The following is a 55,634-nucleotide window of genomic DNA, read 5'->3' as shown; positions in this document are numbered from 1 at the left end:
GGCCGGGCGTGTGCAGCAGTCGTACCCCCGGGGTGAGGGGCGTCTCGCCGTCGACCACCCGCAGCCGGCCGGCGGCGCGCAACGGCGTCAGCAGCCGGGCCGGCAGTTCCGGGTGGAACAGCTCCAGCGCGTCCACCTCGGCGCGCTGGATCAGGTGGTCCGCGTTCGGGAACAGCGCGCCGGCCCAGCCCACGTGATCGGTGTGCAGATGGGTGAGGACCACGGTGCGCACGTCGGCCGGGTCGATCCCGGCGGCGGCCAGCTCGGCCGGCAGCCGGCCCGGCACCGGCGCCCAGCTCGCGGCGAGGGAGTCGGCCGGGCCGATGCCGGCGTCGACGAGCGTGACCGGCCCGTCGCCGGCCCGCACCGCGAACGCGCGGAACCGCAGCCACCACCGGCCGTCGTCGGTGACGGCGCCCGGATCGAGCCGGTCGGCCGCCTGCCAGTGCGCTTCCGTGGCGTCGGGAAACGCCTCGCCGCGGGGCTGGAAGAAGGGCCCCTCGCCGTCGGAGAGCGCGGTGACCGTGATAGACCCGAGGGTGCGGCTGCGCGGCATCGGACGATGATGCCAGCGGGCCGAGGCGCGGCGCAGCCCACTTTTCCGGCGGTCCACCCGGGCCGCCTGGGGACTGCCGGTCAGTTTCCAGTACGCTCGTACTGCTTGAGCACGTGTCCCCCGAGAGGAGCGCCGGCCGATGGCGAAGATCAAGGTAAACAACCCGGTCGTGGAGATCGACGGCGACGAGATGACCCGGATCATCTGGAAGCAGATCCGGGAGCAGCTGATCCTGCCCTACCTCGACGTCGACCTGCACTACTACGACCTGTCGATCCAGCACCGTGACGCCACCGACGACCAGGTCACGGTCGACGCCGCCAACGCCATCAAGGAGCACGGCGTCGGCGTCAAGTGCGCCACCATCACCCCGGACGAGGCCCGGGTGGAGGAGTTCGGCCTGAAGAAGATGTGGCGGTCGCCGAACGGCACCATCCGCAACATCCTCGGCGGCGTGGTCTTCCGCGAGCCGATCATCATGTCGAACGTGCCGCGGCTCGTCCCGGGCTGGACCAAGCCGATCATCATCGGCCGGCACGCGCACGGCGACCAGTACAAGGCCACCGACTTCGTCGTCCCCGGCCCCGGCACTGTGACCATCACCTACACCCCGGCCGACGGCGGCACGCCGATGGAGATGGAGGTCGCCAACTTCCCCGGCGGCGGCATCGCCATGGGCATGTACAACTACGACGAGTCGATCCGGGACTTCGCCCGCGCCTCGTTCCGGTACGGCCTGGACCGCGGCTACCCGGTCTACATGTCGACCAAGAACACCATCCTCAAGGCGTACGACGGCCGGTTCAAGGACATCTTCGCCGAGGTGTTCGAGAACGAGTTCAAGGCCGAGTTCGAGGCCGCCGGCCTCACCTACGAGCACCGGCTGATCGACGACATGGTCGCCGCCGCGCTCAAGTGGGAGGGCGGATACGTCTGGGCCTGCAAGAACTACGACGGTGACGTGCAGTCCGACACCGTCGCGCAGGGCTTCGGCTCGCTCGGCCTGATGACCTCGGTGCTGCTGTCCCCGGACGGCCGCACCGTCGAGGCCGAGGCCGCCCACGGCACCGTCACGCGGCACTACCGGCAGTACCAGAAGGGCGAGAAGACCTCGACCAACCCGATCGCCTCGATCTACGCCTGGACCCGGGGCCTGGCCCACCGGGGCAAGCTGGACGGCACCCCGGCGGTCACCGAGTTCGCCGACACGCTGGAGAAGGTCATCGTGGACACCGTCGAGGGTGGCCAGATGACCAAGGACCTCGCGCTGCTCATCTCGCGGGACGCCCCGTGGCTGACCACCGACGAGTTCATGAACGCGCTCGACGAGAACCTGGCGCGCAAGCTCGCCGCCTGACGTGCAAGGAAGGGCCCCTTCTTAACGCCTCGCGTTGTAGAAGGGGCCCTTTTTAACACCTCAGGCCCGCCGGGGCGGCGTGACCTCGTTCGGTGCGCCCTCGTTGACAAGGTGGACGAGATGCCAGTCGCGTCCATGAAGGTGGGCCGTGGCCGCGCGCCGGCCGGCCGACCTTCGAGGCTGCTGAGCGCAGCCAGCCGTCCCTTCCCTGCGGGGGGTCCTGTCCCGGGCCCCCCGCGCCCCCTGCTCGGGCCGCGGCTGTTAAGAAGGGGCCCTTCCTCTACCGCAGGCGTTAACAAGGGGCCCTTCCTTTCATGCGGCGCGGAGCAGTTCGGCGGCGCGTTCCGGGGCGATGTCGTTGATGAACACGCCCATGCCGGACTCCGACCCGGCGAGGTACTTCAGCTTGTCCTTGGCCCGCCGGATGCTGAACAGCTGAAGGTGCAGGTGGCCCAGCTCCCTGTCGATCCGTACCGGCGCCTGGTGCCAGGCCGCGATGTACGGCATCGGCAGGTCGAACAGCCCGTCGAAGCGGCGCAGCAGGTCCAGGTAGAGCGGCCCGAAGGCGTCCCGCTCGGCGTCGTTCAGCGCCGGGATGTCCGGCACCGGCCGGTGCGGTGCCACGTGCACCTCGAACGGCCAGCGCGCCGCCGCCGGGACGTACGCGGTCCAGTGCTCGTTGCTCGTCACCACCCGCTCTCCGGAGGCGCGTTCGGTGGCCAGCACGTCGGCGTAGAGGTTGCCCCCGGTGCGGTCGGCGTACCGCCGGGCGGCGGCCAGCATCGTGCGGGTGCGCGGCGTGACGAACGGGTACGCGTAGATCTGCCCGTGCGGGTGGTGCAGGGTCACCCCGATCTCCACGCCCCGGTTCTCGAACGGGAAGACCTGCTCGACGCCGGGTAGCGCGCTCAGTGCGGTGGTGCGGTCGGCGAGCGCGTCCAGCACCGTCCGCACCCGCTGCGGGGAGAGGCGGGCGAAGGAGGCGTTGTGGTCGTCGGTGAAGCAGACCACCTCGCACTTTCCACGTCCGGGGCGTACCGGGGTGAACGGCGTGATCTCGGCCGGCTCGTCGGCCACCCGCTGGCTCAGCGACGGGAACCGGTTCTCGAAGACCACCACGTCGTAGTCGGGCGCGGGGATCTCACTGTGCCGCTCACCGCGGGACGGGCACAGCGGGCACTGGTCGGCCGGGGGCAGGAACGTGCGGGTCTGCCGGTGCACCGCCACCGCCACCCACTCGTCGGTCAGCGGGTCGTACCGCAGCTGCGAGGCGGGCGGGGGAGGGGGCAGGTCCCGCCGGTCCGGCTGGTCGCGGACCGCGTCGTCCCGCTCGTCGAAGTAGATCAGCTCGCGGCCGTCGGCCAGCGCGATCTGCGTACGCTTCACTCCGCCCCCCTCGTCGTGGGCACCGTCACCAGCTCACCCACCCTGTCGTCGAGTACCCGTCGGGCCTCGGGTGCCAACCGGTCGTCGGTGACCAGCACGTCCGCCGCCTCCAGCGGCACGATCGACGAGATGCCGACGGTGCCCCACTTGGTGTGGTCGGCGAGCACCACGAGCCGGTCCGCCGCTGCCACTAGCGCCCGGTTCGTGTCCGCCTCCATCAGATTGGGGGTGGTGAAACCGGCCCGTTCGCTGATCCCGTGCACGCCCAGGAAGAGCAGGTCCAGGTGGAGCGCGGCGATCGCGGCCACGGCGAGCGGGCCGACGAGCGCGTCCGACGGTGTGCGTACGCCGCCGGTGAGCACCACGGTCTGGTCCGGCCGGCCGCCGACGTGCAGGGCCTCCGCCACCGGCAGCGAGTTGGTGACCACTGTGAGGCCGGGCACGTCCACCAGCCGCCGGGCCAGCTCGGCGGTGGTGGTGCCGGCGGAGAGCGCGATCGCGGCGCCGGGCCGGACCAGCCCTGCGGCATGCTCGGCGATGGCGGCCTTCTCCGCCGACTGGCGGACGGACTTGGCGTGGAAGCCGGGCTCGTCGGTCGAGCCGGGACCGGCCGGCGTCGCGCCCCCGTGCACCTTGGCGAGCAGGCCCTGCTCGTGCAGCGTGTCCAGGTCGCGCCGGATGGTCATGTCGGAGACGCCGAACTCGGCCGCCAGCTCGGTGACCCGGACGCCGCCGGCGCGGCGCAGTCGTTCCAGGATGGCCGTCTGCCGCTGCCGCGCCAGCATCCCCGGCTCACCTCCGCGCCTCACCGACCCACGCGGGCGCTCCACGCGGTCGAACGTGTTCCAACAAAGACGAACACTACCGCGCAACGAGGGGTGATGCGAGACCGCCGCCGTCCGGAAGCCGGACGACGGCGGTCGAGGGTGCTGGAGTGCCGGGACTCGGCCGGCGGTCAGGCGGTCACGCGGGCTGGAGGCGGGGCTCCACCCAGCCAGTCTCGGTCAGGTGCTCCATCACCTTCCCGATAGCCTCCTCGACGCTCAGATCCGAGGTGTCCACCACCAGGTCGGCGTCGGTGGGCGCCTCGTACGGGTCGTCGATGCCGGTCATCCCGGTGATCAGGCCGGCTCGGGCGCGGGCGTACAGGCCCTTGCGGTCGCGCTGCTCACACACCGCCAGCGGCGTCGCCACGTGGACCAGCAGGAACCCCGCACCGGCCGTCTCGGCCATCTCCCGGGCGGTGGCGCGGGCCGCCGCGTACGGCGCGATCGGGCAGCAGATGCCGACGCCCCGGTGCCGGGCGATCTCGGCGGCCACCCAGCCGATCCGGCGCACGTTGAGATCCCGGTCGGCCTTGCTGAACCCCAGCCCGGCGGAGAGTTCCCGCCGCACCACGTCGCCGTCGAGCAGCGTGATGGTGCGGTCGCCCTGCTCGCGGAGCACGTCGGCCAGCCCTCGGGCGATCGTCGACTTGCCCGAGCCGGACAGGCCGGTCAGGAAGATCACCAGCCCTCGGTGCCGCCGCGGCGGGCGTGCCCGGGCCAGTTCCTTCGCCACCGCCGGCGGGGTGTGCCACTCGGGCAGCGGGAAGCCCCGGTCCAGCAGGTCGTCGATCTCGCGCGCGCTCAGCGCCAGCCGCCGGTTGCGCGGCGGGATGTCCTCGCGCCAGCGCCACTGCCCGTCCCGGTTGTCGTAGGCCAGCTCGCGGGGGACCAGCACGCGCAGACCGGCGCCGGAGAGCATGCCCTCGGTGGAGAGCAGGTGGGTGACGCCGTACGCGGCGGCGACCCGGGCCCGCAGCAGCGCGTCGCTGATCTCGTCGCGCCGCCGGGCCAGCGGCACCGCCACCAGCGTCGCCGGGGGCATCCGGTCGCGGGCGGCGAACACGCTGCGCACCAGCGACTCGGCCGGCAGGCCGCCGATCGACTCCTCGCCCACCGGGATCATCACCAGCAGGTGCGCGCCGAGCGTACGGGCCGCGTGCGCGATCTGCGCCAGCTGCGGCCGGTGCAGGGGACGGTCGGCGAACACGCCGAGCACCCGGCCCGGCGGCAGCAGCCCGCGTACCTCGTCGGGGCCGCGCCGCAGCCGCTGGAACGGCCCGTGGCCGCCGTCGCCCAGGCGGCGCACCGTGCCGCCGACACCCACCATGCCCTCGCGGCCCGGCCAGACGTCGGTCACGTCCATCGCCGCCACCGGTGCGCCCTCGCCGTCGGTGAGCACCACCGCCCGGCGGGCCGGGTCGGCCGGGTCCAGCCCGTCGGCGAGCGCCGCCGGCACCTGGAGTGTCACCGGCACCGGCCACGGCGTGCCGTCGGCCAGCCGGCCGCGCCGGTTCAGCGAGGCCAGGTCGGCCCGGCTCATGAAACCGGTGAGCGGGGCGTACGCACCGCTCAGCAACAACTGGAGATCGGCCAGCTCAGCGGGTCTGGGCGCGTACGACGGCGCATCCCGCAGAACGTCCTCGGGCAGCAGCCACCCGTTGCTCATCGAACCCCCAACTCACCGGCCGGCACACAGTTTCGCAGCCCACCGGCGATCGGTCGAGAGCGCCACCCGGCCTCCCGGTGATCGCCTGTTCCGGCGACCGTGCCGAGGACGAGTCGGGGTCACCGAATCCTTACCGGCGGGCCGCGGCCGGTCGATCGTGCGAACGGCTGCCTGCGCGCGCCGACCGGCCGAGCGCGCGGTCCCGTATCCGCCGGACCGCTCGGCGGAGACGGGACCGGAGCCGGCGTGAGTCCTCCACCCGAGGCGCGCCGCCGTTCCCGCCACCTAAGGGCCGCGGAGGCCGAGGATCAGGGGATCGCAGGGGTCAGGAGAGGCTCCGGCGAGGCACCGGAGTTCTACGCTGAACGGCGTGACACTGCTCGCGACCGAGTCGCTGACCAAGACGTACGGAGGCCGGGTCACCGCGTTGGCCGACCTCACCGTGTCGGTCGAGCCGGGGATCATCGGGCTGGTGGGCGCGAACGGCGCCGGCAAGTCCACTCTGATCAAGATCCTGCTGGGTCTGCTCCCGCCGACCAGCGGCCGGGTGCAGGTGCTCGGCCTCGACCCCACCACCGACCCCGCCGCGGTCCGCGCCCGGGTCGGCTACATGCCCGAGCACGACGCCCTCCCGCCCGACCTGTCCGCCGCCGAGCTGGTCACCCACCTGGGCCGGATCAGCGGGCTGCCGCGCACCGTCGCCCGCGAGCGGGCCTCCGAGGCGCTGCGCCACGTCGGTCTGCACGAGGAGCGGCACCGGGCCGTCGGTGGCTACTCCACCGGCATGAAGCAGCGGGTCAAGCTCGCCCAGGCGCTCGTGCACGATCCCGACCTGCTGCTGCTCGACGAGCCGACCAACGGCCTCGACCCGGCCGGCCGGGACGCCATGCTCGCGCTGATCCACCGGATCGGCACCGAGTTCGGCATCTCGGTGGTGGTCTGCTCGCACCTGCTCGGCGAGGTGGAGCGGATCTGCGACACGCTCGTCGCCATCGACGGCGGCCGGCTGCTGCGCGCGGACCGGGTGTCCGCCATGACCACCGCCACCGACGTGCTCGCGGTCGAGGTGAGCGAGGGCACGGAGGAACTGGCCGCCCGGCTCACCGCGCTCGACCTGCCGGTGACCCGCGACGGGCGGCTGCTGCTCGTCCCGCTCGCCGACGACGCCACCTACGACCAGATCCTCGGCGCGGTCGCCGAGCTGGACCTGCCGCTGCACCGGCTGGACCAGCGGCGGCACCGGGTGGCCGAACTCTTCGCCGCGAGGGAGCCCAGCCATGTCTGACGCGACCGGGGTCATCCACGACATCGGCTACCAGCGCTACACCGGTCCGCGGCTCGGCCGCCGGCAGGTCTTCGGCGCGCTCTACCTGCACGGCGTGCGTACCGTCTTCGGGCTGGGCCGCAGCGCCAAGGCCAAGATCTTTCCGTGGCTGGTCGTCTCCGTGGTCACAGTGGTGGCCGCCGGCGTCACCGCGGTACGCAGCCAGATCGGCGAGGTGGTGATGACGTACGCCCAGTTCGCCGACGCGATGAGCTGGCTGGTCATCTTCTTCGCCGCGGTGGCCGCGCCCGAGCTGGTCTCCCGCGACCTGCGCAGCGGCGTGCTGCCGCTGTACTTCTCCCGGCCGCTGCCGCGCGGCGACTACGCCCTGTCCAAGCTGCTGGCGCTGGTGACCGCGCTGTGGCTGCTGCTCGGCGGCCCGCAGCTGGTGATGTTCCTCGGTGCCGCGTTCACCACGAACCGGGGCGTACGCGGGGTGTGGGACGAGCTGCTCGACCTGCTGCCCGGGCTGCTCTACGCCGGGCTGTGGGCGGTGGTGTTCGCCTCGATCGCCCTGCTCGTCGCCTCGCTCACCGGCAAGCGCGCGTTCGCCGCCGGCGGCATCGTGGCGGTCTTCCTGATGACCACGCCGGTCGTGGGCGTGCTGTCCATCCTGCCCTCGCGGACGATCAACGAGCTGGCCTTCGTGGCTTCTCCGCCGACGCTCGTCGGCGGCGTGGGCAACTGGGCGCTCGGCGACCGGCTGACCCAGGGACGGGGCGGCATGCCGATCGGCGACTTCGGGCCGGTCTACGCCGTGGCCGCCGTGCTGCTGGTCGCCGCCTGCGTCAGCCTGCTGCTCCTGCGATACCGGAAGGTGGCCGCCCGATGACGGCGATCAGCACCCAGTCGACGGCCGGCGCGCCCGCCGCCGCGACGAGCACGCTCGACCTGGCGGGCGTCTCCCGCTGGTACGGCAACGTGGTGGCGGTCAACGACGTCACCATGCGGCTCGGCCCCGGCGTGACCGGCCTGCTCGGCCCCAACGGCGCCGGGAAGACCACGCTGCTGCACATGATGGCGGGCTTCCTGTCCCCGTCGCGCGGCACCGTGACGCTGGACGGGGAGCCGACCTGGCGCAACCCCGCCGTCTACCGGCGGCTCGGCCTGGTCAGCGAGCGCGAGGCGGTGCACACGTTCCTCAGCGCGTACGAGTTCGTGCTCGCCAGCGCCAAGCTGCACCGGCTGCCCGACCCGGAGGCCGCCACCCGGCGGGCGATCGAGCTGGTCGAGATGGAGGACGCGCAGACCCGCCGGATCGGCACCTACTCCAAGGGCATGCGGCAGCGCACCCGGGTCGCCGCCGCGCTCGTGCACGACCCGCAGGTGCTGCTGCTCGACGAGCCGTTCAACGGGATGGACCCGCGCCAGCGGCTGCACATGATGGCGCTGCTGCACCGGCTCGGCGACGCGGGGCGGACCATCCTGTTCAGCTCGCACATCCTGGAGGAGGTCGAGCAGGTCTCCGGCACGGTCCAGGTGATGGTGGCCGGCCGGCTCGCCGCCTCCGGCGACTACCGGACCATCCGCCGCCTGATGACCAACCGGCCGCACGTGTTCGGGGTGCGTTCCACCGACGACCGGGCGCTGGCGGTGGCGCTGATGGCCGAGGCGTCGGTCTCCGGCGTCGAGCTGGACCGTACCGGCCTGACGGTCAAGGCCGGCGACTACGGCGCGTTCACCCGGGCACTGCCCCGGATCGCGCTCCGGCACGGCATCCGGGTCCGGCAGCTCCTGCCGGAGGACGAGTCGCTGGAGAGCGTCTTCTCGTATCTGGTGGAGGCATGATGTCGACAGTCACCTGGATCACCGCGCGCGGCCTGTTCGGCCGGAGCCGGTTCCTCATGCTGCTGCCGTTGCCGCTGGTCCTGATCGGCCTGGCGGTGCTCTGCCGGTCGCTCGGCGTCGACCCGGGCCAGTGGGGACCGCCGGTGCTCGTCGGCCTCGGCCTCGCGGTGGTGCTGCCGGTGGTGGCGCTGATCGTGGGCACCGGCGTGCTCGGCGCGGAGATCGACGACGGCACCGTCGTGCACATCCTCACCAAGCCGCTGCCGCGCTGGCAGATCGTGCTGCCGAAGCTGGCGGTCGCGGCCGGCGTCGCAGCGGTCACCGTCGGCGTCCCGATCTACGTCGCGGGCGTGCTCGCCGATTCGGTACGCCTCGGACTCGCACTGGTCGCCGCCTCGGCGGCGGGCGCGCTGGCGTACTCGGCGCTGTTCCTCGCGCTGAGCCTGGTGACCCGGCGGCCGGTGCTGCTCGGCCTGGTCTACGTGCTGATCTGGGAGGGGCTGCTGGGCCGGTTCGTCGGCGGCACCCGGGTGCTGTCGATTCAGCAGTGGGTGATCGCCCTGGCCGACCGGATGGCGCCGACGCCGCTGCTCGGCACCACCGTCTCGGTGCCGGTCGCGGCGGTGCTCACCGCCCTGGTGGCGGTCGGGTTCACAGTGCTGGCGATCGACCGCCTGCGCTCGTTCAGCGTGGCCGGCGAGACGAGCTGAACCCCGGGGCGGAACCCGTTTTCCGGCACGAGCGCCGGAAAACGGGTTCTGCCCTGCCGTGTCCGGTCTGTTAGTTTGCGGCGGCTACGCACACCGACACGGGGAGAACACCTTGCGTTCAGCTCGCCTCGCCCTGCTGGCTCCGGCCGCGGTCGCGATGATCGTCATGTCCGGCTGCGATGACGACAAGCCCTCGGCCGGGCCGGCGGCGCCCTCCGCCCCCGCCGCCACCTCCGTGCCGCCGGTGACCCCGGCGCCGGCGGGCCTCGACGAGGCCACCCGGAAGACCTGCGCGACGGCGGAGAAGGACATCACGGCCGCCCTGAAGGAGGTGGCCGAGGCGGAGAAGATCGGCCCGCCGGCCGGCCACTCGGCGGTCAGCGCCCAGTACTCGGCGGGCGCGGCCGCGCTCTACACGCACGCCTTCACCAGCAGCGACGAGGTGAACGCCGCGGTGAAGGGGGTCGCCACCGCCATGACCGACCTCGCCGACACCTGGGCCAAGGCGCCGGGCAAGGCGCCGAGCAAGGCGGATCTGACCACCGCCCGGGACAAGCTCAAGGCGGCCTGCGCGGCCGAGTGAGGCATGCACCGCCGAGGGGCCGGCCCGGTCGGCCCTCCGGGGTGTTAAGAAGGGCCCCTTCTACAACGCCAGGCGTTAAGAAGGGGCCCTTCCTTACATCCGGCCGCCGTGCGGCGGTTCAGAACGCGCAGGCGATGACCAGTTCCGTGGTGCGGTCCGGCAGCAGGTCCAGCTTCGCGATCCGGCCCGCGGCCCGCAGGTCGTCGGCGACGGTCCCGAGCCGGTCGAGCACCGCCGCCGGTCCGAGCGCCTCGGCCAGCGGCACGTCCGCCTTCATCGACAGCTTCCGTTCCGACTTGGCGCGGCGCACCTGGCCCAGCGCGTCAGCGGCCAGCCGCAGCAGCTCCGGGTCACCAGGCGCCTCCATGGCGCGGCCCACCTCGTACGTGGTCGGCCACGGTGAGCGGTGCACCGACCCGTACCGCCACCACGACCAGACCTCCTCGGTTACGAACGGCAGCACCGGCGCGAACAGGCGCAACTGCACCGACAGCGCGGTCGCCAGCGCCGCCCGGGCCGAGTCGGCGGCCGGCCCGGTGCCGTAGGCGCGCTCCTTCACCAGCTCGATGTAGTCGTCGCAGAACCGCCAGAAGAACGCCTCGGTGGCCATCAGGGCGGCCGTGTGGTCGTACCCGTCGAAGGCGGTGGTCGCGGTCGCGACCACGCCGGACAGTTCGGCGAGCATCGCGGTGTCCAGCGGTTGGGTCGCCGCGGCCCGCAGCGCGTCGGCGGCGCCCAGCCCGAGCGCGAACCGCGACGCGTTGAGCAGCTTGGTGGCCAGGCGGCGCCCCACCTTGACCTGGGCCGGGTCGAAGGCGAGGTCCATGCCCGGCTTGCCGTTGGCGGCCCAGTAGCGGACCGCGTCGGACCCGTTGCGCTCCAGCAGCGCCATCGGCGTGACCACGTTGCCCTTGGACTTCGACATCTTCTTGCGGTCCGGGTCGAGGATCCAGCCGGAGAGCACCGCTGTGTGCCACGGCAGCGCGCCGTGTTCCAGGTGGGACCGGGCCACAGTGGCGAACAGCCAGGTCCGGATGATGTCGTGCCCCTGCGGGCGCAGGTCCATCGGGAAGACCCGGGCGAACAGGTCCGGGTCGGTCTCCCAGCCGCCGACGATCTGCGGGGTCAGCGACGAGGTGGCCCAGGTGTCCAGCACGTCCGGGTCGCCTGTGAAACCGCCCGGCTCGCCGCGCTGCGTCTCCTCGTATCCGGGCGGCGGCTCGCTCGTCGGATCGATCGGGAGCATCGCCTCGTCCGGTGTGAGAGGGTGGGACCAGTCCGGCTCGCCAGCGTCGTCGAGCCGGTACCACACCGGCACCGGCACGCCGAAGAACCGCTGCCGGCTGACCAGCCAGTCACCGGTGAGACCGCCCACCCAGTGCTCGTAGCGGTGCCGCATGTGCTCCGGCACCCAGCGCAGTTCCCGCCCCCGGGCCAGCAGCTCCTCGCGCAGGCCGGCGTCCCGGCCGCCGTTGCGCAGATACCACTGCCGGGTCGAGACGATCTCCAGCGGCCGGTCGCCGCGCTCGTAGAACTTCACCGGGTGGGTGATCGGCCGCGGCTCGCCGACCAGGTCGCCCGCGTCGGCGAGCAGCTCCACGAGCGTCCGCCGGGCGCCGTTCACGGTCTGCCCGGCCAGTGCCGCGTAGGGCTCCGCCGGCACGCCGGCCGGCGGCTCCGGCAGCAGGCGTCCGTCCCGGCCGATCACCACGCGGGTGTCCAGCCGCAGTTCCCGCCACCAGGTCACGTCGGTCAGGTCACCGAACGTGCAGACCATCGCGATGCCCGTGCCCTTGGCCGGGTCCGCCAGCGGGTGCGCGCGCACCGGCACCTCGACCCCGAACACAGGGGTACGCGCAGCCGCGCCGACCAGGTCCGCGTACCGCTCGTCGTCGGGGTGGCAGACGAGCGCCACGCACGCCGGCAGCAGCTCCGGCCGGGTGGTGTCGATCAGCACCTCGCGGCCGTCCGGCCCGGTGAACCGCAGCCGGTGGTACGCGCCGGGCCGCTCCCGGTCCTCCAGTTCCGCCTGCGCGACGGCGGTGCCGTACCCGACGTCCCACAGCGTCGGCGCCTCGGCCTGGTACGCCTCGCCCCGCGCCAGGTTGCGCAGGAACGCCCGCTGGCTCGCCGCGCGGGCCGCCGACCCGATCGTGGTGTACGTCAGCGACCAGTCCACCGACAGCCCGAGCCGCCGCCACAGCGCCTCGAACGCCTTCTCGTCCTCCACAGTGAGCAGCTCGCACAGCTCGATGAAGTTGCGCCGGGAGATCGCGGTCGGATTCTTCCGGGCAGCGTCGTCCACCGGTGCGGCCGGCGGGCGCCAGTCCTTGTCGTACGGCAACGACGGGTCGGGACGCACGCCGTACACGTTCTGCACCCGGCGTTCGGTGGGCAGCCCGTTGTCGTCCCAGCCCATCGGGTAGAAGACGGTGCGCCCGCGCATCCGCTGGAACCGGGCCACCGTGTCGGTGTGGGTGTACGAGAAGACGTGACCCATGTGCAGCTCGCCCGACACGGTCGGCGGGGGAGTGTCGATCGCGTATACGTCCGACCGCTCCTTCGTGCGGTCGAACGCGTACGTGCCGTCCTCCTGCCAGCGGCGGGCCCAGGTCTCCTCGAGGCCGTCCAGGCTCGGACGCTCGGGGACGCCGCCGCGAGGGCTGATCGTCGTGTCGGTCATCAGCCGATGGTAGGCAGCCACCCTGCCGCACTCCACGACTTTCCCCACCCCGCGCGTCCTCGTCGATCTTGCACTTGCCGCCCCGGCACAAGCCACTGATCGGGCATCTCGCGGGCCGCAAGTGCAAGATCGACGGGGACCTGGGCGAGGGCTAGAGGAGGGAGTCGCGCCACTGGCGGTGCAGGGCGGCGTAGCGGCCGTCGGCGGCGATCAGCTCGGCCGGCGGGCCGTCCTCCACGATCCGGCCGTCGTCGAGCACCAGCACCCGGTCCGCTGTCTCCACCGTGGAGAGCCGGTGGGCGATCACCAGGGCGGTACGGTCGCGCAGCACGCTGTGCAGGGCCCGCTGCACCAGCCGCTCGGTCGGCACGTCGAGCGACGAGGTCGCCTCGTCGAGGATCAGCACCCGGGGATCGGCGAGGAACGCCCGGGCGAACGCGACGAGCTGCCGCTGCCCGGCGGAGAGCCGACCGCCGCGCCGGTGCACGTCGGTGGCGTACCCGTCGGGCAGCGCGGCGATGAAGTCGTGCGCGCCGATCGCCCGCGCGGCCGCGACCACCGCCTCATCGTCGGCGTCGGGGCGGCCGAACCTGATGTTGTCGGCCACGGAACCGCTGAACAGGTGCGTCTCCTGGGTCACCAGCACCACCGCCCGGCGCAGCTCGGCGTCTGCGAGGTCGCGCAGGTCCACCCCGTCCAGCCGGATCACGCCCGCGTCCGGGTCGTGGAAGCGGGCCACCAGCTTCGCGACAGTGGACTTTCCGGCGCCGGTCGGCCCGATCAACGCCACTGTCTGCCCGGGCGGCACGGTCAGGTCCAGGCCGGACAGGATCGGCGCCCGGCGGCGGTAGCCGAAGTCGACGGCGCGGAAGGTGACGGCCCCGCGCGGCGGTCCGGCCGACAGCGGCACCGGCCGCGCCGGTTCGGCCACCGCCGGGCGCTCGTCCAGCACGCCGGCCAGCTTCTCCAGCGCGGCGGTCGCCGACTGGAGCGAGTTGTAGAACTGGCTCAGCTCCTCCATCGGCTCGAAGAACCGGCGCAGGTAGAGCAGGAACGCGGCGAGCACGCCCACCTCCACGCCGCCGCCCAGCACCCGCCAGCCGCCGTACCCGAGCACCACCGCAGCGGTCAGGTTGCCGATCAACCGGATGCCCGGTGAGTAGATCGCGATCAGCCGGAACGCGCGCAGGCTGGAGCGCCGGTAGTCGTCGTTCACAGTGGCGAAGATGCGGTCGTTGCGGTCCTCCCGCCGGTACGCCTGGACGGCCCGGATGCCGCGCAGCGACTCGACGAAGTGCACGATGACCAGCGCCACCGCCTCCCGGGTGCGCCGGTACGCCCCGGCCGAGGCGCGGGCGAACCAGCGCGACAGCACGAACAGGAACGGGAAGGCGAGCAGCGTCACCGCCGCCAGTGGCAGGTCCAGCCAGAGCAGGATGCCCGCCACCGACAGCACTGAGAGCCCGGCCATCACCAGCTTGTCGATGCCGCCGTCGACCAGCTCGGCGATCGACTCCAGGTCGCTGGTCAGCCGGGACACCATCCGCCCGGACGTGTAGCGCTCGTGGAACCCGACGTCGAGGCGGAGGAAGTGCCCGTACACCCGGCGGCGCAGGTCCAGCAGGACGGCCTGGCCGATCCGGGCGGCGAGGGTGAGGAACGCGCGCCGGGCCGCGTACTCGACAGCGGTCGCGACCACGAACGCGGCGGCGACAGCGATCAGCGGGCCGGGATCGCCGGCCCGCAGCGGCTCGATACCCCTGTCGATGCCGAGCATGACCAGGTACGGCCCGGACATCGCGGCGGCGTTCTGGGCCAGCAGCAACGCCACCGCCAGCCCGAGGGCCCGCCGGTGCGGGCGCAGCAGCCGGCGCAGCAGCAGCCGGCTGCGGGCACGCAGCCGGGTCACCGCCTCCGGGGACGAGTCCTCGGCCCGGCTGCGGTCGGCGTCCGGATCGGTGGCCCGCCCTCGCCAGCGGGACAGGTCTTCACCGTCGTCGTGGCGCGCGCCGGTCGTCCCGTTACCGTTCGGCGCGTCGCGGGGCCGGGGCACCCGCGGCGCGCGGCCGGTCACGAGCGCACCAGGCCGACGCCGTCGCTCCGGCGCTCCGGCTCGGCGGACAGCACCGCCCGGTAGTCGGGTACGCGGGCCAGCAGCTCCGAGTGGGTGCCGACGGCGACGATCCGGCCGTCGTCGAGCAACGCCACCCGGTCCGCCAGTGCCACGGTCGAGGGGCGGTGCGCCACCAGCAGGGTCGTGGTGGCGGTGTCCCGCAGCACGCGGCGCAGGGCCGCCTCGACGAGCGCCTCGGTGTGCACATCGAGTGCGGAGAGCGGGTCGTCGAGCACCAGCACCGCGGGCCGGCCGAGCACCGCACGCGCCAGCGCGAGACGCTGCCGCTGCCCGCCGGACAGCGACAGCCCCTGCTCACCGACCCGGGTCGAAAGCCCCCAGGGCAGCTCGTACGCGAACTCCGCCTGGGCCAGCGTCAGCGCGGCCCGGACCTCGTCCTCGCTCGCGTCCGGGCGGCCCAGTGTGAGGTTCTCCCAGACCGACATGGAGAACAGCGTCGGCTCCTCGAACGCGACGGCGACCAGCCGCCGCAACGACTCCAGCCGCAGGTCACGCACGTCGTACCCGTCGAGCGTGATCCGGCCGCGGGTGATCTCGTGCAGCCGGGGGACGAGCGACAGCAGCGTGCTCTTGCCGCAGCCGGTGGCGCCGACGAGCGCCATCGTCTCGCCCGGCTCCACTGTCAGGTCCAGATCGCGCAGCACCGGCGCGGACGTGCCGGGGTAGCGGAAGCCGACCCCCTCGAAGCGGAGCCGGCCGCGCACCTCGCCCCGGTCGAGCGGCCGGGCGTGCGGTGCGTCCACGATGGTCGGCGGCGTGTCCAGGACCTCCTGGATCCGGTCGGCGGCGGTCGCGGCCTCCTGGCCGTTGGCGATGATCCAGCCCAGCGACTGCACCGGCCAGATCAGCATGAGCTGGAGACTGACGAACGCGACCAGCTCCCCGATGGACAGCACGCCGTCGGCGACCGCCGCGGCGCCTGCCACCAGGACCGCGCCGAGGGTCAGGTTGGGCACCAGGTCGAACAACGCGGAGGTACGGGCCAGCAGCCGGGCCTTGCCGATCCCGGTGTCGTGCAGCCGGCGCGCGCCGACGGCGAACCGGGCAGCCAGTTCCGGCCCACGCCCGTACGCCCGCATGGTGCGCAACCCCAGCGCGGTCTCCTCGACCAGCGTGGCGACGTCGCCCTGCTGGTCCTGCATCCGCCGCGACGCCGCGTGGTAGTGGCGCGCGAAGCGGCGGCTGATCAGGAACAGCGGTACGGCGCTCGCCGCGACCAGCAGCCCCAGCCACTGGTGCAGCCGGATCAGCAGCGCCACCACCGCCGCGTAGGTGACCAGGTTGAGGACCAGGAACAGCAGCCCGAAGGAGAGGAACCGCCGGATCACCGAGAGGTCGCTGGTGATCCGGGACAACAACTGGCCGGACTGCCAGCGGTCGTGGAAGCCGGCCGGAAGCCGTTGCAGGTGGGCGTAGATGTCGGCGCGGATGGCGGCCTCCATGCCCACCGAGGACGACGACTGCGTCCAGCGGCGGATGAAGATGAGGACCGCCTCGGCCACGCCGAGCAGCAGCGCGAGGGCGCCGAGCCGGAGCAGCCCCGCCTCGTCGTGCCGGGCCACCGGCCCGTCGACCACCCGCTGCACCACGAGCGGAACGGCCAGGCTCGCCGCGGTGGCGGCAAGCGCCGCGACCAGCAGCCAGGCGAACTCCGTCGCGTACGGGCGCAGGTAGGGCCGCAGCCGCCAGAGGTTGCGCAGCGGCTGGGACCGGGCGCCGGAATGCGCCGCGGGGTTGCCGTCGCTGGACGCGGGCACTACCCGACGGTAGCCGCCGGGGGTGACAGTCCGGCTGTCAGCTAGCCGTCACCCGTCCCTCATGCCCGAGAAGCCACTTCTTCACGTCCAGGCCCCAGCGGTATCCGCCGAGCGAGCCGTCGGTGCGCAGCACCCGGTGGCAGGGCACGAACAGCGCGGCGGCGTTGCGTGCGCAGGCCGCCGCGGCGGCCCGGATCGCCGCCGGTCGCCCGGCCAGCGCGGCGAAGCCGGTGTAGGTGACGGGGTCGCCGGGCTTCACGTCGCGCAGCACCTGCCAGGCGTGCGTCAGGAATGCGCCGCCGGTGTGCTGCTCCACCGCTACCGCGTCGATCGCGGTGAGTTCACCGTCCAGGTAGGCCCGCACGGCGGCGGTCACCGGACCGAGGTCGGCCCGTTCTCGCAGCTCGCCGCGCAGGCTCGGGTGGATCAACGGCAGCAGGTCCGCCGGGTCGGCGGTGAAGCCCGCCGCGCGTACCGCCCCGGTCGGGCCGGCGAGCACGCTCAACGGGCCGGCGGGGGTGTCGATGACGGTGCTGTCCACAGTGCTCATGCTGCTCTCCAGAGTCGGATGGTCGCGTACGACCGCCAGGGGCGCCAGCGGTCGGCGTACGCGGACAGGGTCTTCGGGTCGTCGGACAGGCCGAGCGCCGCTGCGCCACGGCGTACGCCCAGGTCGGTGGTGAGCGCGACATCCGGGTCGCCGAGTGCGCGCATGGCCAGGTAGCCGGTGGTCCACGGGCCGATACCGGGCACCGCGGCCAGGAGCCGGACCGCCTCCTCCCGGTCGCCTCCGGGTTCCAGGTCGAGTTCGCCGTCGGCGACCGCGCGGGCCAGCGCACGGAGCGTCTCCCGGCGGGCCGCCGGCATCCGGAACGCCGTGTCCGGCGCCGCGAGCACCTCCGCCGGACCGGGGAACGCCACCAGGCCGTCCGCCGGGTCGTCGGCAGCCGCCCCGCTCGCTGCCCGGGTGGCGGAGAGCAGGCGGGTGAGCGTGGTCCGCGCCGAGGCCAGCGAGACCTGCTGGGTGGCGACGGCGCGGACGGCCAGCTCGAAACCGTCGACCGCGTGCGGCAGCCGGACGCCGGGCTCGGCCGCGACGGCCGGGGCCAGCGCCGGGTCGGCGGCCAGTGTGGCGTCCACCGCTACCGGGTCGGCGTCCAGGTCGAGCAGGCGGCGGCAGCGGGCCACCGCGGGGGCCAGGTCACGCATGTCGGCCAGCCGCAGCGTCGCGTCGATGTGGCCGTCGGCAGGGGCCAGCGCCACCGTGGCGGGACCGTGCGGCAGCCGCAGCCCTCGGTGGTAGGTGCCGTCGCGGACCACCTCGACGCCGGGTAGCGCGCGCAGCGCGAGGAAGTCCAGCAGCGCGCCCGCGTGCAGCGGGGGCCGGTACGCCAGCCTTAGCGAGAGCGTGCCCGCCCCGGTGGTCGCCGCCGGGCCACGTCGGCCGGCCCGCAGCTCGGACGGCGTGCCGCCGTAGACCTCGCGGACCGTGTCGTTGAACTGCCGGACGCTGCCGAACCCGGCGGCGAAGGCCACCTCGGCCAGGCCGAGGCCGGTGGTCTCGATCAGGATCCGGGCGGTCTGCGCGCGCTGGGCCCGGGCCAGCGCCAGCGGGCCGGCGCCCAGCTCGGCCCGGAGCATCCGGTGCAGGTGCCGCTCGGTGTAGCCCAGCCGGGTGGCCAGCCCGGGCACCCCGTCCCGGTCCACCACGCCGTCGGCGATCAGCCGCATGGCGCGACCGACCAGGTCGGCCCGGACGTCCCACTGGGGCGAGCCCGGTGCCGCGTCCGGCCGGCACCGGCGGCACGCCCGCAGCCCGGCCCCCTGCGCGGCGGCGGCGGACGGGAAGAACCGGACGTTCTGCCGCTTCGGCGTCATCGCCGGACAGGACGGCCGGCAGTAGATCCCGGTCGACGTCACGCCGGTGTAGAACCAGCCGTCGAACCGCGGGTCGCGGCTGTCGACGGCTCGGTAGCACCGCTCGAAGTCCAGTTCCATGCCACGATCCTGCCTCGCAGCTCCGACGCTCGGCTGGCGGGATTCAGACATGACGTGCGGCAGTCGCGCCCGCTCGGGGAAGTGGCGGTATCCCGAGCCCCGGGACACCGCCACATCGGCGAGGTGGCGTGGATCATGACCGGCGGACCCGAGAAAGTGTCGTAAGTGGTCGGTAGCGTCCCGCCACCAACTCAAGAAGAGGTGCGGGGCATGGCGAGCGTGGCCGGGCGGGGTGTCCGCTGATGCGATCGGGGCGAGCACCGTTGGACGCCGCGGTGGTGGAGGGCTTCTACGAGCGGATGCGGGTGGTGGCGCCGGCCGCGTACGGCGCGATCGAGCGCGACCGGGCCGGTGACCCCGGTCGCCCCTTCGCGGACACCGCCTGCGGGCGGCTGGCCGGCTCCCTCGACCCGGACGGGCTGCGCGCGCTCGGCATGTGGGCGCACCACTGGTGCATGCGCTTCTACGACGACGACACCCGGGTCGGCCTGCGGCTGGTCCGCGAGATCGCCGCCCGCTCCGGCCTGGGCTGGACCGCCGACGAGGTGCGGTGGCTGCTCGACCGGTCGTACGCGGCCGGCCCCGCCGCCGCGCACCGGTTCACGCTGCCGCTCGCGGCCGCGGCGCAGCTACCGGCCGGTGTGCTGCCCGAGGGCGTCACCGCCGAGGCGTGGCCGGACGACTGGCGTCGGCTGCGGGCCGGCTGACCGCGCCGCCACCGGGCCGCCGTCCCGCCGCCTGCCCGAAGGTCGGCCGGCGTCGTTGTCGGGCTGTCCGCGCCGCCGCCCGGCTGCGGGCGCGGCGATCGACCCGGCATCTGCGCGAGCACCATCGCCGCCACGGCCACCGTGAAACCGGTGAGCTGGACCGGGTCCAGCGCCTCACCGAGCACCACCCAGCCGAGCGCCGCCGCGGTGAGCGGGCTCAGCGCGCCGAGCACCGACACGCGGGACACCGGCAGTCGCGCCGCGCCCCGGAACCACAGCACGTACGCCAGCGCGGTGCCGGCCAGCCCGAGCCACGCGTACCCGAGAAGGGCCGGCCCGTCGGGCACGGGCGGCGCGCCCTCGACGGCGGCGGCGACCGGCACGATCATCAGGCCACCGGCGACGAGCTGCCAGCTCGTCGCGGCGAGGACGCCCGTTCCGGGCGGCCGGCCCCAGCGGCGGGTGAGCACAAGTCCGGCGGCCATCGCCACGGCGCCGGCCAGTCCGGCGGTGACGCCGAGCGGGTCGAGGCCGGCACCTGGGCGCAGCACCACGAGGGCGACGCCGAGCGGGGCGACCGCGGCGGCGACCAGCGCCGGCCGGGTGGGGCGGTCACGGAGCAGCGCGACTGTCAGCACCGCCACCAGCAGTGGCTGCGCGGCGCCGAGGACGGCGGCGGTGCCGCCGGGCAGCCGGTACGCGGCGAGGAACAGCAGCGGGAAGAACACCCCGATGTTCAGCGCGCCGAGCACTGCGGCTCGCCCCCGCCAGAGACCGTGTGGTCGTCGGCGGGTCAGGGCGAGCAGCAGCAGACCGGCCGGGAGGGCGCGGATCGCCCCGGCCCAGAGCGGCCGGTCCGGGGGAAGGAGTTCGGCGGTGACCAGGTAGGTGGTCCCCCAGGTGATCGGGGCGGCGGCGGTGAGCGCGACGTCGGTCCAGCGGCGGTTCATGTCGGCCTCTCTCGGCTCTAAGTATCTTAGCGCTAAGATAATCAGGCCCGAGCGAAAAGGGGAAGTGGGACGTGCGGCACAATCGGCAGCCGTGACAGGCGACGAGGTGGACGCGATCGTCGAGCAGTGGCGGCGGGAACGACCAGGTATGCGGCCCGAGCCGATGGCCGTGTTCGGCCGCATCTACCGGCTGGCCCGGCTGGTCGGCGACGGCCAGGAGAAGGTGTACGCGGGCTGGGGCATCGGCCGGGGCGAGTTCGACGTGCTGGCCGCGCTGCGGCGCTCCGGCTCGCCGTACACGCTGGCGCCGAAGGCGCTCGCCGCGTCGCTGATGCTCACCTCCGGCGGCATGACCGGGCGGCTCGATCGCCTCGAACGCGCGGGCCTGGTGCGGCGCTCGCCGGACCCGGCCGACCGGCGGGCGCTGCGGGTCACGCTCACCGACACCGGCCGCCGGGTGGTGGAGGAGTCGGCCGAGGCCGGGCTCGCGGTGCAGCGGCGGATCCTCGACGCGCTTCCGCCCGCCGACCAGGACCGGCTGGCCGACCTGCTGCGCGCGTTGCTCGCGGCGGCCGAGGCCGGGCCCGCGGATCCGGCACAATGATCGGCACCGTCACCGCCCGGAAGGACGCCCATGCCCGCCACCGAACCGACGATCGTCGCCACCAGCATGGGTTTCGCCAGCCGTCGCCGTGGCCCCTGGGACGCGCGGCCCAGCGCCCTGTTCGACCTGATGGCCGAACTTGCCGGGGCCGGTGACGCGCCCCGCGTCTGCTACCTCGGCCAGGCCACCGGCGACCAGCCGACCGGGTTCACCGTCTTCTACGGCGCCTTCGCCGGCACCCGGTTCCGCGCCTCCCACCTGGCGCTCTACCCGATGCCCAACGTCGAGGACATCCGGGCGCACCTGCTCGCGCAGGACGTCATCTGGGTCGGCGGCGGCAGCGTGGCGAACCTCTGCGCGGTCTGGCGGGTGCACGGCCTGCCGGAGATCCTGCACGAGTGCTGGCAGGCCGGAGTGGTGCTCGGCGGGGTCTCCGCCGGTTCGATCTGCTGGCACACCGGCGGCGCCACCGACAGCTACGGTCCGACGCTGCGGCCCTTCACCGAAGGGCTGGGCTGGCTCCCGTACGGCAACGGCGTGCACTACGACAGCGAGGAGCAGCGCCGCCCGCTGATGCACCGGCTGGTCGCCGACGGCACGCTGCCGGCGAGCCACTGCACCGACGACGGCGTGGGGCTGATCTACCGGGGCACCCGGCTGGCCGAGGCGGTGGCGGACCGTCCCGGCGTGGCCGCGTACGAGCTGGTCCGCGCCGAGGACGGCACCGCCCGGGAGACCCGGATCGAGCCGCGCCTGCTGTCCGCCGAGCCGGAGTGACAGGCTTCGCGGACCTGCCTGCCCGGCGCGGCCGGCGAAGCGCGTAAGCTGGTTCGTCGTGAGTCTCACCATCGGCATCGTCGGCCTGCCCAACGTGGGCAAGAGCACCCTGTTCAACGCGCTGACCAAGAACGACGTGCTCGCCGCGAACTACCCGTTCGCCACCATCGAGCCGAACGTCGGCGTGGTCGGGCTGCCCGACGAGCGGCTGGCCAAGCTGGCCGAGATCTTCTCCTCGCAGAAGGTGCTGCCGGCGCCGGTCTCGTTCGTCGACATCGCCGGCCTGGTCCGGGGTGCCTCCAAGGGGCAGGGCCGGGGCAACGCGTTCCTCGCCAACATCCGGGACGCCTCGGCGATCTGCCAGGTGGTGCGCGCCTTCTCCGACCCGAACGTGGTGCACGTCGACGGCAAGGTCTCCCCGGCCGACGACATCGAGACGATCAACACCGAGCTGATCCTCGCGGACATCCAGACGCTGGAGAAGGCGCTTCCCCGGCTGGAGAAGGAGGCCAAGCTCCGCAAGGACCGGGCCGCCGCGGTCGAGGCAGCGAAGAAGGCGGTCGAGGTCCTCGACAACGGCGTGACGCTGTACGCGGGCGCCGCCGCCGCGAAGGTCGAGCTGGAACACCTGCGTGAGCTGCATCTGCTCACCACCAAGCCGTTCCTCTACGTCTTCAACGTCGACGAGGCCGAGCTGGGCAACGACGAGTTCCTCGACGAGCTGCGCGGCCTGGTCGCCCCCGCCGAGGCGATCTTCATGGACGCCAAGATCGAGTCCGAGCTGGTGGACCTGCCCGAGGACGAGGCCCGCGAGCTGCTGGAGTCGATCGGGCAGTCCGAGCCCGGCCTGAACCAGCTCGTCCGGGTGGGCTTCCGGACGCTCGGGCTCCAGACGTACCTGACGGCCGGCCCCAAGGAGGCGCGGGCCTGGACCGTCCCGGTCGGCGCGACCGCGCCGGAGGCCGCCGGGGTGATCCACAGCGACTTCCAGCGCGGCTTCATCAAGGCCGAGGTGGTCTCCTACAACGACCTGGTCGAGGCCGGATCGATGGCGGCGGCCAAGGCCGCCGGCAAGGTCCGGATCGAGGGCAAGGAGTACGTCATGCAGGACGGCGACGTGGTGGAGTTCCGCTTCAACGTCTGAGTTCGGTCTGTTGTCACAGGTCAGGAGATGCCGCCGTCGCTGCGTAACAGTTGGCCGTTGATCCAGCCTCCGTCGGGTGAGCACAGGAACGCGACGAGGTTCGCACAATCCCGCGGGCGTCCGAGGCGACCGAGCGGCGTGGCCCGTAGGACGGCATCCTTGATCTCTGCGGTCATCCAGCCGGTGTCGGTTGGACCCGGATCGATGGCGTTGGCGGTCACGCCGAGGTGGGCCAGTTCTTGAGCAGCGGCCAGGGTGATCCGATCGAGAGCGCCTTTGCTGGCTCCGTAGGGAAGGTTGCCGACGGTAGCGTCACTGGTGAGGCTGACGATGCGTCCCGTGCCATGTGACCCTCGGAACCGTCGGGCGTACTCGCGAATCAGGAGCCAGCTCGCCCGGGTGTTGACCGCGAAGTGACGGTCGAAGCTCTCGATGCTGGTGTCGAGCAGGCCTGATTTCACGCTCTCGCAGTGGGCGAGGACGAGCGCGCTGACCGAGCCCAGCTCTCGCTCCACGGCCTCGAAGATGTCAGCCGTGGTGTGAGGATCAGCGAGGTTCGCCTCGACTGCGACAGTTCTTGCCCCATGCTCGGCGGCCTGGCCGCTGAGCTGCGTCATGGCCTCGGGATCGGCTCCCCAGGGCATCCGCTCGTCGTACGGGGTCCAGTAGGTGAAGCCGACATCCCAGCCGGTCCGAGCCAGCGTCACCACCACCGATGCAGCGATGCCGGCGCTGCGGCCGGCACCGGTCACCAGGGCGACGGGTCGATGCTGTTGGTCCCTGCCGTCCGTAAGAGACATTTCGTGGTCGCACCCCCTCGACGCACCATCCTTGCTGCCCGCCCGAAGACCGTCATCGGAATTACCCGGCCACCACAGCAGTGCCGGCGAGGCACCGCGACGGCGCTCCCGCAGTCTCCTCGTCCACGGGGTCATGGTCCCGCACCCGGACGCGGGAACACCCGTGGGCCGGCCCTCGGTGTGGCCTGACCGATGTCTTGCCGGCGCCGTGCTGGTCTGTACGCCGAGTACCGACCCACGGGAGGCTGGCACGATGCGCAAACTGACCTTCGGCATGAACGTGAGCCTGGACGGCTACGTCGCCGCGCCCGGCGACGACCTCGGCTGGGGTGCGCCGAGCGACGAGTTGTTCCAGTGGTGGTCCGACCGGGTGGGGGCGACAGGCACGGCGCTCTACGGGCGGCGACTGTGGGAGGCGATGAGCTCCCACTGGCCGACCGCCGACCAGCAGCCGGGCGTCACACCGGCCCAGGTCGAGTTCGCCGGCCGCTGGCGGGACATGCCGAAGGTGGTGTTCTCCTCGACGACCAGGCCGGTCGACTGGAACACCCGCCTGGTCACCGGCGACGCGGTCACCGAGATCACCCGGCTCAAGGCCGAGGACGGCGGTCCGATGGACATCGGCGGCGCCACACTCGCCGCTGCGGCCATGCGGGGCGGGCTGATCGACGAGTACGTGCTCGTCACCCACCCGGTTCTGGTGGGTGACGGCAAGCCGTTCTTCACGGCCCTGGACAACTGGGTGAACCTGGCCCTGGTGGAGACCCGGACGTTCCCGGGCGGTGTGCTCCTGACGAGGTACGAGACCAGGCGCTGAGGTGACGCTCCACCAGGGCAGGTCGACAACCGATGCGCAAACGACCGCCGGCCCGCGTCCTGCGGACCGGCGGTCGCTGTGTGCGTAACCGTCAGGCGTTGGCCCGGCGGATGGCCGCCATACCCCCGAGTGCGGCCGCCGCCGCCACCAGGGCGGGCCATCCCACCAGCAGGCTGATCTGGTGCTGGCTGCTCAGCCACTGCCAGATGGCGCCGAACCAGCCCTGCCAGGTGATCAACGCGACGAGCAGGCCGGTCACCAGGATCAGCGCCGCACCGGCGCCGAGCAGGCCGTTCATGCCGAACCGGACGTACCAGACGGATACGAAGACGGAGAGGAAGTTCAGGAACAGGAACGGCACCGCGTAGACGGCGATCTGCAACAGCCCGTTGTCGACGTCGATGTACGGGATCCGGAAGAACCGGAGCTCGATCCCGAAGCCGCCGGTGGCGCCCTCGATCAGGTTGAGCAGGTAGAGCAGGACGCCGTAGACGACCGCCTGCACCACGTTGACGAGCACTGTGGCGAGGTAGAAGGTGCGCCGGGTGACGCCCATGCCGAGCGCGAACGGGAACACCTGGCTGATCGAGGCGGCGGCGATGATCGCGCAGACGATGTAGAGGCTGAGCAGACCGCCTGTGGTGTTCTTGCCCGGCGCCGCCTCGTCGACCGAGGCGAAGATCAGCAGGTTGACGCCGAGCGAGATGGCCATGATGCCCCACGGCCAGTCCAGCTGGCCGACCCGGGCGATGGTGTGCATCCGGGCGACGTCGAGGATGCGGGTCATCGGGTGTTCGTCCTTTCCGTCGTCAGGCGCACCACGGCCTGCTGGAGCGACAACGGTGCCAGGTCGATGCCGAGCTTCCTGGCGCGCATCCGTTCGGCGTTGTCGAACGACCCGCGCAGCGACGCGCGGACCGCGCCGCCGAGCTGCCCGCGGTGCAGCACCCGGTGTGCGGCGGCGAACTCGTCCACCGCCCCGGCCGGGCCGGACGCCTCCATCACCTCGCCGCGCAACTCGTCGCTGGGCGCGTCGAGCAGCAGCTTGCCGCGGTCGAGCAGCAGCACGTGCTCGATCAGGTCGGCCACCTCGTCGATGAGGTGTGTGGAGAGCACGACAGTGCGCGGATTCTCGGCGTAGTCGGCGAGGAGCCGGTCGTAGAAGAGCTGCCGGGCGACCGCGTCGGGACCGAGGTACGGCTCGTCGAAGAAGGTCAGCGGCGCCCGTGCGGCCAGTCCGATCGTCACGCCCAGCGCGGACAGCATGCCGCGGGACAGCTTGCGCACGTTGCGCTTGCGCGGCAGGTCGAAGTCGTCCACGAGGGACTGCGCGAAGTCCTCGTCCCAGTTGGGGAACAGCCGCCTGGCCAGGCTCAGGACGTGCCGGACCTGGTAGGTCGTGGGGTACGTCTGGCTCTCCTTGATGAAGACCACCCGCGACAGTGCCCGCTCGTTCTCGTACGGGCGCTCGCCGAAGAGCGTGAGGTCCCCGCTGATGCCGTTGTTCTGGCCGGTGATCAGCTGCATCAGCGTCGTCTTGCCGGCGCCGTTGCGTCCGAGGAGGCCGTAGATCTTGTTGCCCGTCAACGTGAAGGTGACGTCGTCGAGAGCGGTCACCTCACCGAACCGCTTCGTGAGGCCGGCTGCCGCCACGACGCTCATCGCTGTTCCTCCCCTGTCTCGATGAGCTTCTTCAGCTCCTCGGTGCCGATGCCCAACTTGCGTGCCTCCTCGATGAGGGGCCGCACGTACTGGTCGGAGAACTCGCGCCGGCGGCGTTCCCGGAGTGTCTCGACGGCCCCCGTTGCCACGAACATTCCGATCCCCCTGCGTTTGTAGAGAATCCCGTCATCGACCAGGCGGTTGATCCCCTTGGCGGCAGTCGCCGCGTTGATCCGGTGGAACGCCGCCAGCTCGTTCGTCGACGGCACCTGGGTCTCCTCCGCGAGCGTCCCGTCGATGATCGAGTTTTCGATCAGCTCCGCGATCTGGACGAAGATCGGCCGCCCGTCATCCATCCCGGTTCTTCGGTTCATTACTCATGTAGCTAACCGTCGCACCTGGGCGCCGGAACCGTCAAGTGCCTTCGGGTACGCGCGGCGGCACGCGGGCTCGCTAGGGTTCGCGCCGTGGCTGCTACCACCACGACGGCGTGCACGAGGTCTGGATCGACGCGATCCTGGGCAGCTGGGGCCGCGACGACTTCGACGACCACGTCACCTTCGGCTGCCGGGTCGGGCCGGTGGTCGGCTCGCCGGGGCCGGCCGCGACGCTCGTCAACGGTGGTGAGGTCGCCGGGGACAGCCCGATCTTCGGCCGCAAGCTCAGCCGCGAGGAGGGCCTGACCCATCCCCGGCTCGCCGAGTTCTGGCAGATGGTCGGCCTGATCCTGGAGCGGGACGCCCTGGTACGCCGCCACCTGGTCGGCACCTGACCAACCCGGTGATCAAGGGGTTTACGTCACCCGGACCGCGCCGACCGGACACAAACGCCTTGATCACCGGGGCGAGGGCGCGGGAGGAGGGAGGGGGTCAGATCCTAGGGCTGCGGCGTTCGATCAAGGTCACGTCTCGCCAGGTGCCGTGGTGGCGGCCTACCCGCTCGCGGGTGCCGACGACGCGGAATCCGCACGTCGCGTGCAGCGCGAGACTCGCGGTGTTCTCCGGGAACACGCCGGACTGGATGGTCCAGATCCCGGCCGCCTCGGTGGAGGCGATCAGCGCCTCCAGCAGTGCTCGGCCGACCCCGCGACCCCGCCCCTTCGGGTGCACGTAGACGGAGTGCTCGACCACCCCGGCGTAGACGCAGCGGTCGGAGACCGCCGAGCAGGCCACCCAGCCGAGGACGTCGCCGGCCTCGTCGAGCGCCACCCAGCGGTGGCCGGGCAGGCGGGTGGCGGTGAACCGCGTCCAGTCCGGCGGCTCGGTCTCGAACGTGGCGTTCCCCTCGGCGATGCCGAGGCGGTAGATCTCCAGCACGGAGTCGGCGTGCGAGTCGTCCATGGCGGCGACTGAGACTGTCATCGGCCTCTCCTGTCCGGGCCCGGCGGTCGTCAGCGTAGTCGCGCGCCGAGAGGCCGGGACGTGATGCCCGGCCCCTCGGCGTGAGCGCTACCGCTGCCGGTAGACGGAGATGTGCGCGCGGCTGTCCGCCTCGAACGGCGACCGGTCCCAGTCGGCGTACCGCTCGGTGAGCCGCAGCCCGGACCGCTCCGCCAGTTCGTCGATCTGTTCCGGCCAGGCGTACCGCATGGCGAACGGCTTCAGGTGCACGCCGGAGGCGTCGAAGGTGACGGTCTGCCGCACGAACGTCTGCGCCGCCCGGTCGTACCGGTGCAGGCGGATGGTGGCCGAGTCCTCGGTCACCTCCCGCACCTGGACCTGCTCGTCCCGGTCGAAGTCCGCCGGGTCGGGCACGAAGGTCTCGATGACGAACGCCCCGCCGGGCGCGAGCACCCGGGCGACGTTGCGGAAGCACGCCGCCTGGCGCTCCTCCGAGACCAGGTTGAACAGCGTGTTGAACACCAGGAAGACCAGACGGTACGGCCCGGCGACCGGGACGTCCGACATGTCGCCGATGGTGACGGGCATGTCCGCGCCGCCCGGCTTGGCGCGCAGGTGCGCCACCATCTCCGGGGACGCCTCGACACCCTCCACGGCGAGGCCGCGGGCGGCCAGCGGCAGGGCCACCCGGCCGGTGCCCACAGCCAGTTCGAGCACCGGGCCGCCCTCGGCCAGCGGCGCGAGGAAGTCGACGGCCGGGGCCGGGTCGGGATTGCCGGGGCCGTCGTAGGTGGCGGCCCAGAGCCGGCCGAACAGGCCGGGGTCGTCGAAGACGGACATCACGCGCCCTCCCGCCGGGCGGAAGGGACGCGACGCGGCGAGAGGTCAGTGACCTCCGCCGGAATGGGGTACGACAAGACGAAGCCTCGATTCGGATGAGGTGACGACGGGTCGGCTGGGCTTCGCAGCGTTCGGCATGGCGGTGCTCCCTCCGGTCGGCTTCGAGGGGTTCAGCAGATCAGCAGCCGTGCCGAGCAGACAACCCGATTAAGCCCGCAGCGCGTCGTCCACTCCGGTCTCCCGGCGGCCGAGGTGCACCGGGTCACGCCCGGTGAGCACGTCCACGGCGGCCTTCACGCACGCGCCGTACTCCCGGGTGGAGCTGATCCGCCACTGGTCGGCGTACCGGCGGGCGGTGTCGTCGCCGACGCCGACTGCCTCGATGCCGGCGTCCCGGCAGAGCGCCACCGCGCGCGGCAGGTGGAACGACTGGGTGACCACTGTGGCCCGCCGGACCCCGAAGACGCGGTGCGCGCGGACGCACGAGTCGTACGTGTCGAATCCGGCGTGGTCCAGCACCGTCTTCTCCGCCGGGACGCCACGCTCGACGAGCCAGCGCCGCATCGCGTCCGGCTCGTCGTAGTCCCAGTCCATGTGGTCGCCGGAGAGCAGGAGCACCTGGACCTTGCCGGCGGCGTACAACTGGCGGGCGATCTCCAGCCGGGCGGCGAGGAACGGCGCCGGCGTGCCGTCCGGCTCCACCTTGGTGCCCAGCACCAGGGCCACCGGTGTCTCCGGCACGTCCGCGGCGTCGAACAGGCGGCCCTCGGCGGCGCCGCGGACCCAGGTCGCGCTGGCGACCGTGGCGGCGCCGAGCAGCATCACGGCGGCGGTGGCGAGCACCAGGAGGCGGCGGAGCAGGCGTACGGCCCGCCGATGCTCGCCCCGCCAGGCCCGCCATCGCGCCCTCAGCCCCCGCATGGCGGCGATTGTGCCAGGCGGGTCAGGAGATGTGGTGCAGGATCACGTTGTGCACGTGGTGGCTCTTCTGCGCGCCCCGGAACTCGACCTCGTAGGTGTGCGTGCCGACGTGCACCGCGATAGACCCGGTGGAGAAGAACGAACCACCCCAGGACTTGTTGCTCACCACGCTCACGCTGGTGATCTTCGAGTACGGGATGCTGGTGATCGCGTACCGCTTGCCGACGAAGGAGCGGTCCTGGATGATCACGCGCCGGTCGGTCAGGCCGATGAAGCCGGTGCCGGTGCCGACCGCGTCGTAGACGGCGATGATCTGCTCACCGGGCAGCAACCCGCTCTGGATCTGCTGGAACTGTTCCTTGCGGTCGTACGTGGGGCCAGACATGCACCCGAGGGTAGGCGGGGCGTGCCAGCCGATCAGGGCTCGGTGACCGCGCGGACCGCGTCCTCGATGCGCGCCGCGAGCAGAACCTCACCCTCGGTGAGTGGCTCGCCGTCGTCGTGCCCGAGTCTGATCTGGGTATGGTCGGCCCGGCGGCTGATCTCGGGGCGCAGCCGCAGCGCGTCGGCGACCACCGCCACCCGCTCGGTGAGCGCGGCGTGCTGGGTGTCGTCGAGGACGATCGTGCGGCGGATCTGTTCGCCCTCGCGCGTCCATCCGGACAGCAGGGCTAGCGCGTCGCTGAGGTAGTCGTGCTTCGCCCGGCCGCTGAACAGCACGCGCATCACCGCACCTCCCAGGCGTCGTTGCCGGCTTGTGGCCAAATCGTCGCCATCCCGTGTCCCAGTCGACGCCCTCTAGTCTCTCGCCGCTCAGATGGTGTGTCCACGCCCACACTTCCGTGTTCTGCTGACCTGACGGCCGACGCAGCTACCCAAACCGCCGATTGATCTGGCACGCTGGTGGCCCGTGCGGACCGAACGGGTTAGCGGAAGCGGGCAGGCCGACCGGCGGGAGCCGAGGGTGGTCGTCGGGGCGGCGATCATCGAGGGTGGCCGGGTGCTGGCATGCGAGCGCTCCGCGCCCCCCGAGGTGGCGGGGCGATGGGAGTTCCCGGGCGGAAAGGTCGAGCCGGGCGAGGCCGAGACCGACGCGCTGGCCCGGGAGTGTGCCGAGGAGCTGGGCGTACGGGTGGCCGTCGGCGCGCGTGTCGGCCGGGACGTACGGATGGCGCACGGCCGGTCCGTGCTGCGCGTCTACGCCGCCCGCCTGCTGCTCGGCGACGAGCCCGAGGCCCTGGAGCACGCCGAGCTGCGCTGGCTCTCCGCCGCCGAGCTGGACAGCGTCGACTGGCTGCCGGCCGACGTGCCGATCGTGGCCGCGCTGCGCCCGCTGCTCGACGCCCCCTGAACGACGGCGGCGCGAGCCGGGCCGTCCGGTGAACCGGACAGCCGGCCGGAAACGGGACGAGGGCCCGCGGCTCGTGCCGCCGGCCCCCGTCATCGTCGCGCTGCTGTTCAGTGCTTCGGCTCATCCTGCTGCGGGTGAGCGAAGTTGAGGTGCTCCGGCGGCAGCGGGAACGTCACGTCGTCGCCGAACGGCGACGGCGCGGCGGCCTTGTTGAACGTCAGTTCGGTCAGCGGCAGCCTGCCGTTGGCGTCCACCGCCGGGGCGGTCGGGTGCGGCACCTCGCGGTGCCAGTTGACGCCCTGCTGGGCCTGACGCTCGGCGGCGCTGTCGTGCGAGCCGCCCGCGTGCGAGTGCACCCCGCCGGCGTGCGAACCGCCGCCGTGCGCGTGCGCCCCGCCCTGCGCCCCTCCGGACGTGACGGCACCGCTCGAATGCCCGCTGGTCGCGCTGGTCTGAGGCACCTGACCCCTCCGGAAGATCTTGTTACCGAGCCACACAAGGGGATCGTACCTGCGGTCGACGACCCGTTCCTTCATGGGGATGATCCCGTTGTCGGTGATCTTGATGTGCTCGGGGCAGACCTCGGTGCAGCACTTGGTGATGTTGCAGAAGCCGAGTCCCATGTCCGACTGCGCGTACTCCCGGCGGTCGGTGCGCGCGTCGAGCGGGTGCATGTCCAGCTCGGCCGCCCGGATGAAGAACCGGGGACCGGAGAACGCCGGCTTGTTCTCGTCGTGGTCACGGATCACGTGGCAGACGTTCTGGCACAGGAAGCACTCGATGCACTTGCGGAACTCCTGCGAGCGCTCGACGTCGACCTGCTGCATCCGGTAGTCGCCGGGCGCCACGTCGGCCGGCGGCGCGAACGCCGGGGTCTCCCGCGCCTTCTCGTAGTTGAACGAGACGTCGGTGACCAGGTCCCGGATCACCGGGAAGGTGCGCAGCGGGGTGACAGTGACGGTCTCGGACTCCTCGAACGTCGACATCCGCGTCATGCAGCCCAGCCGCGGCTTGCCGTTGATCTCCATCGAGCACGAGCCGCACTTGCCGGCCTTGCAGTTCCACCGGCACGCCAGGTCCGGTGCCTCGGTGGCCTGGAGCCGGTGGATCACGTCGAGGACCACCTCGCCCTCGTTCACCTCGACGGTGTAGTCCTTCAGGTCGCCGCCGGTCTCGTCGCCCCGCCAGATGCGGAACTGGCGCTTACTTCCCATCAGTTGTTCGCCTCCTCGGTGAGGGCGTCGAACTCGGCGAGTTCCTCGTCGGTCAGGTACTTGGCCAGCTCGGCCCGGTCGAACAGCCCGATCAGCTCAGGCCGCATCTTCGGCAGCGGCTTGTGGGTCAGCCGGACCGTGTCGCCGTCCAGCGAGCAGACCAGGTTGACGCTCCGCCACTTCGGGTCCATCGCCGGGTAGTCCTCCCGGGTGTGCCCGCCGCGCGACTCCTGCCGCTCCAGCGCCGCCTTCGCGGTGCACTCCGAGACCACGAGCATGTTGCGCAGGTCCAGCGCCAGGTGCCAGCCCGGGTTGTAGCGCCGGCCGCCGACCGCGCTGACCTTCGCCACCCGCTCCCGCAGCTCGGCCAGCCGGCCGAGCGCGTCGGCCAGCTCACCCTCGCGCCGGATGATGCCGACCAGGTCGCCCATCACCACCTGGAGGTCCTGCTGGAGCTGGTACGGGCTCTCACCGGTGTCCCGCTGCAACGGCGCCAGCGCCGTCTCCACGGCGGCCTCCACCGCCGCCACCGACACCGCCGGGCGGGTGGTGAGCTGATCGGTGTACGTGGCCGCGTGCCCGCCCGCGCGCTTGCCGAAGACCAGCAGGTCGGACAGGGAGTTGCCGCCGAGCCGGTTGGAGCCGTGCATGCCGCCGGACACCTCACCGGCGGCGTAGAGCCCGCGCACGGTGCCGTACGCCGCGCCGGAGTCCGGGTCCACCTCGACGCCGCCCATCACGTAGTGACAGGTCGGGCCGACCTCCATCGGCTCCTTGGTGATGTCGACGTCGGCCAGTTCCTTGAACTGGTGGTACATCGACGGGAGGCGGCGGCGGATCTCCTCGGCCGACTTACGGGAGGCGATGTCCAGGTAGACGCCCCCGGCCGGCGTACCCCGGCCCTCCTTGACCTCGCTGTTGATCGCGCGTGCGACCTCGTCGCGGGGCAGCAGCTCCGGCGGACGCCTGTTGTTGTCCGGGTCGGTGTACCAGCGGTCCGCCTCCTCCTCGGTCTCCGCGTACTGCTTGCGGAACACGTCGGGCACGTAGTCGAACATGAACCGCTTGCCCTCGGAGTTCTTCAGCACGCCGCCGTCGCCGCGTACCGACTCGGTGACCAGGATGCCCTTCACCGAGGGCGGCCAGACCATGCCGGTCGGGTGGAACTGGAGGAACTCCATGTTGATCAGCGTGGCCCCGGCGCGCAGCGCCAGCGCGTGGCCGTCGCCGGTGTACTCCCACGAGTTCGAGGTGACCTTGTAGGAGCGTCCGACGCCGCCGGTGGCCAGGACCACCGCGGGCGCCTCGAACAGGACGAACTCGCCGGACTCGCGGTAGTAGCCGAACGCCCCGGCGACGCGGTCGCCGTCGAGCAGCAGCTCGGTGATCGTGGTCTCGGAGAAGACCCGGATCCGCGCGTCGTAGCTGCCGAACTCCTGCTTGTCCTCCTGCTGGAGCGAGACGATCTTCTGCTGGAGCGTACGGATCAGCTCCAGGCCGGTCCGGTCGCCGACGTGCGCCAGGCGCGGGTACTCGTGGCCGCCGAAGTTGCGCTGCGAGATCTTCCCGTCCTTGGTGCGGTCGAACAGCGCGCCGTACGTCTCCAGTTCCCAGATCCGCTGCGGCGCCTCCTTGGCGTGCAGCTCGGCCATCCGGAAGTTGTTGAGGAACTTGCCGCCGCGCATGGTGTCCCGGAAGTGCACCTGCCAGTTGTCGCGCGAGTTCACGTTGCCCATCGCGGCGGCGGCGCCGCCCTCGGCCATCACCGTGTGCGCCTTGCCGAACAGCGACTTCGAGATGATCGCGGTCTTCTTGCCGGCCAGCCGGGCCTCGATCGCCGCGCGCAGGCCGGCGCCACCGGCCCCGATCACGACGACGTCGTAGTGGTGTCGTTCGATTCGCGTCTCAGTCATGTCCAGGCTCTCAGTTGATGAACCGCAGGTCGTTGATCCAGCCGGCGGCGACCGCCATCACGTAGAAGTCGGTGAGCGCCAGGGTGCCGAGGGTGATCCAGGCGAGCTGCATGTGCCGGACGTTCAACCAGGACACCCCGGTCCACGCCTTGTAGCGCATCGGGTGCTTGGAGAAGTGCTTGAGCCGCCCGCCGATGATGTGCCGGCAGGAGTGGCAGGAGATCGTGTACGCCCACAGCATCACCACGTTGCCGATCAGGATGATGTTGCCCAGGCCGAAGCCGAAGCCCTCGGGGGAGTGGAAGGCCAGGATCGCGTCCCAGGTGTTGATCAGCGAGATGATCGCGGCGGCGTAGAAGAAGTAACGGTGCAGGTTCTGCCCGAGCAGCGGGAACCGCGTCTCGCCGCTGTACGACTGGTGCCCGTCCGGCACCGCGCAGGCCGGCGGCGACAGCCAGAACGACCGGTAGTACGCCTTGCGGTAGTAGTAGCAGGTCAGCCGGAACAGCAGCAGGAACGGCAGGGTGAGCGCCGCGTCCGGGATGATCCACCAGCCGGGCAGGAACTGGCCGAAGTGCGAGGAGCCCTCGACACAGCGGTCGGTGACGCAGGGGGAGTAGAACGGCGTCAGGTAGTGGTACTGCTCCACCCAGTACCACTTGTGCATGAAGACCCGGACCGTCGCGTAGATGACCCACGCGCTGAGCCCCACCACCGTGATCAGCGGGGCGATCCACCATCTGTCGGTCCGCAACGTCTTCGCCGCGATGGCGGCGCGTGCCCGCCCTCCCCGCGGCTGCGGTCTCGGCGTCCTGGCCGACGTAGTTGTCATCTGAGTCATCTCCCTGACGTCACTGTCACGTCCTGCGCACGCGCGAGGCCACACCGGCGAACCGGTGCGGCTAAGTGACACACGTTACGCCGATCTTCACGGCCCGGCCGCGCAACGCAGTGTCCCGTGTGTCCCGCAGCTTGGAAAGAGTCAGTTCATGATCAATGTGGCGGGTCGGCCGAACGGTGCGCCGACCGGTGGCGTGGTGCGCCCGGCGGCGCGCCGGGTCACCCGGACGCGCCGCCGGTGAAGTGCCACGAGGACAGCCGCAGCGCCGGTGTCTCGTACCAGGAGCCGTCGACGCGGGCAGGCTGGCGGACCGCCGTCCGGCCCAGGCCGAGAACCCGGCCCGGCCCCAGCGCCCGGGGGTACGACTCGGTGAACCGGAAGTCGCGCACCGCCCGGGTCGGCACGCCGTCCTCGACCAGCCACACCCCGTTGCGGGTCAACCCGGTGACCACGAGCTGCTTCGGGTCCAGCACGCGGGTGTACCAGAAGTCGCTGACCAGCAGCCCGCGCCGCATCCCGGCCACCAGCGCGGCGGTGTCCGGGTCGCCCACCGCCCCGGTCACGCCCGCGCTCACCGGTCCGGCGGCGACGGCCGCGCCTGCCACGCCCGCCGTGCCCGTCAGCAGGCGGACGTTGTGCGGGATCGGGCCGAACGTCGCGCTACCCGGCATGCCGTGCCCGGTGGACCCGGCGCCCGCCTCGGCGCCGCCGCGCCTGTCGTACGCCACCGCCCCTGTGGTGCCGCCCTCGACCAGCGGCAACGCCTGCCGGGGCGTGCCCTCCAGGTCGAACGGCAGCGTGCCGGCGTGCAGCGGGTCGTCCACCACCGTCACCGAGGGGTCGAACTGAGCGGTGCCCGGTTCGGCGAAGGACTGCCGTTCGGCGTAGCGCTTGCCGTTGAAGCCGTACCAGGCCAGGTTCTGGAGCAGGTCGGCGACGGCAGCCGGTTCGAGCACCACCTCGTAGTGCCCGGGCGGCAGCTCGACCGGGTCCGCAGCGGCGCGCGCCTTGGCCGCCGCGCGGGCGCCGAGCGCCGCGCCGTCGAGATCGGCCAGCCGGTCGGCGCAGAGCCGGGCCACCCCGTCGGCGCCGCCGGCGCGGGCGATGCCGTCCATCGCCGCCTCGGCCGCCCGGCCCACAGCCGTGTGCCCGGCCGAGTTGGCGAACGCCCCCGACCGGTACGAGGTGCGGCAGTAGCCGGCCGCCTCCAGCCCTTCGACCGCGTCCACGAACGCGCGTACCCGCTCGGCCCGCTCGTCGGGCGAGGCGAACGCGGTGTCCTCGTCGACGGCCGGGCCGGACTGCACAGGCGTCGGGGCGGTGAGTCCCGGCCAGGCCGGGTCGGGCGGCGCGAGCCGGGCCGCGGCCCGGGTCCGCTCGACCAGGGCGGCCAGCCCGTCGGCGTCGACCCGGCTGCCGCTGCCGGTAGCGGTCCGCCCGTCCACGTGCAACCGCAGGTGTACGGCGACACCGGTCTCGGACACGTTCTGGTGGATGAACGAGTTGGCGAACCGGGTCAGCGCCAGGTCGGAGCGGGTCACCAGCACCTCGGCCTCGGCGGCCGGACCGGCCGTGTGCCGGACCAGGTCCACCACCCCGGCGGCGATCTCCAGCTCGGCGTTCATGCCGCGCTCGCTCATGCCCGCACCCCCACCCGGACGCCGCGGAACCGGGCCGGCGCGGCCGGGTGGCCGGTGTGCCCGACCTGGCCGGGCTGCCCCTTCCCGCAGTTGGGCGTGCCCCAGGCGACCGTCTCCGAGGAGAGCATGTCCATCGAGCGCCAGAAGACCGGCCCGATGCCGGTGTAGGTGGGGTTGCGCAGCATCCGCCCCCGGCGGCCCTTCTTCACCTCCCAGCCGACCTCGCAGCCGAACTGGAAGTTGAGCCGCTTGTCGTCGATCGACCAGGACCGGTTGATGTCCATCAGCACCCCGTCGTCGGTGGCCGCGATGATCTCGTCGAGCGTGTGCGGGCCGGGTTCCAGGCCCACGTTCGTCATCCGCACCATCGGCAGCCGGGCCCAGCCGTCGGCCCGTACGCTGCCGCCGTAGTCAAGGCCCGCGACGGCGGCCGAGTCCCGGCCGGCGAGCACCCCGACCCACCGCCCCTCGCGGACCGCGTCCCGGGCGACCGCCGGGGAGCCCTCGTCGTCGTAGCCGAAGCTGCCCAGCGCGCCAGGGATGGTCGGGTCGATCGTCACGTTCATCAGCTCGGAGCCGTAGTGCAGCGAGCCGAGGCGGGCCAGGTCGAGCCAGGACGTGCCGGCGAACGCCGCCTCCCAGCCGAGGATGCGGTCCAGCTCGATGGCGTGCCCGACCGACTCGTGGATCTGCAACGCGAGCTGCTCACCGCCGAGGATCAGATCGGTCTCGCCGGCCGGGCAGAGCGGCGCGGTGAGCAGCTCGCGGGACTCCTCGGCGATCCGCGCGGCGTGCGCGGCCAGGTCGAGCGAGGTGACCAGCTCCCAGCCGGTGGTGCCGTACTGCCCGCGGTAGCTCGGGTAGGACCGCCGCTGGGTCTCGCCGTCACCGATCGAGGTGGCCGAGATGCCGCCGCCGCACTCCCGGATGCGCTGGTCGATCCGGTGGCCCTCGCTGGAGACGAACCACTTCGAGGTGTCCCAGATCTGGTAGAGCCCCTCGGCCAGGTCGGCGCCGTGCTCGCGCATCGTCGCCGTGGCGCGGACCAGCAGGTCGCCCTTGTCCGACAGTGGCACTCCGAGCGGGTCGACGGCGCACTCCGAGGCCCAGCTCGCCACCGCCGCCTCGGCCGGCACCAGGTCGATCGGCGGACCGGGAACCCGCGCGCTCGCGGTGGCGATCGCCGCGGCGCGCCGGCCGGCGTCGCGGGCCGCGGCGTCGGACAGATCGGGTACGGCGTGGAAGCCCCACCCCGATCCGACGAGCGCGCGTACGCCCAGCCCGATGCTCTCGTCCTGGCTCAGCTCCTCGATGTCGCCGTTGCGGGCCGACATCGACTCGTAGCGGCGGTGCATGACCCGGGCGTCGGCGTAGCGGGCGCCCGCGTCGAGAGCGGCCTGGACGGCGGCGGTCGCCGCGTCGAACTCGCTCATGCGCTGTCCTGATGGGTCGCTCGACGCTCGCTCATGCGCCCGACCCTAGGCGAGCGCACCGACATCCGTCAGGGGACGAGATCCGCCGGCCGGATCGTGGCCCGGACGGGCTCGGTCAGCTCCAGCGCGGAACCGGGCTTGGTCACCGACACCTCGCGGTAGTGCCGACCCTGCCGCCGGTGCAGGTGCAGCGTGCCGGTTTCCTGCTCCACCAGCAGGTACCACTCGATCCCCGCGGCGGCGTAGTAGTGCATCTTGAGCACCTTGTCGGTTGCCGCGTTGCCCGGTGAGATGACCTCACACACGAGCCGCACGTCCCGCGCCTCGATCATCGGCTGGTCGAAGTCGATCGGCTCGGTGACGACCAGGTCGGGAATCGGTATGCGGCCTGGCCGGAGCCGGACGTTCACCGTCTCCAGCAGTTCCAGGCCGACGTGCCGGGCCGCGGCCTCCAGCAGGTTGCCGAGGTTCCGCTGGATTCGTTGGTGCCGCGGGGTCGGTGCCGGTGTCACGTGCAGGCTCCCGTCGAAGAGTTCGACGCGTTGCCGCGTCTCGCCGAGGGCGAGGTACTCCTCTTCGGTCCACGGGCCGTCGTGGCCGAACACCGCCGCGGTCATCGTCGCCTCCACCTCGTGCCGACGGGAATCGTCCCTTCGTCGCCGGGACCATCGTCGCACCACAAGTGCGGCGACGAGGCGACGACGGCCAGTCGCGGGCGTGGATGTCCCAGGTGACGGGGGTGCGAGACGGAAACCCAGTCGTTACGCTCAGGCCGCTGACAGGCCGCTCGATGTAGCTTATTTTCGCCTCTGGGGATTTCCTGTAAGTTCTCTTCATCACCGAAGGGGAGGCGGTCAATGGGCAGGTCGGAGGCGGTGCCGTCCGGGGAGCCGGACCGCCCGGAGGTGCCGGAGCAGCGCTCCGGCGACGGGCCCTATCTCCAGGTCAGAGATCTGCGGGTGCGGTTCGACACCGAGGACGGTGTGGTGCGGGCCGTGGACGGTGTGTCGTTCGCCGTGGAGCGGGGTCGCACGCTGGGGATCGTGGGGGAGTCCGGTTCCGGTAAGAGCGTGACGTCGCTGGCGATCCTGGGTTTGCACAACGCGAAGCGGACGACCATCTCGGGGGAGATCTCGGTGGGTGGGCGTCAGCTGGTGGGGTTGGGTGAGGAGGAGGTGCGGCGGCTGCGGGGCCGGGACATGGCGATGGTCTTCCAGGATCCGTTGTCGGCGTTGCATCCGTACTACTCGGTGGGTAGGCAGATCGCTGAGGCGTACCGGGTGCATCATCCGAGGGCCGGCAGACGCGAGGCCCGCAGCCGGGCGGTGGACATGTTGGGCCGGGTGGGGATTCCGCAGCCGGCGCGGCGGTTCGATCAGTATCCGCATGAGTTCTCGGGTGGGATGCGGCAGCGGGCGATGATCGCGATGGCGTTGGTGAACGATCCGGATCTGCTGATCGCGGATGAGCCGACGACGGCGTTGGATGTGACGGTGCAGGCGCAGATCCTGGATCTGCTTGCCGATTTGCAGGAGGAGTTCCGGTCGGCGATCGTGTTGATCACGCATGACCTGGGTGTGGTCAGTCAGGTGGCTGATGACGTGTTGGTGATGTATGCGGGCCGGGCGGTGGAGCACGGGAGTGTGGAGCGGGTGTTGCGGGCGCCGCAGCATCCGTACACGTGGGGGTTGTTGTCGAGTGTGCCGTCGTTGCACGGTGACGCGGACGCGGACGCGGACCTGCTGCCGATTCCGGGTAACCCGCCGTCGTTGATCAACCTGCCGTCCGGGTGTGCGTTCCATCCGCGGTGCCGGTGGGCCGACGTGAACGGCGACCGGTCCCGCGCCGAGGTGCCCGAGCTGCGGGAGGCCGGATCGCCGGGTCACCTGGTCGCCTGCCATCTGTCGGCGGGGGATCGGGAGCGGATCTACCGCGACGAGGTAGCCCAGGTGGGGGTGGCCCGATGAGCACCGAGACCGAGCCGCTGCTGTCCGTGCGGGGGCTGACCAAGCACTTCCCCGTCCGGCAAGGGCTGCGCAGCACGGGTGCGGTGCGGGCGGTGGACGGGTTGGACTTCGACGTGCGGCCGGGCGAGACCCTCGGACTGGTGGGGGAGTCGGGGTGTGGGAAGACCACGACCGGGCGGATGCTGGTGCGGCTGTTGGAGCCCACCGCCGGGTCGATCACCTTCGCGGGGCGGGACATCACCCACGCGGGGCGTGGTGAGCTGCGCGGGTTGCGGCAGGACCTGCAGATCATCTTCCAGGACCCGTACGCGTCGTTGAACCCCCGCCACACGGTCGGGCGGATCGTGGCCATGCCGTTGCAGGTCAACCGCATCACCCCACCCGGCGGCGTCAAGAAACGCGTCCAGGAGCTGCTCGAACTCGTGGGCCTGAACCCGGAGCACTACAACAGGTATCCGCACGAGTTCTCCGGCGGGCAACGCCAGCGCATCGGCATCGCCCGCGCCCTCGCCCTCAAACCCAAACTCATCGTCGCCGACGAACCCGTCTCCGCCCTCGACGTGTCCATCCAGGCGCAGGTCATCAACCTGCTCCGCAGCCTGCAACAAGATCTCGACCTGGCGTTCGTGTTCATCGCCCACGACCTCGCCGTCGTGCGGCACTTCTGCCACCGCGTCGCCGTCATGTACCTCGGCAAGATCGTCGAGATCGGCGACCGCGACACCATCTACACGCGGCCACAGCACCCGTACACCCGGGCGTTGCTGTCGGCGATCCCGGACGTCACCACGCTCGGGCCCGCCGGACGGATCCGTCTCACCGGAGACGTGCCCACGCCACTCAACCCGCCGTCGGGCTGCCGGTTCCGTACCCGCTGCTGGAAGGCCACCGACCGGTGCGCCACCGAAGAACCCGCCCTGACCACCCGCCACGACGGCAGACAGCTCGCCGCCTGCCACTACCCGGAGAGCGGACCGGTCGGCGTGCCGACCGGCGAACCCGTGGAGGTGTCCCAATGAGCCTGTCGCCGGTCGAGGGCGTCGCGCTCGCCGAGATCGAGTCGCCCGGCGAGGGCGACGAGAGCGGTAAGAAGGAGTTCGTCGGCCGGTCACCCGGCCAGCTCGCCCTCGCGCGGCTCAAGCGGGACCGCACCGCGCTGATCAGCGGCGGCCTGCTGGCGTTCTTCGTGCTCGTCGCGCTCGCCGTGCCGCTCATCGAGGCGCTGTACGGGGTGGGGCCGAAGGAGCAGTTCCAGAGCCGCCTCGACGGCTACGGCATGCCGTTGGGCTACGCCGGCGGCGTGACCGGTGAGCACTGGTTCGGCCTGGAACCCGGTCTCGGCCGGGACATCTTCATCCGGATGGTGCACGGGCTGCGGACGTCGCTGTTCATCGCGTTCGCGGCGGCCGTGCTGACCGCGGTGATCGGTGTGACGCTCGGGACGCTCGCCGGTTACCTGGGCGGCTGGCTGGACACGGTGATCAACTGGATCACCGACCTGACCCTGGCCATGCCGTTCCTGATCATCGCGCTGGCCCTGATGCCGACCGTCGCGCTGCGCTTCTACGGACAGCGCGAGGCCGTGCCGGCGTACTTCCAGATCGGTGTGCTCATCGCGATCTTCGCCCTGTTCGGCTGGACCGGTACGGCCCGGCTGGTCCGGGGCCAGATCATCGCGCTGCGCGAACGCGAGTTCGTGGAGGCGGCACGGGCCAGCGGCGCGGGTCTCGGGCACATGCTGTTCCGCCAGTTGCTGCCGAACGCCTGGGCGCCGATCCTGGTCGCCTTCTCGCTCGCGGTGCCGCAGTACATCACCAGCGAGGCCGCGTTGTCGTTCATCGGCGTCGGCCTCACCGACGAGACGCCGAGCTTCGGCCGCATGATCTACCGCAGTCTCGACTACCTGCAGACCGACCCGGCGTACGTCTTCTTCCCGGGCATCACCATCTTCGCGCTCGTGTTCGCCTTCAACCTCTTCGGTGACGCGCTGCGCGACGCGCTCGACCCGAAGTCGTCCCGGTAGGAGGCCGGCCCATGACGCGATTCCTCATCCGCCGGCTGCTGTCCGCCGCGCTCACGCTGTTCGCGGTGAGCGTGCTCAGCTTCCTGATGTTCTTCGCGCTACCCCGCGACCCGGTCACCGGCATGTGCCCGAAGAACTGCAACCCGGAGCGACTGGAGCGGGTCCGCCAGGAGCTGGGCCTGCGTGACCCGCTGATCAGCCAGTACGCCGGCTACATGAAGGGCATCTTCACCGGCCGGGACCTGGGCAGCGCCCAGGGCGGCCGGTGCGACGCCCCCTGCCTCGGCTGGTCGTACGTGTCGAACGAGGCGGTCTCCGACACCATCGCCCGGGTGCTGCCGGTGACGCTGAGCATCGTCATCCCGGCGGCGATCCTGTGGCTGCTGCTCGGCGTCGGCCTGGGCATGCTCTCGGCGCTGCGCCGGGGCAGCTGGCTGGACCGGGCGGCGATCGGCTTCTCGCTCACCGGCGCCTCGTTGCAGCTCTACTTCGTCGGCGCGGTGCTGCTCATCGTCTTCGTCTACAACCTGCGCCTGCTGCCGGTGCCGAGCTACACCTCGTTGTTCGACAATCCGTTGAAGTGGACGAGCGGGCTGGTGCTGGCGTGGGTGGCGCTGGCGTTCCTCTTCTCCGCGATCTACGCGCGACTGTCCCGGGCGCAGATGCTGGAGACACTCTCGGAGGACTTCGTCCGGACCGCGCGGGCGAAGGGCCTGGCCAAACGCAAGGTGTACGGCCGGCACGCGCTGCGCGCCGCGATCACACCGGTGGTGACGATCGCCGGTCTGGACGTGGGCGGAGCGCTGGGCGGCACGGTGATCACCGAGACGACATTCGGTCTGAACGGGATGGGGCGTACCGCTGTCGACGCGGTCCGCTCGGGCGACCTGCCGACGATCATGGCGACCGTGCTGATCGCGGCGGTCTTCGTGGTGCTGGCGAACGTGGTGGTGGACCTGCTCTACGCGGTGATCGACCCGCGGGTACGGCTCGGCTGAACCGCGACGAAATTTATCGACAACTGTTATCCAACTCGTAGCTTTTCTTCTTTACGATCCTCGGGACGTCGGCGGATGCGCTCGGCGCACGGGTGGAGGAGGTAGGACATGCGACCACGCGCAGCGGCCGCCGCTGGCGGCGCCATCGCACTGGTTGTGGCACTCGGTGCCTGCTCGGAGAACACGGGCGAAGGCACCAAGGTGGACGGCAACCGGCAGCAGACCGGGGTCATCGCGACCGACCCCAAGGACTCGCAGGGACCGGCCGCCGAGATCGACGGCGCGGCCAAGGGCGGGACGTTCACCATCATCCGGGAGACCCCCATCTCCCACCTGGACCCGCAGCGGACGTACTCGTTCGCCGGTCTGATGGCCAACCCGCTCTTCGCCCGCTACCTGACCACCTGGAAGGACGACGGCAAGGGTGGCCTGGTCCTCGTGGGTGACCTGGCCGAGACGCCGGGCAAGAACGTCAACAACGACTGCAAGGTCTGGGAATTCACCATCAAGGACGGGGTGAAGTTCGAGGACGGCAGCCCGATCACCTCGAAGGAGATCGCGTACGGCATCGCCCGCTCCTTCGACCCGGACCTCACCGGCGGCCCCACCTACATCCAGGAGTGGCTGGCCGACACCGCGCAGTACGACACCAAGTGGGACTTCAAGAAGAACAAGACGTCGCTGCCGCCGGGCCTGACCACGCCGGACGACAAGACGCTGCGCTTCGAGTTCGCCAAGCCGCGCTGCGACCTGCCGTTCGCGGTCTCGCTGCCCACCACGGCGCCGCTCAAGCCGGAGAAGGACACCGGGGTCAACCTGGACCAGAAGCCGTTCTCGTCCGGCCCGTACAAGATCGCGAAGAATCAGGTCGGAGTGCAGCTCACGCTCGACCGCAACCCGAACTGGGACGCGAAGACCGACCCGGTGCGGCACCAGTACCCGGACCAGTTCGTGTGGAGCTTCGGGCCGACCGCCGACGCCGCCAACAACCGGGTGATCGCGGACAACGGCGCCGACCAGAGCGCGCTGGCGTTCAACTCGGTGCCTGCCTCGCTCGTGGCCAAGGTCGCCGGTGACCCGGCGCTGAAGTCCCGCACGCTGCTGTCCCCGACCCCGAGCGCCAACCAGCTCGTGATCAACACCCAGCGGGTCAAGGACCTGAAGATCCGCCAGGCGCTCAACTACGCGATCGACCGCGAGGGCCTGGTCAAGGCGCTCGGCGGCCAGACCGTCGCGCAGCCGATCACCACGCTGATGCCGCCGTCGACCATCGGCTACAAGGCGTACGACGCGTACCCGGCCGGCGCAAACGGCAACGTGGAGAAGGCCAAGGAACTGCTCGGCGGCCAGACGCCCGAGCTGGTCCTCGGCGTCGCCGACAACACGACCGAGCAGGCGGAGGCGGTCCAGCTCAAGGGCAACCTGGAGCGTGCCGGCTTCAAGATCACCGTCCGGAACATCCCGGACGACGCGAAGCTGGACGAGGTCAAGAAGAAGAACAACCCCTGGGACCTGTACATCGGTAACTGGGCGGCGGACTGGCCGAGCGGCGCGTCGATCCTGCCGGTGCTCTACGACGGCCGGACCATCAAGGCCGAGGGCAACAGCAACCAGTCGTACTTCAACGACGACGCGATCAACGCCGAGATGGACCGGATCCTGGCGCTGCCGCCGTCCGAGCAGGGCCCGGAGTGGGGCAAGCTCGACGAGCGGATCATGAAGGAGCACGCTCCTGTGGTGCCGCTCTACGTGGACGTGGCGTACAACGTGCACGGCTCCAAGGCGGGCGGGGTGTTCATCTCCTCCGTGTTCGGCTACCCGAACTTCGTCAACGCGTACGTCAAGCAGTAGCCCGTAGGTGAAGGAAGGGCCCCTTGTTAACGCGAGGCGTTAACAAGGGGCCCTTCCTCTACCGCAGGCGTTAAAAGGGGGCCCTTCCTTACAAGTAGCGGCGGAGGAAGTCGAGCTCCAGCCGGAGCAGGCGCTCGGACACGCCGCCGGCGGCCAGGTGGCTCGCGCCGGTCAGCGGCAGCACCGCGTGCGGGCGGCCCGTCGCCAGCAGCGCCGCGGACAGCCGCAGCGTGTGCGCAGCCAGCACGTTGTCGTCGGCCAGGCCGTGCACCAGCAGCATCGGCCGGGCCTGCGCCGGATCGCCGAGCGGCTCTGCGGCCAGCTCGACCAGCGAGTGGTGGGCGTACACGTCCATCCCGTCGTCCGGCATGCCCAGGTAGCGCTCGCTGTACGCGGTGTCGTACAGCGCCCAGTCGGTGACCGGCGCGCCGACGATCGCGCACTTGAACAACTCCGGGTGCCGCAGCACCGCGAGCCCGGCCAGCCAGCCGCCGAATGACCAGCCGCGCACCGCCACCCGTCCCAGGTCCAGATCCGGGTGCTTGTCGGCGAGCGCGGTGAGCGCGTCCACCTGGTCGGTGAGGATCACGTCGGCGACCCGCCTGTGGATCGCCTTCTCGAACGACGGCGCGATGCCCGGCGTACCCCGGTTGTCGATGGTGACCACCGCGAAGCCCTGCTCGGCCCACCACTGCCGTTCCAGCCAGACGCTGCGGGCCGCGACCACCTCCTGGTGGCCGGGGCCGCCGTACACGTCCAGCAGCACCGGCAGCCGGGTGCCCTTGACGTGCTCGGCCGGGTAGAGCACGGCGCTGGGCAGCCGCCGGTCGGTCACCCGGACCATCGTCGGCCGCGGCGCGTACGAGCAGGTGGCGGCGAACGAGCGCAGTTCGCCGACCTCGCGGTCGCCGTGCCACACCCGCCAGCGGACGCCGGCGTGCTCCAGCGACGCGATGCCCACGGCCAGCGTCGACCCGCCGATCGAGGCGGTGTGCCAGCCGGGGTCGCTGCCCATCCGGCGGGCGTCCATGCCGCCGCCGATCGTGGTGCGCACCCGGTAGAGGTGACGCTGGCTCGGTTCGCCCTCGCTCGCCTCCACCAGCAGGTCGGCCGCCGCGTTCGGGCCGTTCGGCAGCCGCCCGACCACCCGCCGCACGTACAGCGACGGCGGGGTGAGCAGCGTGCCGTCGGCGAACAGGCAACGCGCGTCGTACCCGTCGTGGGCCAGCTCGCCGCCGACCAGCACCCGCCCGTCGGGCAGGTGCGCCGGGGTGCCGGGGATCGGCTCCACCCAGCGCGGGTCGGCCAGCTCGGCGTGCACCTGCGTCTCCCCGGTGCGCGGGTCCACCGCGAGCACCAGGCCGTGCTGCTGCGAGCGGCGCAGCACCGTGATCAGCGGCCCGCCCTCGGTCCAGTCCACGGAACTCAGGTACGGATAGGTCTCGCGGTCCCAGTGCACGTCGACCCAGCCGCCGTCGAGGTCGAGCAGGTGCAGGCTCACCTCCGCGTTCGGCCCACCCGCCACGGGGTACGCGAGCGACGTCGGCGGGCTCGCCGGGTCGGCCGGGTCGTGCAGGTACCAGCGTTCCAGGCGTGATTCGTCGACCCGGGCGGCCAGCACGCTGCGCCCGTCCGGCGCCCACCAGTAGCCCCGGTAGCGGTGGAACTCCTCGGCCGCGATGTGCTCGGCCAGACCCCAGGTGACACCGCTGTCCTCACCGGCGAGCAGGTTGTCCGTACCGTCCGGCTCCACCACCCGCAACTGACCCCGGCGCACCCCCTCGGCGGCGTCGGTGACGTACGCCAGCCGCTCACCGGCCGGGTCGGGCCGCGGGTCGATCACCGGCCCGATCGCTGCCACCTCGATCACGTCGCCGTGCACCAGGTCGGCCCGGAACAGCCGCCCGGCCAGCGCGAACGCGGCGACCCGGCCGGCCGAGTCCAGCGCGTACGAGCCGATGCCGCCGGAGCTGAGCCGCAACCGCTCGCGCAGCGCCCGTTCCCCGGGGGCGAGGCGGGCCGGCTCGGCGTCCGTGCCCAGCAGCACCGCCGGGTCCGCGACCAGTCGTTCCTCGCCGCTGTCGACGTCGAGCAGCCAGAGCGCGTCGGCCGGGTCCTCCGGTCCCGCGGAACGCAGGAAGATCACCCGGGCGCCGTCGCCCGCGACGGTGACGGCGCGCGGCGCCCCGTGGCTGAACCGACGGGTACGGGCGGCCAGCTCGGGAAAGTCCACGCCTGCAGAGTAGGCGGGCGCCGGAGGTGATGTGGCCGACCTGGGCGGACGCATCACCGTCGAGCGGGCAGGACCGCCGGTTAGAGTGACGGGCGTGACGACCCTGCCCGACCGACGCCTTCTGCTGGTCCACGCGCATCCCGACGACGAGTCGATCGGCACCGGCGCGACGATGGCGCACTACGCCGCCACCGGTGCCCACGTCACGCTCGTGACCTGCACGCTGGGCGAGGAGGGCGAGATCCACGTCCCGGCCCTGGCGCAGCTCGGCGCGGCCGAGGCGGACCAGCTCGGCGGCTACCGGATCGGTGAGCTGGCGGCCGCCTGCGCCGTGCTCGGCGTGACCGACCACCGGTTCCTCGGCGGGGCGGGCCGCTACCGTGACTCCGGCATGATGGGCCTGGCCACCAACGAGCACCCCCGGGCGTTCTGGCAGGCCGACCTGGACACCGCCGCCGGGTACCTGGTGGAGGTCATCCGCGAGGTCCGTCCCCAGGTTCTCGTCACGTACGATCCGGACGGCTTCTACGGCCACCCCGACCACATCCAGGCGCACCGGGTGGCGATGCGGGCGGTGGAGCTGGCCGCGGCCGAGGGGATCGCCCCGGCGAAGGTCTACTGGACGGCGATGCCGCGCAGCGTCCTCGACGCGGGCCTGGAGACGTTCACCGAGTCCTCGGACAATCCGTTCGCCGGCATCGAGAGCGCCGACGAGCTGCCGTTCGGCACGCCGGACGCGGAGATCGCCGCCCGGATCGACGGCACCGACCAGCACGCCGCCAAGGAGGCGGCGATGCGCGCCCACGCCACCCAGATCCCGGCGAACTCCTGGCTCTACTCGATCGCCGGCAACTTCGGCGGCGAGTTCATGGGCGTCGAGTACTTCACGCTCGCGGTCGGCGAGAAGGGGCCGGGCGCCGGCCCGTACGGCTGGGAGGACGACCTCTTCGCCGGCATCGCCCTGGACGGTACGCAGCGGTCCCCGGTCGCGGCGGCCGGTCTCCGGTGACGCTGCCGGCCGTACCCGTGTCGACCCTTCCCGAGCAGCCGCCGACGGCCGCCACGCCGAGCCCGGCGGAGCGGGTGCTCGACCGCGCGCTGCGGGTGGCCGGCGGCGTCGTGACGGTCTGGGCCGGCGTCCTGCTGGCGCTGCTCGACCTGATCTTCGCGACCTGGGCCTGGGAGACCGTGCAGGGCCGCTCCGGCGGGCTGCGGGCGCTTCTCGGTGTCGGCCTGGTGGCTGCCGGCGTCGTCGCGGTGGTGGCGACCACTGTGCTGCTGGGCCGGTTCGCCCACCGGTCGACGGGTACGCGCTGGGCGGTGGCGCTCGGCGCGCTGCCGTGGTTCCTGGTGATCGTGGTGGGGGGGTTCCGGACCGTCGAGGGCGATCTGGCGCTCGCCGGTGACAACGTGCTCGGCCTCGCGTTGATCGTGGCCGGCGCGGTCACGTTCGCGGTGCTGGGCTTCCGGCACCTGGTGACGCCGCCCGACGCACGGTGAGGTGCTGACGCCGCACAGCTCGCGGTGGTAGACATTCCTGCCAGGAGGCCCGCCGAGGGAGCGGGCGGTACGGCGGGAGGCGTGCGATGGGTCAGCGGTGGCGTGCGGTAGGCGTGCTGGCGGCCGCGTTGTTCGGGGTGAACGTGGTGGCCCGGCTGGTCATCAAACTCGCGTTCCCGGACGACGACACCGCCTCCGGCCGCGTCTCGCTCGCCATGTTCCTGGTCATCGGGCTGATCCTGGCGGGCACCGCGTTCCGGTGGGGCGCCGACCGGCCGCTGGGCCGCTGGGCCGGCGACCTGGCCGCCGCGGTCGCGGTCGCGCTGGCGCTCACCGTGTTCGTCGGTCCGCTGCTGGTCGGGGAGAACCCGTTCGGCGGCGGCGCGGGCCTGTTCTTCGCCCAGATCTGGCTCTATCTCGCGGCCACCGCGGCGGGCGTGCTGGTCGGCTACCTGATCCTGACCGCGCTGGGCCGGGACTACCGGTCCCGCCAGCTCAAGCGGTACGCCGAGATGAAGCGCACCCGGCCCCGCAGGATCGTCCGGCGCTGACCGGAGCGCCGCTCAGGCCGCCGGGGCGACCCGGGTCAGGTAGGTGTGGTGGGTGGTGAAGCCGAGCCCGCGGTAGAGCGCCACAGCGCCGCTGTTGCTCTGTTCGACCTGGAGGAACGCGTGGGTGGCGCCCTCAGCGGCGCCCCAGCCGGCCAGGGCGCGTACGACAGTGGCGGCGAGCCCTCGACGGCGTGCCTCCGGCACCGTCTCCAGCAGGCTGACGCCGAGCCAGCGGCCTGCGCCGGTCACCGTGCCCCGCCCGACCGCGAGCAGCCGGCCGTCCTCGCGCAGTTCGGCGAAGCGGACCCGGGGCGTCCCGGTGAGCACCTGCCGGGCGGCGTCCGGCAGCCCGCCCTTGCGGCCGGCGGCGATCGCCAGCCAGTCGTCGGCGGGCGCGTCCGTCAGCGTCACCGGCGGCACATCCGCGGGGACGCCGGCGGGGGCGTCGGCCGGCAGCGGGGTGGAGGTCGGCAGCGGAACAGCGGGCGGCACGGTCAGGGTGCGCAGCGGGACGGTCTGGACCAGCACCGGGGGCCGGGACGTCCAGCCGCGTGCGTCCAGCTCCGCGCCGACCGGGGCGGCCAGCGGCAGCGGGGTGTTCACCAGGGCGGACCCGCCGCGCTCGGCGTACCAGCGCTGCACCGCGTCCAGCGCGGCGGGCAGCGGGCGGTCCGGGTCGCCGACGGGTAGCGCGCTGTTCGCCCGCCCGGTCCAGCCGTCGGCCCAGCGCAGCCGCCAGTCGCCGAGCCGTCCGCGTACCGGTGCGGGCCACGCCTCGTCGGCGGCCAGCTCCAGCGCGACCACGGCGGCGGCGGTGGGCCGCCGGGCCGGTGGCACCCGCTTTGCCCGGTGCACCTCGGCCACCGGTACGCGCAGCGGCCCGGCGTCGGTGGACAGAGTGATGTGGGTCTCGCTCAGCTCCACGAGCTCGCCGAGCGCGTCGGAGAACAGCGTGCGGCCCTCGCGAATCCCCACAATCCGGCGGACCACGATCCGGTGTCCCACGTCCTGCTGTCGGAGCACGATCGACCCCCTCCCCGGCGAGATACTAGGCTCTTACCGTTGCGGTTGATCGCGACGAGTCTTGCGGAGGAGAAGACCGGTGACCTACATCATCGCCGAGCCGTGCGTGGATGTGCTCGACAAGGCATGCATCGAGGAGTGCCCGGTCGACTGCATCTACGAGGGCAACCGGATGCTCTACATCCACCCCGACGAGTGCGTCGACTGTGGTGCCTGTGAGCCGGTCTGCCCGGTGGAAGCGATCTTCTACGAGGACGACGTCCCGGAGCAGTGGAAGGACTACACCGGGGCCAACTACGAGTTCTTCGAGGACCTGGGCTCGCCCGGTGGCGCCTCGAAGATCGGCAAGGTGGAGAAGGACGCCACCTTCGTCGCCGCGCAGCCGCCGCGCGGCGAGGGCCACTGAACCGGCGCACGCCGGTCTCGGCACGGCTGCCCGACTTCACCTGGGACACCCTGGACGCCGCGGCCGCCACGGCCGCGGCGCACCCGGACGGTCTCATCAACCTGTCGATGGGCACGCCGGTCGACCCGGTGCCAGACCTGATCCGGCAGGCCCTGGCCGACGCGTCCAACGCACCGGGCTACCCGCTGACCGCCGGTACGCCCGCCCTGCGGAACGCGATCGCGGGCTGGGTCGCGCGGGCCTGCGGTGCGGGCGTCGACGGCCTGGGTGTGCTGCCGACGATCGGCTCCAAGGAGCTGGTGGCCGGGCTGCCCACCCTGCTCGGGCTCGGCCCAGGTGACGTGGTCGTGGTGCCGTCGGTGGCCTACCCGACCTACGAGGACGGGGCCCGGCTGGCCGGCGCGACGACGGTACGCACCGACTCGCTGACCGCGCTGGGCCCGGATCCCCGGGTCCGCCTGGTCTGGGTCAACTCGCCGGGCAACCCGACCGGCCGCGTGCTGCCCGCCGCCCACCTGCGCAAGGTGGTCGAGTGGGCGCGCGAGCGCGGCGCGGTGGTCGCCAGCGACGAGTGCTACCTGCCGCTGGGCTGGGACGCCGAGCCCGTCTCGGTGCTCTCGCCCGAGGTGTGCGGTGGCTCGTACGACAGTGTGCTGGCGGTGCACTCGCTGTCCAAGCGCTCCAACCTGGCCGGCTACCGGGCCGGGTTCGTCGCGGGCGATCCGGCGCTGGTGGCCGAGCTGCTCAAGATCCGTAAGCACGCGGGCCTGATCGTGCCCGCCCCGGTGCAGGCCGCCATGGTGGCCGCGCTCGGCGACCAGGAGCACGCCGACGCCCAGCGCGAGCGCTACCGCGTCCGGCGGGAGAAGCTGCGCGAGGCGTTCACCGCCGCGGGTTTCACAGTCGAGCACTCGGAGGCCGGGCTCTACCTCTGGCTCACCCGGGACGAGGACTGCTGGGAGACCGTGGACCGGCTGGCCCGCCGGGGCATCCTGGTGGCCGCCGGTGTCTTCTACGGCCCGGCCGGCGCCCGGCACGTCCGGGTGGCCCTCACCGAGTCCGACGAGCACGTGGACGCGGTGGCCGGGCGGCTCGCCGGGGCCTGACGTGGCGGGCGGGCTGGCGCGGGCAGCGGTGGTCGGCACCGGGCTGATCGGCGGTTCGGTGCTGCTGCGGCTGCGCGACGCCGGGCTCGACGTCGCCGGCTGGGATCCCGATCCGGCGGCCCGCCGGCAGGTACGCGACCGGGGCGTCGACGTGCCCGACACGGTCGAGGAGGCGGTCACCGGCCGGGACGTGGTGTTCCTCTGCGGCCCGCTGCCCACGCTGCCGACGACACTGGCCCGGGTCGCCGCCGTGACCGACGACGACTGCGTGCTCACCGACGTGGGCAGCGTCAAGGCCGAGGTGAGCACCGCCGCCACCGTTCAGGGGCTCGGGCACCGCTTCGTGCCGGGCCATCCGATGGCCGGCGCGGACCGGGCCGGCGCGGCCGCGGCCGGCCCGGACCTGCTCGACGGCGCCGCCTGGGTGCTCTGCCCGGGGCCGACCGGCCTGGGCGCGTTCCGGCGGCTGGCAGTGCTGCTGGTGGACGTCTTCCACGCCCGGGTGGTGCCCATGTCCGCCCCGGAGCACGACGGCGCCGCCGCGCTCGCCTCGCACGTACCGCACGTGCTGGCGGGCGCGCTGGCCGGCACCGTGCACCGGTCGGCGTTGCGGGACGCGGTGCTGACGCTCGCCGCCGGCAGCTTCTCCGACGGCACCCGGGTCGCCGGCGGGCCACCCGAGCGGACCGCGAACATGCTGCTCGGCAACCGGGACCGCGTGCTCGCCGAGCTGGACGCGCTCGGCGCGTTCCTGACCGAGCTGACCGAGGCGCTGCGCGCCGGCGACGCCGGTGCGCTGGCCGACCGGTTCGCCGAGGGGCGGGACGTCCGCTCCACGCTGCGGGCACGCGTGTTCAGCGCGCACCGGCGGGAGTTCCCGGCGGCCGCCGACCACGCGGGGGAGCTGGCGTACCTGCGGGAACTGGGCGCGGCGGGCGGTCACCTGAGCGAGGTGCGGGAGGCGGCCGGCGCGGTCACCTACATGGGGCACCTGCCGGCCACCCCGCCGTTAGGCTGAGCGGCATGGCTGACGCACCGGTCGTGGCGGTACGCGGTGAGGCGTACCGGGAGGTGGCTCCCGAGCTGGCCCGGTTCACCGTGACAGCGGTGGCGCGCGACCGGGACCGGGAGACCACACTGACCCGGCTGGCCGAACGGGCCGCCGCGGTGCGCGCGTTGCTCGACGCGGCCGGGCCCGTGGTGGAGCGCCGGGAGACCGGCCAGGTCCACGTCTGGCCGGTGACGAAGCGCGCCGGCGAGCGGGTGGTGGCCTACCAGGGCAGCGTGAGCACCACAGTGACGACCACCGACTTCACCGCGCTCGGTGACCTGATGCTCCGCCTGGCCGACCAGGAGCAGGTCGAGGTGGCCGGGCCGGTGTGGTCGCTGCGTCCGGACAGCCCGGCCTACCGGGAGGCGCGGCAGGCCGCGATCGCCGACGCGCTGGTCCGGGCCCGGGAGTACGCCGAGGCGCTCGGCGCCCAGGTGATCGCGTTGCGTGAGCTGTCCGACACCGGGATGAGCGCCGGGCCGCCGATGATGATGGTCGGGGCGGCGTACTCGCGCTCCGGCGAGCCGGAGCGCGAGCTGGAGCTGGACCCGGCGCCGCAGCCGGTGCAGGCGGCGGTCGAGGCGCGGTTCACCATCAGCGAGCCGGTGCTGGGCTGATGCCACAGGCGGAGGTGCTCTCGCTCGACGAACTCGTCGCCCGGGCGCGGGCGCTGGCCGAGGACGGCCCGCGTCAGCTGCTCGGCATCGCGGGCGCGCCCGGCGCGGGCAAGTCCACGCTGGCGGAACGGATCGTGGCCGCGCTCGGCCCGGTCGCCCGGCTGGTCCCGATGGACGGGTTCCACCTGGCCGGGTCGGCGCTGGCGCGGCTCGGCCGGGCCGACCGCAAGGGCGCGCCGGACACGTTCGACGTCAACGGCTTCGTCTCCACGCTACGCCGGTTGCGCCGGGTGGAACCGACGTCGGTGTGGGCGCCGGAGTTCCGCCGCGACCTGGAGGAACCGGTCGCCGGGGCGATCGAGGTGCCGCCCGAGGTGCGCCTGGTGGTCACCGAGGGCAACTACCTGCTGCTGCGGGACGACCCGTGGGAGGAGGTACGCACGCTCGTACACCAGATCTGGTTCCTGGACCTGGACGCGGAGCTGCGGCTGCGCCGGCTCACCGCGCGCCACGAGGCGTACGGGAAGTCGCCGGAGCAGGCCCGCGCGTGGGCTCTGGGCAGCGACGAGGAGAACGCCCGGCGGGTCGCCGGCACGGCCGGGCACGCCGACCTGGTGGTACGCCTGGCCGACCCGCCGCAGGCGTGACGCCGGGCCGGGGCGCCGGTCCGTCGCGGGCGGGAGGCCGGGCGAGGTCAGCCGGTCCGCTGCCGGGGTGACGGCACGGTGCGGCGCAGCAGCCGGGACACCACCGCGCGCTCGCGGGTGAACTCCACCGACTCCGGATAACCGCTGTGGCTGCGGATGGGCGGGTCGGCGACCTCGCCGCCGGACGGGTGCAGCGCCTCCGGGTCGGCCACCGGCACGTCCCGCTGGCCGGCGCTGACCTGCCAGCCCAGCGGGTCGGTGTCCCGCCAGAAGTTCGTCCAGGCCACGTGCCCGCCGGGCCAGGTGAGCGCGCCGGCCAGCGCCCGCAGCCGTTCCGGCCCGAAGTAGGACGGGAAGACCCGCCCGTAGAGCCGGGTGAGCTGGCAGCCGTAGGAGAAGAACCAGGTCCGTCGCCGCCACCGGCGGGGCAGTTGCAGCAGCACCGCGGCGCAGATGACGGTGCCCTGGCTGTGCCCGGAGAGGATGACGCCGTCCATCCGGTCGCCGTGGTGCGGCGGCAGCGCCAGCAGGCCCGCCACCCGGGTCTGGAGTTCCGGTACGGCGCGTTCGGCGTAGCTGGGCGGCGCGAGCGGATGCGCGGCCCGGGGCCAGAACGTGCACACGTCCCAGATCACGCCGACCGAGCGGCGTACCGAGTCGGTGCGGTAGACGAGCAGCCCGAGCGCCGCCATCACCACCGGCAGCCAGCCGAGGAGCGTGTCGCCGCGCTCGGCGGTCCAGTGGATGGCGGTCTGCCAGCCGGACGGGGACAGCGGGCTGGGCCGCTCGCCGGACAGCGCGGCGGCGCAGCAGAGGGTGACCAGGATCGCGCAGAACGCGGCGTAGCAGCCGACGAGCCGCACGGCGTGCTCGCCGACCAGCCGGTGCAGCGCCCGGTAGGTGCTGACGTCGCGGCAGCGCCGCAGGTCGTGTGCGGACAGCCCGGGTGTGCCGGCCAGCCCGGCGTACTCGACCCGGCGCAGCCGGTGCAGCAGGACGACGGCCCGGATCAGCACCCCGACCAACGCGGCCAGGCCGATCGCGCAGGCCAGCCCGGCCCAGAAGACGGCCAGTGGCGGCACGACCCGGCTCGGGCCGCTCGGCTCGGCCGACGCGTCGAGCCGGTCGCTGACCCAGTAGAGCAGCCCGGCGCAGTACGCCACCGCCATCATCCAGCCGAACCCGGCGATGACCGCCGGGGCGCAGCCATGCCAGGCGAGATCGGTGTACGCGCCGAGCGGCTGGGTCGGCACCGCCGGCCGCAGACGGGGCAGGAACAGTCCGGCGGCGGCCAGCGCGACGGCCGGGCCGACGAGCATCCAGGTGTGCAGCTCGTCCGGCGCGGCGGGCAGCACGGGCAGGCCGCGTTCGATCCATGTCGCGCCGAGCGGCAGCAGCAGCATCCCGGTGGCGGGTCCGATCAGCGCCCGGCGGCCGGAGCGGTTCGCCGCGGCGATGGCGAGCAGCAACAGCACCTGGTACGCGACGAGCCAGGCGATCGCGGTGTCGTACCCGGGCAGTGACCGGTCGGCGCGACAGCCGGCGGTGTCCGGTTGCGCCGCGCATCCGTCCGGCGGCCGGTACGCCGACAGCGGCTGCCCGGCCGTCCCGTCGGGGAGCAGCAGCAGGACGAACGCCCCGACCAGTCCGAGCGCGGTGAGCGTCGCGACCGCCGCGCTCCACCGGCCGAGCGGGGTGGCGCCCTGCCGTCGGCTCAGCCAGGGACGGGCGACCGCGACCACGGCGATCACCACCACGGCGGCGAGCAGCGCCACAGTGGGCCAGGCGACGGCGGCCCGTACGCCGCGCGGCGGATCCATGATCAGCACCGCGGCGACCGGTACGGCTGCGGCGCTGACGGCGCCGGTGCACAGGTGCAGCACGGCGGCCCGGCGCAGTTGCCCTTCCCCGTTCCAGAACGTCGGGTCCTGGAGCGGG

General features: G+C 72.5%; 53 protein-coding genes and 1 pseudogene (2 of these 54 cut by a window edge). 26 read left to right on the top strand and 28 right to left on the bottom strand.

The annotated features are described in order from the left end of the window. Nucleotides 1-556 carry the 5' portion of an MBL fold metallo-hydrolase gene (locus FB454_RS05845; RefSeq protein WP_013288498.1) on the bottom strand. The gene continues 242 nt to the left of window position 1, outside the view, so only the first 556 of its 798 coding nucleotides appear in the window; its start codon is at nt 554-556; its stop codon lies off the left edge, out of view. A gap of 139 nt (nt 557-695) precedes the next feature. Here FB454_RS05845 and FB454_RS05840 point away from each other — a divergent pair, with 139 nt between their 5' ends. Then, nucleotides 696-1,913, top strand: coding sequence for an NADP-dependent isocitrate dehydrogenase (locus tag FB454_RS05840; RefSeq protein WP_013288497.1), 1,218 nt, complete (start codon nt 696-698; stop codon nt 1,911-1,913). Between the two features lie 312 nt (nt 1,914-2,225). On the opposite strand, the gene galT is transcribed toward FB454_RS05840, so the two are convergent. The 3 genes from galT to cysC all read right to left on the bottom strand — a co-directional run bounded on the left by galT (nt 2,226) and on the right by cysC (nt 5,792). Next, on the bottom strand, nt 2,226-3,299 hold the full coding sequence (galT, locus tag FB454_RS05835) for a galactose-1-phosphate uridylyltransferase (RefSeq protein WP_013288496.1): 1,074 nt from the start codon (nt 3,297-3,299) through the stop codon (nt 2,226-2,228). Next, the gene (locus tag FB454_RS05830) at nt 3,296-4,084 is read right to left on the bottom strand and encodes a DeoR/GlpR family DNA-binding transcription regulator (RefSeq protein ID WP_013288495.1); all 789 of its coding nucleotides are present in this window, start codon (nt 4,082-4,084) and stop codon (nt 3,296-3,298) included. Before FB454_RS05830 ends, galT begins: the two co-directional genes overlap by 4 nt. Before the next feature lie 178 nt (nt 4,085-4,262). Beyond that, nucleotides 4,263-5,792 (bottom strand): adenylyl-sulfate kinase, encoded by a 1,530-nt coding sequence (cysC, locus tag FB454_RS05825; protein WP_013288494.1) that lies wholly within the window; start codon nt 5,790-5,792, stop codon nt 4,263-4,265. A 370-nt stretch (nt 5,793-6,162) separates the two neighbouring features. Between cysC and FB454_RS05820 the strand changes: the two genes are divergently transcribed. From FB454_RS05820 to FB454_RS05800, 5 genes are all read left to right on the top strand, one after another. After that, nucleotides 6,163-7,077 (top strand): ABC transporter ATP-binding protein, encoded by a 915-nt coding sequence (locus FB454_RS05820; RefSeq protein WP_013288493.1) that lies wholly within the window; start codon nt 6,163-6,165, stop codon nt 7,075-7,077. Further along, nucleotides 7,070-7,948, top strand: a complete 879-nt coding sequence (locus FB454_RS05815; RefSeq protein WP_013288492.1) for an ABC transporter permease — start codon at nt 7,070-7,072, stop codon at nt 7,946-7,948. The genes FB454_RS05820 and FB454_RS05815 overlap by 8 nt, the downstream gene beginning before the upstream one ends. Then, nucleotides 7,945-8,904 (top strand): ABC transporter ATP-binding protein, encoded by a 960-nt coding sequence (locus FB454_RS05810; protein ID WP_013288491.1) that lies wholly within the window; start codon nt 7,945-7,947, stop codon nt 8,902-8,904. Before FB454_RS05815 ends, FB454_RS05810 begins: the two co-directional genes overlap by 4 nt. Beyond that, nucleotides 8,904-9,614 (top strand): ABC transporter permease, encoded by a 711-nt coding sequence (locus FB454_RS05805; protein WP_145822612.1) that lies wholly within the window; start codon nt 8,904-8,906, stop codon nt 9,612-9,614. The genes FB454_RS05810 and FB454_RS05805 overlap by 1 nt, the downstream gene beginning before the upstream one ends. A 157-nt stretch (nt 9,615-9,771) precedes the next feature. Continuing rightward, nucleotides 9,772-10,197 carry a hypothetical protein gene (locus FB454_RS05800; protein WP_145822638.1) on the top strand — a complete coding sequence of 142 codons (426 nt, stop codon included), beginning with the start codon at nt 9,772-9,774 and terminating at the stop codon, nt 10,195-10,197. Between the two features lie 118 nt (nt 10,198-10,315). Here FB454_RS05800 and valS read toward each other — a convergent pair whose 3' ends face one another. The 5 genes from valS to FB454_RS05775 all read right to left on the bottom strand — a co-directional run bounded on the left by valS (nt 10,316) and on the right by FB454_RS05775 (nt 18,769). Continuing rightward, the gene (gene valS, locus FB454_RS05795) at nt 10,316-12,880 is read right to left on the bottom strand and encodes a valine--tRNA ligase (protein ID WP_145822611.1); all 2,565 of its coding nucleotides are present in this window, start codon (nt 12,878-12,880) and stop codon (nt 10,316-10,318) included. Between the two features lie 151 nt (nt 12,881-13,031). Continuing rightward, nucleotides 13,032-14,954, bottom strand: coding sequence for an ABC transporter ATP-binding protein (locus FB454_RS05790; RefSeq protein ID WP_145822610.1), 1,923 nt, complete (start codon nt 14,952-14,954; stop codon nt 13,032-13,034). Further along, entirely contained in the window at nt 14,951-16,771 is a 1,821-nt protein-coding gene (locus FB454_RS05785) for an ABC transporter ATP-binding protein (RefSeq protein ID WP_145822609.1), read from the bottom strand. The genes FB454_RS05790 and FB454_RS05785 overlap by 4 nt, the downstream gene beginning before the upstream one ends. 37 nt (nt 16,772-16,808) lie before the next feature. Next, entirely contained in the window at nt 16,809-17,321 is a 513-nt protein-coding gene (locus tag FB454_RS05780) for a methylated-DNA--[protein]-cysteine S-methyltransferase (RefSeq protein ID WP_047892663.1), read from the bottom strand. Continuing rightward, the gene (locus tag FB454_RS05775; protein ID WP_071097816.1) at nt 17,318-18,769 is read right to left on the bottom strand and encodes a DNA-3-methyladenine glycosylase 2 family protein; all 1,452 of its coding nucleotides are present in this window, start codon (nt 18,767-18,769) and stop codon (nt 17,318-17,320) included. The genes FB454_RS05780 and FB454_RS05775 overlap by 4 nt, the downstream gene beginning before the upstream one ends. Nucleotides 18,770-19,011: 242 nt before the next feature. On the opposite strand from FB454_RS05775, the gene FB454_RS35295 reads away from it, so the two are divergent. After that, nucleotides 19,012-19,476: a hypothetical protein gene (locus FB454_RS35295; protein WP_225319535.1), complete on the top strand. Its 465-nt coding sequence runs from the start codon at nt 19,012-19,014 to the stop codon at nt 19,474-19,476. A 176-nt stretch (nt 19,477-19,652) separates the two neighbouring features. Here FB454_RS35295 and FB454_RS35290 read toward each other — a convergent pair. Further along, nucleotides 19,653-20,426: pseudogene (locus FB454_RS35290) on the bottom strand (EamA family transporter); the annotation flags it as partial. Between the two features lie 91 nt (nt 20,427-20,517). Between FB454_RS35290 and FB454_RS05765 the strand changes: the two are divergent. Genes FB454_RS05765 through ychF form a run of 3 tightly spaced genes read left to right on the top strand, consistent with a single transcriptional unit; the run spans nt 20,518 to nt 22,951 of the window. After that, nucleotides 20,518-21,030, top strand: a complete 513-nt coding sequence (locus tag FB454_RS05765; protein ID WP_013475216.1) for a MarR family winged helix-turn-helix transcriptional regulator — start codon at nt 20,518-20,520, stop codon at nt 21,028-21,030. Between the two features lie 30 nt (nt 21,031-21,060). Continuing rightward, nucleotides 21,061-21,807 carry a Type 1 glutamine amidotransferase-like domain-containing protein gene (locus tag FB454_RS05760; RefSeq protein WP_013288481.1) on the top strand — a complete coding sequence of 249 codons (747 nt, stop codon included), beginning with the start codon at nt 21,061-21,063 and terminating at the stop codon, nt 21,805-21,807. A 58-nt stretch (nt 21,808-21,865) separates the two neighbouring features. Then, a complete protein-coding gene (ychF, locus tag FB454_RS05755) occupies nt 21,866-22,951 on the top strand; it encodes a redox-regulated ATPase YchF (protein ID WP_013288480.1) in 1,086 nt (361 codons plus the stop codon). A 20-nt stretch (nt 22,952-22,971) separates the two neighbouring features. Here ychF and FB454_RS05750 read toward each other — a convergent pair whose 3' ends face one another. After that, nucleotides 22,972-23,703, bottom strand: coding sequence for an SDR family oxidoreductase (locus tag FB454_RS05750; protein WP_356997834.1), 732 nt, complete (start codon nt 23,701-23,703; stop codon nt 22,972-22,974). A 301-nt stretch (nt 23,704-24,004) separates the two neighbouring features. On the opposite strand from FB454_RS05750, the gene FB454_RS05745 reads away from it, so the two are divergent. Further along, on the top strand, nt 24,005-24,568 hold the full coding sequence (locus tag FB454_RS05745) for a dihydrofolate reductase family protein (RefSeq protein ID WP_013288462.1): 564 nt from the start codon (nt 24,005-24,007) through the stop codon (nt 24,566-24,568). Nucleotides 24,569-24,659: 91 nt separating this feature from the next. On the opposite strand, the gene FB454_RS05740 is transcribed toward FB454_RS05745, so the two are convergent. Genes FB454_RS05740 through FB454_RS05730 form a run of 3 tightly spaced genes read right to left on the bottom strand, consistent with a single transcriptional unit; the run spans nt 24,660 to nt 26,586 of the window. Further along, nucleotides 24,660-25,355 carry a hypothetical protein gene (locus FB454_RS05740; RefSeq protein ID WP_013288461.1) on the bottom strand — a complete coding sequence of 232 codons (696 nt, stop codon included), beginning with the start codon at nt 25,353-25,355 and terminating at the stop codon, nt 24,660-24,662. Continuing rightward, nucleotides 25,352-26,230: an ABC transporter ATP-binding protein gene (locus FB454_RS05735; protein WP_145822606.1), complete on the bottom strand. Its 879-nt coding sequence runs from the start codon at nt 26,228-26,230 to the stop codon at nt 25,352-25,354. Before FB454_RS05735 ends, FB454_RS05740 begins: the two co-directional genes overlap by 4 nt. Further along, nucleotides 26,227-26,586: a GntR family transcriptional regulator gene (locus FB454_RS05730; protein ID WP_013288459.1), complete on the bottom strand. Its 360-nt coding sequence runs from the start codon at nt 26,584-26,586 to the stop codon at nt 26,227-26,229. The genes FB454_RS05735 and FB454_RS05730 overlap by 4 nt, the downstream gene beginning before the upstream one ends. Before the next feature lie 134 nt (nt 26,587-26,720). Between FB454_RS05730 and FB454_RS05725 the strand changes: the two genes are divergently transcribed. After that, nucleotides 26,721-27,002 (top strand): hypothetical protein, encoded by a 282-nt coding sequence (locus tag FB454_RS05725; protein ID WP_013288458.1) that lies wholly within the window; start codon nt 26,721-26,723, stop codon nt 27,000-27,002. A gap of 97 nt (nt 27,003-27,099) precedes the next feature. On the opposite strand, the gene FB454_RS05720 is transcribed toward FB454_RS05725, so the two are convergent. The 5 genes from FB454_RS05720 to FB454_RS05700 form a co-directional block, all read right to left on the bottom strand. Continuing rightward, the gene (locus tag FB454_RS05720) at nt 27,100-27,591 is read right to left on the bottom strand and encodes a GNAT family N-acetyltransferase (RefSeq protein WP_013288457.1); all 492 of its coding nucleotides are present in this window, start codon (nt 27,589-27,591) and stop codon (nt 27,100-27,102) included. A gap of 87 nt (nt 27,592-27,678) precedes the next feature. Further along, nucleotides 27,679-28,410 (bottom strand): class I SAM-dependent methyltransferase, encoded by a 732-nt coding sequence (locus tag FB454_RS05715; protein ID WP_013288456.1) that lies wholly within the window; start codon nt 28,408-28,410, stop codon nt 27,679-27,681. 207 nt (nt 28,411-28,617) lie between these two features. Then, a complete protein-coding gene (locus FB454_RS05710; RefSeq protein WP_091330827.1) occupies nt 28,618-29,331 on the bottom strand; it encodes a SanA/YdcF family protein in 714 nt (237 codons plus the stop codon). Between the two features lie 22 nt (nt 29,332-29,353). Continuing rightward, nucleotides 29,354-29,716 carry a PH domain-containing protein gene (locus tag FB454_RS05705; RefSeq protein WP_013288454.1) on the bottom strand — a complete coding sequence of 121 codons (363 nt, stop codon included), beginning with the start codon at nt 29,714-29,716 and terminating at the stop codon, nt 29,354-29,356. Nucleotides 29,717-29,748: 32 nt separating this feature from the next. Continuing rightward, nucleotides 29,749-30,057 (bottom strand): 4a-hydroxytetrahydrobiopterin dehydratase, encoded by a 309-nt coding sequence (locus tag FB454_RS05700; protein ID WP_091330828.1) that lies wholly within the window; start codon nt 30,055-30,057, stop codon nt 29,749-29,751. A gap of 184 nt (nt 30,058-30,241) precedes the next feature. Between FB454_RS05700 and FB454_RS05695 the strand changes: the two genes are divergently transcribed. Further along, nucleotides 30,242-30,682: a (deoxy)nucleoside triphosphate pyrophosphohydrolase gene (locus FB454_RS05695; RefSeq protein WP_186461536.1), complete on the top strand. Its 441-nt coding sequence runs from the start codon at nt 30,242-30,244 to the stop codon at nt 30,680-30,682. Nucleotides 30,683-30,789: 107 nt separating this feature from the next. Here the strand turns inward: FB454_RS05695 and FB454_RS05690 are convergent, their stop codons facing one another. The 6 genes from FB454_RS05690 to FB454_RS05665 form a co-directional block, all read right to left on the bottom strand. After that, complete coding sequence (locus tag FB454_RS05690) at nt 30,790-31,896, bottom strand: succinate dehydrogenase/fumarate reductase iron-sulfur subunit (RefSeq protein ID WP_013475224.1); 1,107 nt, start codon at nt 31,894-31,896, stop codon at nt 30,790-30,792. Then, on the bottom strand, nt 31,896-33,809 hold the full coding sequence (locus tag FB454_RS05685) for a fumarate reductase/succinate dehydrogenase flavoprotein subunit (RefSeq protein ID WP_013288450.1): 1,914 nt from the start codon (nt 33,807-33,809) through the stop codon (nt 31,896-31,898). Before FB454_RS05685 ends, FB454_RS05690 begins: the two co-directional genes overlap by 1 nt. 10 nt (nt 33,810-33,819) lie before the next feature. Beyond that, entirely contained in the window at nt 33,820-34,641 is an 822-nt protein-coding gene (locus FB454_RS05680) for a hypothetical protein (RefSeq protein WP_013288449.1), read from the bottom strand. Between the two features lie 227 nt (nt 34,642-34,868). Then, the gene (locus FB454_RS05675; protein ID WP_145822605.1) at nt 34,869-36,290 is read right to left on the bottom strand and encodes a metallopeptidase TldD-related protein; all 1,422 of its coding nucleotides are present in this window, start codon (nt 36,288-36,290) and stop codon (nt 34,869-34,871) included. Beyond that, the gene (locus FB454_RS05670; protein ID WP_013475227.1) at nt 36,287-37,723 is read right to left on the bottom strand and encodes a TldD/PmbA family protein; all 1,437 of its coding nucleotides are present in this window, start codon (nt 37,721-37,723) and stop codon (nt 36,287-36,289) included. The genes FB454_RS05675 and FB454_RS05670 overlap by 4 nt, the downstream gene beginning before the upstream one ends. Before the next feature lie 68 nt (nt 37,724-37,791). Continuing rightward, complete coding sequence (locus FB454_RS05665; protein WP_091332145.1) at nt 37,792-38,340, bottom strand: Uma2 family endonuclease; 549 nt, start codon at nt 38,338-38,340, stop codon at nt 37,792-37,794. 240 nt (nt 38,341-38,580) lie between these two features. Here FB454_RS05665 and FB454_RS05660 point away from each other — a divergent pair, with 240 nt between their 5' ends. The 5 genes from FB454_RS05660 to FB454_RS05640 all read left to right on the top strand — a co-directional run bounded on the left by FB454_RS05660 (nt 38,581) and on the right by FB454_RS05640 (nt 44,562). After that, nucleotides 38,581-39,690: an ABC transporter ATP-binding protein gene (locus tag FB454_RS05660; protein ID WP_145822604.1), complete on the top strand. Its 1,110-nt coding sequence runs from the start codon at nt 38,581-38,583 to the stop codon at nt 39,688-39,690. Next, nucleotides 39,687-40,709 (top strand): dipeptide ABC transporter ATP-binding protein, encoded by a 1,023-nt coding sequence (locus tag FB454_RS05655; RefSeq protein WP_145822603.1) that lies wholly within the window; start codon nt 39,687-39,689, stop codon nt 40,707-40,709. Before FB454_RS05660 ends, FB454_RS05655 begins: the two co-directional genes overlap by 4 nt. Then, entirely contained in the window at nt 40,706-41,713 is a 1,008-nt protein-coding gene (locus tag FB454_RS05650) for an ABC transporter permease (protein ID WP_013288443.1), read from the top strand. Before FB454_RS05655 ends, FB454_RS05650 begins: the two co-directional genes overlap by 4 nt. 11 nt (nt 41,714-41,724) lie before the next feature. After that, nucleotides 41,725-42,711, top strand: coding sequence for an ABC transporter permease (locus tag FB454_RS05645; protein ID WP_013288442.1), 987 nt, complete (start codon nt 41,725-41,727; stop codon nt 42,709-42,711). Between the two features lie 108 nt (nt 42,712-42,819). Continuing rightward, a complete protein-coding gene (locus FB454_RS05640) occupies nt 42,820-44,562 on the top strand; it encodes an ABC transporter substrate-binding protein (protein ID WP_013288441.1) in 1,743 nt (580 codons plus the stop codon). Between the two features lie 88 nt (nt 44,563-44,650). Here FB454_RS05640 and FB454_RS05635 read toward each other — a convergent pair whose 3' ends face one another. Further along, nucleotides 44,651-46,795: a S9 family peptidase gene (locus FB454_RS05635; protein WP_013288440.1), complete on the bottom strand. Its 2,145-nt coding sequence runs from the start codon at nt 46,793-46,795 to the stop codon at nt 44,651-44,653. An 85-nt stretch (nt 46,796-46,880) separates the two neighbouring features. On the opposite strand from FB454_RS05635, the gene mshB reads away from it, so the two are divergent. From mshB to FB454_RS05620, 3 genes are all read left to right on the top strand, one after another. Further along, on the top strand, nt 46,881-47,804 hold the full coding sequence (gene mshB, locus FB454_RS05630; protein WP_174361742.1) for an N-acetyl-1-D-myo-inositol-2-amino-2-deoxy-alpha-D-glucopyranoside deacetylase: 924 nt from the start codon (nt 46,881-46,883) through the stop codon (nt 47,802-47,804). Between the two features lie 17 nt (nt 47,805-47,821). Further along, nucleotides 47,822-48,295: a hypothetical protein gene (locus tag FB454_RS05625; protein ID WP_412535472.1), complete on the top strand. Its 474-nt coding sequence runs from the start codon at nt 47,822-47,824 to the stop codon at nt 48,293-48,295. Between the two features lie 86 nt (nt 48,296-48,381). Beyond that, nucleotides 48,382-48,846 (top strand): hypothetical protein, encoded by a 465-nt coding sequence (locus FB454_RS05620; RefSeq protein ID WP_013288437.1) that lies wholly within the window; start codon nt 48,382-48,384, stop codon nt 48,844-48,846. Nucleotides 48,847-48,858: 12 nt separating this feature from the next. Here the strand turns inward: FB454_RS05620 and FB454_RS05615 are convergent, their stop codons facing one another. Beyond that, nucleotides 48,859-49,869 (bottom strand): GNAT family N-acetyltransferase, encoded by a 1,011-nt coding sequence (locus tag FB454_RS05615; RefSeq protein WP_145822602.1) that lies wholly within the window; start codon nt 49,867-49,869, stop codon nt 48,859-48,861. Nucleotides 49,870-49,948: 79 nt separating this feature from the next. Between FB454_RS05615 and fdxA the strand changes: the two genes are divergently transcribed. The 5 genes from fdxA to FB454_RS05590 are packed head-to-tail and all read left to right on the top strand — an operon-like array spanning nt 49,949 to nt 53,696. Then, nucleotides 49,949-50,275, top strand: a complete 327-nt coding sequence (gene fdxA, locus FB454_RS05610; RefSeq protein ID WP_007464872.1) for a ferredoxin — start codon at nt 49,949-49,951, stop codon at nt 50,273-50,275. Beyond that, nucleotides 50,272-51,381, top strand: a complete 1,110-nt coding sequence (dapC, locus tag FB454_RS05605; RefSeq protein ID WP_013288435.1) for a succinyldiaminopimelate transaminase — start codon at nt 50,272-50,274, stop codon at nt 51,379-51,381. Before fdxA ends, dapC begins: the two co-directional genes overlap by 4 nt. A gap of 1 nt (nt 51,382) precedes the next feature. Next, a complete protein-coding gene (locus tag FB454_RS05600; RefSeq protein WP_145753047.1) occupies nt 51,383-52,399 on the top strand; it encodes a prephenate dehydrogenase/arogenate dehydrogenase family protein in 1,017 nt (338 codons plus the stop codon). Between the two features lie 5 nt (nt 52,400-52,404). Next, the gene (locus FB454_RS05595; protein ID WP_013288433.1) at nt 52,405-53,049 is read left to right on the top strand and encodes an SIMPL domain-containing protein; all 645 of its coding nucleotides are present in this window, start codon (nt 52,405-52,407) and stop codon (nt 53,047-53,049) included. Next, nucleotides 53,049-53,696 carry a nucleoside/nucleotide kinase family protein gene (locus FB454_RS05590; RefSeq protein ID WP_145753045.1) on the top strand — a complete coding sequence of 216 codons (648 nt, stop codon included), beginning with the start codon at nt 53,049-53,051 and terminating at the stop codon, nt 53,694-53,696. The genes FB454_RS05595 and FB454_RS05590 overlap by 1 nt, the downstream gene beginning before the upstream one ends. 47 nt (nt 53,697-53,743) lie before the next feature. Here the strand turns inward: FB454_RS05590 and FB454_RS05585 are convergent, their stop codons facing one another. Beyond that, nucleotides 53,744-55,634: the 3' portion of a hypothetical protein gene (locus tag FB454_RS05585; protein ID WP_145753042.1), read on the bottom strand. Its footprint extends 695 nt past the window's final position; 1,891 of the gene's 2,586 nt are visible here — the last part of the coding sequence; its start codon lies beyond the right edge, outside the window — the gene reads right to left on this strand; it ends in the stop codon at nt 53,744-53,746.

Source organism: Micromonospora sp. CNZ297, assembly GCF_007827625.1.
The sequence above is the reverse complement of the archived record's forward strand: the minus strand, read 5'-3'. Positions and strand labels throughout refer to the sequence as shown.

What these genes read in the sequence shown, in the direction of transcription:
- FB454_RS05840 (WP_013288497.1), top strand. Translation starts at nt 696, where the DNA reads ATGGCGAAGATCAAGGTAAACAACCCGGTCGTGGAGATCGACGGCGAC.
- FB454_RS05830 (WP_013288495.1), bottom strand. Translation starts at nt 4,084, where the DNA reads ATGCTGGCGCGGCAGCGGCAGACGGCCATCCTGGAACGACTGCGCCGC.
- cysC (WP_013288494.1), bottom strand. Translation starts at nt 5,792, where the DNA reads ATGAGCAACGGGTGGCTGCTGCCCGAGGACGTTCTGCGGGATGCGCCG.
- FB454_RS05815 (WP_013288492.1), top strand. Translation starts at nt 7,070, where the DNA reads ATGTCTGACGCGACCGGGGTCATCCACGACATCGGCTACCAGCGCTAC.
- FB454_RS05810 (WP_013288491.1), top strand. Translation starts at nt 7,945, where the DNA reads ATGACGGCGATCAGCACCCAGTCGACGGCCGGCGCGCCCGCCGCCGCG.
- FB454_RS05805 (WP_145822612.1), top strand. Translation starts at nt 8,904, where the DNA reads ATGTCGACAGTCACCTGGATCACCGCGCGCGGCCTGTTCGGCCGGAGC.
- FB454_RS05800 (WP_145822638.1), top strand. Translation starts at nt 9,772, where the DNA reads ATGATCGTCATGTCCGGCTGCGATGACGACAAGCCCTCGGCCGGGCCG.
- valS (WP_145822611.1), bottom strand. Translation starts at nt 12,880, where the DNA reads ATGACCGACACGACGATCAGCCCTCGCGGCGGCGTCCCCGAGCGTCCG.
- FB454_RS05780 (WP_047892663.1), bottom strand. Translation starts at nt 17,321, where the DNA reads ATGAGCACTGTGGACAGCACCGTCATCGACACCCCCGCCGGCCCGTTG.
- FB454_RS05775 (WP_071097816.1), bottom strand. Translation starts at nt 18,769, where the DNA reads ATGGAACTGGACTTCGAGCGGTGCTACCGAGCCGTCGACAGCCGCGAC.
- FB454_RS35295 (WP_225319535.1), top strand. Translation starts at nt 19,012, where the DNA reads ATGCGATCGGGGCGAGCACCGTTGGACGCCGCGGTGGTGGAGGGCTTC.
- FB454_RS05760 (WP_013288481.1), top strand. Translation starts at nt 21,061, where the DNA reads ATGCCCGCCACCGAACCGACGATCGTCGCCACCAGCATGGGTTTCGCC.
- FB454_RS05745 (WP_013288462.1), top strand. Translation starts at nt 24,005, where the DNA reads ATGCGCAAACTGACCTTCGGCATGAACGTGAGCCTGGACGGCTACGTC.
- FB454_RS05740 (WP_013288461.1), bottom strand. Translation starts at nt 25,355, where the DNA reads ATGACCCGCATCCTCGACGTCGCCCGGATGCACACCATCGCCCGGGTC.
- FB454_RS05735 (WP_145822606.1), bottom strand. Translation starts at nt 26,230, where the DNA reads ATGAGCGTCGTGGCGGCAGCCGGCCTCACGAAGCGGTTCGGTGAGGTG.
- FB454_RS05730 (WP_013288459.1), bottom strand. Translation starts at nt 26,586, where the DNA reads ATGGATGACGGGCGGCCGATCTTCGTCCAGATCGCGGAGCTGATCGAA.
- FB454_RS05720 (WP_013288457.1), bottom strand. Translation starts at nt 27,591, where the DNA reads ATGACAGTCTCAGTCGCCGCCATGGACGACTCGCACGCCGACTCCGTG.
- FB454_RS05715 (WP_013288456.1), bottom strand. Translation starts at nt 28,410, where the DNA reads ATGTCCGTCTTCGACGACCCCGGCCTGTTCGGCCGGCTCTGGGCCGCC.
- FB454_RS05710 (WP_091330827.1), bottom strand. Translation starts at nt 29,331, where the DNA reads ATGCGGGGGCTGAGGGCGCGATGGCGGGCCTGGCGGGGCGAGCATCGG.
- FB454_RS05705 (WP_013288454.1), bottom strand. Translation starts at nt 29,716, where the DNA reads ATGTCTGGCCCCACGTACGACCGCAAGGAACAGTTCCAGCAGATCCAG.
- FB454_RS05700 (WP_091330828.1), bottom strand. Translation starts at nt 30,057, where the DNA reads ATGCGCGTGCTGTTCAGCGGCCGGGCGAAGCACGACTACCTCAGCGAC.
- FB454_RS05690 (WP_013475224.1), bottom strand. Translation starts at nt 31,896, where the DNA reads ATGGGAAGTAAGCGCCAGTTCCGCATCTGGCGGGGCGACGAGACCGGC.
- FB454_RS05685 (WP_013288450.1), bottom strand. Translation starts at nt 33,809, where the DNA reads ATGACTGAGACGCGAATCGAACGACACCACTACGACGTCGTCGTGATC.
- FB454_RS05680 (WP_013288449.1), bottom strand. Translation starts at nt 34,641, where the DNA reads ATGACAACTACGTCGGCCAGGACGCCGAGACCGCAGCCGCGGGGAGGG.
- FB454_RS05675 (WP_145822605.1), bottom strand. Translation starts at nt 36,290, where the DNA reads ATGAGCGAGCGCGGCATGAACGCCGAGCTGGAGATCGCCGCCGGGGTG.
- FB454_RS05670 (WP_013475227.1), bottom strand. Translation starts at nt 37,723, where the DNA reads ATGAGCGAGTTCGACGCGGCGACCGCCGCCGTCCAGGCCGCTCTCGAC.
- FB454_RS05665 (WP_091332145.1), bottom strand. Translation starts at nt 38,340, where the DNA reads ATGACCGCGGCGGTGTTCGGCCACGACGGCCCGTGGACCGAAGAGGAG.
- FB454_RS05660 (WP_145822604.1), top strand. Translation starts at nt 38,581, where the DNA reads ATGGGCAGGTCGGAGGCGGTGCCGTCCGGGGAGCCGGACCGCCCGGAG.
- FB454_RS05655 (WP_145822603.1), top strand. Translation starts at nt 39,687, where the DNA reads ATGAGCACCGAGACCGAGCCGCTGCTGTCCGTGCGGGGGCTGACCAAG.
- FB454_RS05650 (WP_013288443.1), top strand. Translation starts at nt 40,706, where the DNA reads ATGAGCCTGTCGCCGGTCGAGGGCGTCGCGCTCGCCGAGATCGAGTCG.
- FB454_RS05645 (WP_013288442.1), top strand. Translation starts at nt 41,725, where the DNA reads ATGACGCGATTCCTCATCCGCCGGCTGCTGTCCGCCGCGCTCACGCTG.
- FB454_RS05640 (WP_013288441.1), top strand. Translation starts at nt 42,820, where the DNA reads ATGCGACCACGCGCAGCGGCCGCCGCTGGCGGCGCCATCGCACTGGTT.
- FB454_RS05620 (WP_013288437.1), top strand. Translation starts at nt 48,382, where the DNA reads ATGGGTCAGCGGTGGCGTGCGGTAGGCGTGCTGGCGGCCGCGTTGTTC.
- FB454_RS05595 (WP_013288433.1), top strand. Translation starts at nt 52,405, where the DNA reads ATGGCTGACGCACCGGTCGTGGCGGTACGCGGTGAGGCGTACCGGGAG.
- FB454_RS05590 (WP_145753045.1), top strand. Translation starts at nt 53,049, where the DNA reads ATGCCACAGGCGGAGGTGCTCTCGCTCGACGAACTCGTCGCCCGGGCG.